A 57,504-nucleotide genomic window follows, 5' to 3' on the forward strand; every position below is an offset into this window, starting at 1 on the left:
GCGGGTGATCAGTTCGTTTTGTGTTTGCGACAGCACGCCAAGGCGCGGCGTCTGGTGATAGAGCGCCAGGCAGATAGCATCCAGCAGTGTGGTTTTCCCCGCGCCGGTCGCGCCGGTAATGGCAAACAATCCGTTGCTGGCAAAGGGTTCACGGCGGAAATCGATAAACCATTCACCGCGCAGCGCATTGAGGTTTTTAAAGCGTAACGTCAGGATTTTCATGCAGACGGGTTCTCCAGCGCGGCGAGGGTGGTGCGGAACAGTTGCGTGAGTTGCTCGGCTTGTTCGGCATCTAACTGATCTTCCTGCGCCAGACGGCGGGCGAACACTTCTTCGACTTTCAATTCGCTTAGCGTTTCATTATCCATGCGTGCCAGGCTGCGCTGACGCTGTTCGCGGCTGCGGCGTACCAGCAGCACTTCCACCGGTAGGGCTTCGGTCAGTTGCTCAACACGGCGCTGCAAATCGCTGAGATATTCTTGCGTGGTGATTTCAATATCGAGCCAGACGGGCTGCTCGCGATCTCCCTCGCTAAATTCGCCCAGCTGTTGTTCGATCTCCGCCATTGAGCCTTTCAACATCTGCATCGGCTGGAACTGCGGGATCGGGAGGGGAGTGACGCTATCCAGCTGAGCGCTGAACTCCAGCAGGAACACGCTCTTTTCGCGGCCCAGTTCGTCAAAACTGAGCGGAATCGGTGAGCCGCTGTAGCGAATATGTTCGCTATCGGCAATGCGCTGGGCACGGTGAATATGGCCAAGGGCAATGTAATCCGCGGCGGGAAACGCCTGCGCCGGGAAGGCATCCAGCGTGCCGATATAGATATCGCGCACCGAGTCGCTTTTCGTCACACCAACGGTGGTGAGATGACCGGTGGCAATGATGGGAAGTGCGCGATCTGCCCGCTCGGCCAGCGCTGCGGCATAACACTGCTGATAATGCTGCTCAATCGCTTCCAGCAGTGATATCTGCTTCTCGCGCCCGGATTGCCCCGCCTGGCTGCGCAAAATATCGCGCGGACGTAAATAGGGAATCGCGCACAGTAACGCGCCCGGCGTGCCATCGCGTTGATGCAGCGTCAGCACCTGCTGTTCGCCTTGTGGCGTGGCGCTGGTGATCACTCGCGTACTTAAACAGGCGAGTAACTCGCGTGATTCATTCAGGGTCGCGACGGAATCATGGTTGCCCGCCAGCACAATCAGCTCACAGTGCGTCGGCTGTAGCGCCACCACGAAGCGGTTAAACATTTCACGCGCATAGCTCGGTGGCGAACCGGTATCAAACAGGTCTCCCGCGATGATTAAGGCATCCACCTGATGCTGGGTAATCTGTGCCAGCAGCCAGTCCAGGAAGGCCTGATGCTCGGCCGCCCGGCTTTTGCTGTAAAAGAACTGACCGAGATGCCAATCCGCGGTGTGAATGATGCGCATGAATACTCCCTGCTTCGTTAAGCGAAGGCGAATTATAACCTCTTCAGATCGCAAAGAAAAAAAAGCGATAATCGTTGTCACATTTCTGTTTTTTAACTATTTATCATAGGTCGGGTTTTTCATAAAAGTGTCATAAAACTGACGCATAATGGCGCCGCAAATCCCAGTGACCTATTGTCACAAAAGCAGGAGTTATAATGGCTAAGCGCATTTTGGTTGTGGAAGACGAAGCTCCCATCCGTGAAATGTTATGTTTCGTGCTGGAACAGAATGATTACCAGCCTATTGAGGCAGAAGACTATGACAGCGCGATTGGTAAGCTGATCGAACCCTGGCCTGATTTAATTCTGCTGGATTGGATGTTGCCTGGCGGCAGCGGTATTCAGTTTATTAAACATTTGAAACGTGAAGCCATGACGCGCGACATCCCGGTGATGATGCTGACGGCACGCGGTGAAGAAGAGGATCGCGTACGCGGTCTGGAAGTCGGCGCCGATGACTACATCACTAAGCCTTTCTCACCGAAAGAGCTGATGGCACGTATCAAAGCGGTGATGCGCCGTATTTCACCGATGGCGGTGGAAGAGGTGATTGAGATGCAGGGCCTGAGCCTGGATCCTTCCTCACATCGCGTGATGTCGGAAAGTACCCCGCTGGAAATGGGGCCCACCGAATATAAATTACTGCACTTCTTTATGACGCACCCGGAGCGTGTTTACAGCCGCGAACAGCTGCTGAACCATGTATGGGGCACCAACGTCTACGTGGAAGATCGTACCGTTGATGTGCATATCCGTCGTTTACGTAAAGCACTGGAAGTATCTGGCCACGATCGCATGGTTCAAACCGTACGCGGAACAGGGTATCGTTTCTCTGCCCGCTACTAAACGGAGTCTTTTACCGTGCTGGAACGACTCTCCTGGAAGAGATTATTGACTGAGCTGGCGCTGGTCTGTTTGCCCGCGCTGGTGCTTGGTCTGTTGTTCGGTTATCTGCCCTGGCTACTGCTGATCGCGGTGTCGGGTGTGATGTTTTGGCACTTTAGAAATCTGATGCGTCTGTCGCACTGGCTGTGGGTCGATCGTTCCATGACGCCGCCCGCCGGTCGCGGTAGCTGGGAGCCCTTGTTCTACGGCTTGTACCAGATGCAACTGCGTAATCGCCGTCGACGTCGCGAGCTGGGTAACCTGATTAAGCGCTTTCGTAGCGGCGCGGAATCCCTGCCGGATGCAGTGATCCTGACCACCGAAGAGGGCACCATTTTCTGGTGCAACGGGCTGGCACAACAGCATCTCGGGCTGCGCTGGCCGGAAGATAATGGCCAGAACATCCTCAACTTGCTGCGCTATCCTGAGTTTTCCCGCTATATTCGCCAACGCGATTTTGACAAGCCGCTGACGCTGGTGCTGAACAATCAACATCATATGGAATTCCGTGTGATGCCCTATAGCGAAGGGCAGTGGTTGATGGTGGCGCGCGATGTCACCCAAATGCACCAGCTGGAAGGGGCGCGGCGTAACTTCTTTGCCAACGTCAGTCATGAACTGCGTACGCCGTTAACGGTGCTGCAGGGCTATCTGGAGATGATGGACGATGCGACGATGAACGAGCGCACGCGCGGCAAGGCGTTGCATACCATGCAGGAGCAAACGCGCCGCATGGATAGCCTGGTGAAACAGCTGCTGACTTTGTCACGTATCGAGGCCGCACCGGCTATCGATCTCAAAGAGACGGTGGATGTTCCGGGCATGCTGCAACTGTTGCAGCGCGAGGCGGAAACGCTGAGCCAGGGTCGGCACAGCATTCATTTCCGCACCGATCCGCACCTCAAAGTCTTCGGTAATGATGAACAGCTGCGCAGCGCCATTTCCAATCTGGTGTACAACGCGGTGAATCACACGCCGGAAGGGACGCGCCTCGATATTAGCTGGCTGCGTAACAAAGAGGGCGCGGAGTTCAAAGTGTGCGATAACGGACCGGGGATCAGCGAGGAGCATTTGCCGCGCCTCACCGAGCGTTTCTATCGGGTGGATAAAGCCCGATCGCGCGCCACCGGGGGCAGTGGCTTAGGGTTGGCGATCGTTAAGCATGCATTGAGCCACCATAATGCACGGCTGGAAATCACCAGTATTCCGCATCAGGAAACCTGTTTTAGTTTCGTGCTGCCGCCACGTTTGATTGTGGCGAAGAGCGTGCACAGTAAGGTCAGTTAAGCACGATGAAGTGGCGCAATTGATTGCGTGATGAATCGCGGCGCGACAGAATGTGCAGTTCAATGTTCCTGACCTGATTTGCGGAAGACCTGATGAGATCGCTGTTGCTGTTCACGTTGCTGCTGTGCTCTACGCTGGCACAAAGCCAACAAACCATGCTCACCGGCAATTTGAGCAGCGTCGGTTCCGACACCCTCGGCTATCTGATGACCTTATGGGGCGAGGATTTCAGCCGCCAGTCACCGGGCGTTAACGTTCAGGTACAGGCGGCTGGATCCTCAACCGCACCCACCGCGCTGGCGGCAGGCGCTGCCCAGCTCGGGGCGATGAGCCGCCCGATGCAAATTGATGAACGCCAACTGTTTACCACGCGCTACGGCTATCCCCCGCTGGCGGTGCCGGTGGCGATGGATGCGCTGGTGGTGGTGGTCAATCAGGACAACCCGCTAACGCGTATCGATCAACCGCAACTCGATGCCCTTTTCTCTGTCACTCGTCTGTGTGGTGCACACTCGGTGCCGCAGCACTGGGGCGATCTTGGCCTCAACCAGGGAGATTGGGCGCGACGCAGCATTCAGCGTTTTGGCCGTAATTCGGCATCAGGTACCTGGGGCTTCTTCAAACAGCAGGCGCTGTGTAAAGGGGATTTCCGCTCGGACGTCGCGGAGTTTCCCGGCTCGGCGGCGGTGGTGCAGGCCGTCGCGGCAACACCCAACAGCATTGGTTATGCCAGTTTTGGTTTTCACTTAAGCGGCGTGAAGATGGTGCCCATCGTCACTGCCAGCGGCGATAGCGTGATGCCGGACGCCGAAACCATTCGCAGCGGCCGCTATCCGTGGTCGCGTCCGCTCTATATTTACGTCAATAAAGCGCCGGGCAAACCGCTGCCGCCGCTGGTGAATGCGTTCCTGCATCAGGTGTTATCACCTGAAGGGCAGCGCCGGGTAACTGAAGCCGGTTATTTGCCACTTTCCGAAAGCCAGATGGCCCAGGCACGTGCCGCCATTGAGTAAAATGGAAGAACGAACATCCGATCATGAATTTTATTCATGTCACCTGAATTTTCTTCCATTGCCCAATTTGTTTCAGCATGTCACTCTTTCTGGACATATAGCCATCCAGATGGCTATAAATAACCAGATGAAATTATACCCTGACGCAATTATGCGTTTAGCCAGGAGTGAACATGCCACAACAACAACCGTTCCGTGCCGATACCGTCGGCAGTTTTCTGCGTCCTGCGGCGATCAAGCAAGCGCGCGTGCAGTTTGCCAATGGCGAGATCACGGCTGAGCAGCTGCGTCAGGTAGAAGATAAAGAAATCCGCCATGTGGTCGAGCAGCAACGCGCTAACGGCCTGCAAGTGGTCACCGACGGCGAGTTCCGTCGCGCCTGGTGGCACTTTGACTTCTTTGGCGATCTGCAAGGCGTTGAGCTATTTGAAGCGGAGCAGGGCATCCAGTTCAACGGCGTGCAAACCAAAGCGCACGGCGTGAAAGTTACCGGCAAGGTGGCCTTTAATCCACATCACCCGATGCTGGATCACTTCCGCTTCCTGAAAAGCATTGCGGGCGACGCCGTGGCGAAAATGACCATCCCAAGCCCAAGCGTGCTGCACTTCCGTGGTGGCCGTAAAGTGATCGATGCCACCGTCTATCCCGATCTGAAAGAGTACTTTGCTGACCTGGCGCAGACATACAAAGATGCGATCGCGGCTTTCTACGCGGCGGGCTGCCGTTTTCTGCAGCTGGATGACACTGTTTGGGCTTACCTGTGCTCTTCGGATCAGCAGCAGCAGATCCGTGAGCGCGGTGAAGATCCGCAGGAACTGGCGCGTATTTACGCTGAGGTGCTGAACAAAGCGCTGGAAGATAAACCGGCTGACCTGACCATTGGTCTGCATGTGTGCCGCGGCAACTTCCGCTCAACCTGGATTTCCGAAGGCGGCTATGAGCCGGTGGCCGAGATTCTGTTTGGTCAGGTGAATATCGATGCTTACTTCCTCGAATATGACAACGAGCGTTCCGGTGGTTTTGAGCCGCTGCGCTTTATCAAACCCGGCCATCAGCAAGTGGTATTGGGTCTGATCACGACTAAGAACGGTGAACTGGAAGATCCGGAGCAGGTGAAAGCGCGCCTGCAGGAAGCTTCTCAGTTTGTGAGCCTGAACCAGATTTGCCTCAGCCCACAATGTGGCTTTGCCTCGACAGAAGAGGGCAACAGCCTGACGGAAGCGCAGCAGTGGCAGAAGATTCGTCTGGTGGTCGATATCGCCAATCAGGTGTGGTGATGCTGTAAACTTGTGCAAACAGGCGCGTAAATCGCGCCTTTTGTGCATTTAAGAGCCCGGTTTTGCGAGGAGATCTCCCGTGATGCGGAAACTTTAAGCAAATCATCTGAGGTGTTTTCACGCTATTCCCCGCTGATACACTGCTTTGTGTCACTTTATTGTTATATCCTTCTGGTTTTCCGATCCCGTATTGCCTTTCTTCGCTATAAACGTTTTAATTTGCGCCGTTGTCGATTTATCCCTCTGCGAACAGAAGAAAAGTAGATTAAATCACCTGCGCTTTAACGATTAGGCCCGCATAACGCTCTGAACTCATCAGATAAGCCTTTGTTTTTGTGCATGCAGAGGACAACACGCACTCAACTTCCACCGCAACATCAGCTACAGGCAGTACAGAAGTTTATGACACATCGTTTAACCTCCAAGGATATCCTGGCGCTGGGCTTCATGACGTTTGCCCTGTTCGTAGGCGCAGGAAACATTATCTTTCCACCGATGGTGGGGATTCAGTCTGGCGAACACGTCTGGGTTGCCGCTTTCGGCTTTCTGATTACGGCCGTTGGCTTGCCGGTGATGACCGTTATCGCCCTGGCGCGCGTGGGCGGCGGCATTGATGCCCTCAGCTCGCCAATTGGTAAAGCCGCAGGTCTGCTGCTGGCAACGGTTTGCTATCTGGCAGTGGGCCCACTGTTCGCCACGCCGCGTACGGCGACCGTGTCGTTTGAAGTGGGGATTGCTCCGCTGACCGGTGATGGCGCGCTGCCGCTGTTTATCTACAGCCTGATTTATTTTGCGCTGGTGATTGGCATTTCCCTGTATCCTGGCAAATTGCTGGACACTGTCGGCCACTTCCTCGCTCCGCTGAAAATCGTGGCGCTGACCATTCTCGGTCTGGCAGCACTGCTGTGGCCGGCCGGTGGTATCGCGCCTGCTACGGCTGATTACCAGCGTGCGGCCTTCTCCAGCGGCTTCGTTAACGGCTATCTGACGATGGATACGCTGGGTGCGCTGGTGTTTGGTATTGTTATCGTCAATGCGGCACGTTCTCGCGGCGTTGAAGATGCGAAACTGCTGACCCGTTACACCATGCTGGCGGGCGTGATTGCCGGTGTTGGCTTGACGCTGGTTTACCTGAGCCTGTTCAAACTCGGTTCTGGCAGTGCTGGCCTGGTTGATCAGAATGCCAATGGTGCAGCGATTCTGCATGCGTATGTGCAGCAGACCTTTGGCGGCATGGGCAGCTTCTTCCTGGCAGCACTGATCTTCGTGGCCTGCATGGTGACGGCGGTTGGCCTGACCTGCGCCTGTGCGGAATTCTTTGCGCAATACCTGCCGTTGTCGTATAAGACGCTGGTGTTTATTCTGGGTCTGTTCTCCATGGTGGTGTCGAATCTCGGCCTGAGCCACCTGATTCAGATCTCCATTCCGGTGCTGACGGCGATTTATCCACCGTGCATCGTGCTGGTGGTGCTGAGCTTCACCCTGAAATGGTGGAATAAGAGCACGCGTATTATCGCGCCAACCATGCTGGTGAGTCTGCTGTTTGGCATCGTTGATGCCATCAAAACCACCAATTTTAAAGATGTGCTGCCGCTGTTTAGCCAGCATCTGCCACTGGCCGATCAGGGACTCTCCTGGTTGCCGCCATCGCTGGTGATGCTGGTGATTGCCGCGGTGGTCGATCGGGCAAAAGGACGCGAACAGGTCGCTGCCCACTCGTAATCGACATTGCTGTTAATTTCAACCACGGGCTTGCCCGTGGTTTTTTCATTTACAAGGTATTGATGTTATGCAAGAAACCAACAAGCTCAAACGCGGACTGAGCACGCGCCACATCCGTTTTATGGCGCTGGGATCGGCAATCGGTACCGGGCTGTTTTACGGCTCGGCGGATGCGATCAAAATGGCAGGCCCCAGCGTGCTGCTGGCGTACATCATCGGCGGTGCGGTGGCGTACATCATCATGCGTGCCTTGGGTGAGATGTCAGTGAATAACCCGCAGGCCAGCTCGTTTTCGCGCTACGCGCAGGACTATCTGGGGCCGTTAGCAGGTTACATCACCGGCTGGACCTACTGTTTTGAAATCCTGATTGTGGCGATTGCCGACGTGACGGCTTTTGGTATCTACATGGGCGTGTGGTTCCCGGAAGTACCGCACTGGATTTGGGTGCTGTCGGTGGTGCTGATTATCGGTGCCATTAACCTGATGAGCGTGAAGGTGTTTGGTGAAGTCGAGTTCTGGTTCTCCTTCTTCAAAGTCGCCACCATTATCATCATGATCATCGCCGGTTTTGGCATGATTTTCTGGGGCATCGGCAACGGCGGTCAGCCTACGGGTATCCATAACCTGTGGACCAACGGCGGCTTCTTCGCTCACGGCATTGTCGGCATGCTGCTGTCACTGCAAATGGTGATGTTTGCCTATGGCGGCATTGAAATTATCGGTATCACCGCCGGTGAAGCGGAAGAGCCTGAGAAGTCGATTCCGCGCGCCATCAACTCGGTTCCGCTGCGCATTCTGGTGTTCTATGTCGGCACGCTGTTTGTCATCATGTCGATCTATCCGTGGAACCAGGTTGGCACCTCCGGCAGTCCTTTTGTGCTGACTTTCCAGCATCTGGGCATTGCAGCGGCGGCATCGATTCTTAACTTTGTGGTATTGACGGCGTCACTGTCGGCGATCAACAGCGATGTGTTTGGCGTCGGGCGTATGTTGCACGGCATGGCGCAGCAGGGCCATGCGCCGAAGATGTTCCAGAAGGTCTCGGATCGCGGAATTCCGTGGGTCACTGTGCTGGTGATGATGGTGGCGATGCTTATCGCCGTGTATCTCAACTACCTGATGCCGGAAAAAGTGTTCCTGGTGATCGCCTCGCTGGCGACCTTCGCCACGGTGTGGGTGTGGATCATGATTCTGCTGTCGCAAATCGCGTTTCGCCGCAAAATTGGCAAAGAGCAGGCGGGTAAATTGCAATTCGCCTTGCCTGGTGGCAGCAAAACTGCCTGGTTTGGCGTGGCTTTCCTGATGTTTATCATTGCCTTGATCGGTTATTTCCCTGACACGCGCGTGTCGCTGTATGTTGGCTTCGCGTGGATTGTGCTGCTGTTGCTGGCCTGGCCGCTGGCGAAAAAGCGGAAAGCCTGATCATTCTGATGCGCATCACGGGTGGAATGTTTGCCCGTTAAGCGTGGAAGGATAGGTTGTGTTCAGGGCGGGAGAGATTCCCGCCCTGAGCTTTTAAGTATGATGAAAAGCGCAGGACGAAGCACGACTACCAGTTGCTACCCAACGCAATCTCTCCGCCCGCCGGGCTCAGGTGATTGTCATCATAATAGAGCGGCAATCCTCCGCTGGTGATCAAACAACCCTGCTCATTACACAGATTCTCTCGCAGCGATAACACGCGTACGCCTTGTTGCTTATAGCGCTGCAATAATTTCTCCACGGCCTCTTCCGGGAACTGGAACAATCTGGTGCGCTCAGAGAGCAGCGGCGGAGCTTCCCACTTGCTCAGCCAGGCGCTCAGTTCGCGACGAATCGGAATGTTACGGTTATTGCTGTAGCGCAGCGGGTCAACGTCCACTGAAGGCGCATCCTCTATTACCGTGACCTTTTTGCCCGCCTTAGTCAGCTGAGCCACCACGCGATCCATACCCGCTTGCAGCGCCTCAAGATTACTCTTTTCAGGATGATCGGTTTCGCGGAAACCGGCACCTGGCAACAGGCTCATACCCGATGCCCAATAGGCGCTGATTACCACTTCGTCCACCTTGTCGCTCAGCACCATCTTCAGCACTTCCTGATTAAAGGTGATGCATTGTTGCGCATGATGTGGCATTTGGCTCACCACGCGTGTGGCACCAATCAGGAACGGACAGGAGGCTTTGGTGAGTTGATACAGCGGTTTATGCTGACGTTGTGCATAGCCCGACACCGAAGCACGCAGTGCGGCAGCGTGACTGTCGCCAATTAAGGCGATACCGGGGCGATCGGTGTTTGGATGACACTCCTCATGCCCGGAGGGCAGGTTTGCCCCGTAATCAAGCAAGCACGGATTACGCTGCGCCGAAATTTTCCAGCTGTCCGCATTCACGACGAGTTCACTAACCCGCGATTTCATGCCCCCGGTTTGCCACAACAGCAGCATCGCACCCGCCGCAATCAGGGATGAGGCACAGTAGCCGGGGATCACCCAACGCGTGCCCATGCGCGTCTGGCGGAAGGGTTGCTCGACAAAGCGCCACGAAAACCAGGCCAGACCCAGCACTGCGCCGCAAATCATCAAACCTTGCCAGACGGTAAGGGGGTGATCGCTACAGATGCGCGCCAGACTTAGCAGCGGCCAGTGCCACAGGTACCAGGAATAAGAGATCTTGCCGATAAAGCGCATCAGCGGATTTTCTAACAGTAACTGGTTAAGCTCGCTGCGCGCACCGATCATCAGGCAACCCGCCAGTACGGGAATGATCGCCAACCAGCCCGGAAATTGGCTATGGCTACTAAGCAACAGGCTGGCGGCGATGATCATCACCCAGCCCAGCAGATTGAGCAGGCTGGCCGCTCGGCCGGTGAGGGGGTGTGGTTTCCACAGCGCCAGCAGCACACCGGCACCGAGTTCCCAGGCGCGGGTTGGCAACAGATAAAAGGCATGGGTGGTGGCAAACGGTGTGATCCCGATACAGGCCACCAAAGAGATCACACTCAGTATCAGTACCACAGAGCGCATCGAACGTTTGAGTCGTACGGCCAAAAGCAGAATGAATGGCAGCACAATATAGAACTGTTCTTCTATTCCCAATGACCAGGTCATGAGCAGGGGATTTAAATCGGAATCGGTACTGAAATAGTCACCGCTCTTGAGTAGCAGCATATTAGGTACGGCGATAAATACCGCCAGGCTGTATTTGGCCAGCTGGCTGAACTCTAGCGGTGAGAGCAGGATGAAGCCCAGTAGCAGCAATATCGTCATCATGAAAAATAACGCGGGAGCGATACGTTTAATGCGGCGTAAATAGAATTGATAAAATGAGAAGCGACCCTCGGATATTTCCTTGCTGATAATACCGCCGATCAGAAAGCCGGAAATAACAAAGAAGAGGTCGACACCAATAAAGCCACCCTGCAGCGAGGTGACGCCGGAGTGAAAGAGTACCACCAGAATGATGGCGACGGCGCGCAGGCCGTCAATATCCGCCCGATAACGGTGAGAGGCATTCGCAGTCATAATTTAACCCAGAAGTTAGGATAAGAATGGTTATGCGTTCCAGAAAAAATAAATCGGCGCATCCTGTCGCCGAAAAAAGTTACAAAGGAGAAAAATGGGTATTACAAGGGATGATTGACGCTGACAGAATACGCGCTTTTAGCCGCTAAATATCAGGGCGGAAGAAAATTAGAATAATCGCAGATTAAGGTGGTGTTTGTATTTACACCGCTGAAGCATAAATAGCGAAAAGATAAGCCCGGATTATCCTTCAGGCTTATCTTTCATGATGTGGTGAATCGGCTACAGGCTGATATGCGCGGGTAACAGTGCTTTGAGCTGAGGGTAGATAACGCTATTGGCGAGCAGCACAGGATTGCCCTGCTGCAGACCGTTGTGACCAAGGTAATCATTGGTTATGCCGCCGGCCTCACGCATCAATACAATACCGGGTAAACCGTCCCACGGATTCATATGCGCTTCGTAATAACCAATTAAACGACCAGCGGCGGCCCAGGCACTCATTAATGCGCCAGAGCCATTACGGATGAACATCCCGCCCTGTGACAGCAAGCCACCAATAAAGGCTGTCAGCGGCTCTACCGGCTGACTGTTCGAACTGCTGATGCCGAGCACGCCCTGATTGAGATGCTGAGCGCTGTGCGCCTGAATGCGCTTTTCATTGACCCAGGCACCTTTACCGCGACAGGCATGGAAGGTCTCATGATGGTTGGGATCGCAGACCACGCCAATTACCGGCTCATTTTCACAGACAATCGCCAGTGACACGCACCAGTTATGTAATCCATTCAGGAAGTTACTGGTGCCATCAATCGGGTCAATCACCCAGACAAAGCGCGCACCGGTAGTTTCACCACCGCTCTCTTCACCCAGCACAGCATCATCGGGAAAGCGTTCGTAAATCAGGTGCTTGACCAATTCTTCCACGTTGCGATCGGCTTCGCTGACCACATCCTGTAAATCCTTTTTATGCTCAATCACCAGTTGATGACGCTGCTGATACCAGGATAAAGCGCGGCTGGCTGCGGTTTTGGCGACATCACAGGCAAAGTGATAACGCGCGTCAAGTTCGGTTAGCGTAGCTGATGACATCTTTCCCTCTTATCATTTTCTGGCAAACGAAGTGACAAAAAACGCCGAAACAGGCGACCTGGCGGTGTGACCTACTTAACAAAAGTTAAGAAAGGTTTCATTAAGCCGCAGATGACTGCGGCTGGCAAGAGGCGTAAATGCTGGGATTGTGAAAAAAAGGCGGATTAGAGTTGCTGCTGACGTGCGGCTTCCATCAGGCGCGGATAAAACTGGAAGAACAGCGGTTCAAGTTGCTGATAATGATCGACGAAATCCTGATAGGAGTCGCGCAGCGCCGCCAGACGCGGACGGCGGTGTGCCATACCGCTCAATACGCGGGCCAGCCGCGTTGGTTCGGCATAGTGCTCAAACCAGCGCTCGCACCACATCACCGAATTGAGTTCGATGAATCCTTCTGGCGTGCCGGGCAGTTGCGGCATGATTTCACGCTCGGCTGCCGCCGTGAACGCGACCAGCGATTGGGAAGGGTGCAGCTGGTCCCAGTGCAGCGCGAGGAAGTGATCCCAGATGACATCCAACGTGATGGGCGCAACGCGACGAGTTTCAGCGCGAAAGAATTGCCGCGCTTCACGCACTTCCGGCAGGTTATCCGTCAAAACATCCAGTCGGCGATGCATAGCGATGCCCGCCACAACCGGTTCCGGCCATTGCGATTGCACATTGCCGCGCACGAAGTCGGCCATCAGATTGCCCAGCAGTGAGCTGTCTGCCAGCTGTGCGAGGTGAAGGTGAGCGAGAAAGTTCATGGCGCATTATAGGCAGAATCACAGATATGCAGCCAGTTGTTCAGAATTTGCCGCTTTTCCGCTAAACTATGCCGCCTGTTTTTTGAGTCCTGAAAGAAGTGATGCATGCGTGTAGCCGATTTTGCTTTTGAGTTGCCAGAATCTTTGATCGCCCACTATCCGCAGGCGCAGCGCAGCGGTTGCCGCTTGCTGGCGCTGGATGGCCCAAGTGGGGCGTTAAGCCATGAAGTGTTTACCGACGTACTGGATAAACTCAATCCGGGCGACCTGCTGGTGTTTAACAATACCCGCGTTATTCCGGCGCGTGTCTTCGGCCGAAAAGCCAGTGGCGGCAAAATCGAGATGCTGGTAGAGCGCATGCTGGATGACAAACGCGTGCTGGCGCACGTGCGTGCCTCAAAAGCGCCGAAGCCGGGTGCAGAGCTGCTGCTGGGCGATGACGAAAGCGTCAAAGCCACCATGGTCGCGCGCCACGATACGCTGTTTGAAATCGAATTTGCGGATGACCGCGCAGTGCTGGATATCCTTAACAGCGTCGGCCATATGCCGTTGCCGCCGTATATTGATCGTCCGGACGAAGAAGCGGATCGCGAACTTTATCAAACCGTTTACAGTGCGCGTCCGGGTGCGGTAGCCGCACCGACCGCCGGTTTGCATTTTGATGAACCGTTGCTGGACGCGCTTCGCGCGAAAGGCATCGAAATGGCATTTGTCACGCTGCACGTTGGCGCAGGTACCTTCCAGCCGGTGCGCGTCGAGAACATCAATGACCACATCATGCACTCTGAGTATGCCGAAGTGCCGCAGGATGTGGTGGATGCGGTGCTGGCGTGTAAAGCGCGTGGCAACAAAGTGGTCGCGGTGGGCACCACCTCCGTGCGTTCTCTGGAGAGCGCGGCGCAGGCGGCTCAGGATGCGCTGATTGCACCCTTCTTCGACGACACGCAGATCTTCATCTATCCGGGCTATCACTATCAGGTGATTGATGCGCTGATCACCAACTTCCATCTGCCGGAATCGACGCTGATTATGCTGGTGTCAGCATTTGCCGGTTACAAAAATACCATGGCGGCTTACCAAAGCGCGGTGGCAGAGCAGTACCGTTTCTTTAGCTACGGGGATGCCATGTACATCACCCGTAATCCACAGGCTCCTGACGAAGTGGTTGGAGCTTAATAATCAGACTGTTTCTCTGATTATCTAATGAGGTCAATGTGAAATTTGAATTAGATACCACCGACGGGCGCGCGCGCCGTGGCCGTTTGGTGTTCGATCGTGGTGTGGTGGAAACCCCGGCATTCATGCCTGTGGGCACCTACGGCACCGTGAAGGGCATGACGCCGGAAGAAGTGAAAGACACCGGTGCGCAGATCCTGCTCGGTAATACCTTCCACCTGTGGCTGCGCCCGGGCCAGGAGATCATGAAACTGCACGGTGACCTGCACGATTTCATGAACTGGCAGGGACCGATCCTCACTGACTCCGGCGGCTTCCAGGTGTTCAGCCTCGGTGACATTCGTAAGATCACCGAAGCGGGCGTGCATTTCCGTAACCCGATCAACGGCGACCCGATTTTCCTCGATCCGGAAAAATCGATGGAAATTCAGTACGACCTCGGTTCAGACGTGGTGATGATTTTCGACGAGTGTACGCCGTATCCAGCAGACTGGGATTACGCCAAACGTTCGATGGAGATGTCACTGCGTTGGGCGCAGCGTAGCCGCGATCGCTTTGATTCACTCGGGAATAAAAATGCGCTGTTCGGCATTATTCAGGGCGGTGTTTACGAAGATTTACGAGATGTCTCGGTTAAAGGTCTGGTAGATATCGGCTTTGATGGGTACGCTGTGGGCGGCCTGGCGGTGGGTGAACCTAAAGAGGACATGCACCGTATCCTGGAACACGTCTGTCCGCAAATTCCGCAAGATAAACCGCGTTATTTGATGGGCGTCGGCAAGCCAGAAGATCTGGTGGAAGGCGTTCGCCGCGGTATCGATATGTTTGACTGCGTCATGCCAACGCGTAATGCGCGTAATGGTCACCTGTTTGTGACCGATGGCGTGGTGAAAATCCGTAACGCCAGGTATAAAGATGACACGGCAACGCTGGATGCGGAGTGTGATTGTTACACCTGTCGCAATTATAGCCGCGCCTACTTGTATCATCTTGATCGTTGTAACGAAATACTGGGCGCACGTCTGAATACGATTCACAATCTGCGCTATTACCAGCGTCTGATGGCGGGTTTACGTAAGGCCATCGAAGAGGGTAAATTAGAGCACTTTGTTAGCGAGTTCTACCAACGGACGGGTAAAGCGGTTCCACCGTTAAACGTCTGATAATTCTATCAATGAGGGAAATTTAATGAGCTTTTTCATTTCTGACGCCGTTGCCGCAGCAGGCGCTCCGTCTCAGGGAAGTCCTTATTCTCTGGTGATCATGCTGGTGGTGTTTGGTCTGATCTTCTATTTCATGATTCTGCGCCCGCAGCAGAAACGTTCTAAAGATCACAAGAAGCTGATGGATTCCATCTCTAAAGGTGATGAAGTGTTGACCAGCGGTGGCCTGGTAGGTCGTGTGACCAAAGTGGCTGACAACGGCTACGTTTCTATCGCCCTGAACGACACCACTGAAGTAGTTGTAAAACGTGATTTCGTGGCCGCCGTTCTGCCGAAAGGTACTATGAAGGCGCTGTAATTTTTTCTTCCCGAAGGGAACTGCCGTGTTAAACCGTTATCCTTTGTGGAAGTACATCATGCTGGTCGTCGTGATTCTCGTCGGCCTGCTCTATGCGCTTCCTAACCTTTATGGAGAGGATCCGGCCGTTCAGATCACTGGTGCGCGCGGTGGCGCCGCCAGTGAACAGACGTTGGATCAGGTCCAGACTTTATTAAAACAAGATAATATCCAGAGCAAATCCCTCGCTCTGGAAAATGGCGCCATTCTGGCCCGTTTTGACAATCAGGATGCACAGCTGCGCGCGCGTGATGCCATCACTACCGCGTTGGGCGACAACTATGTTGTGGCACTCAACCTCGCGCCGGCAACCCCGCGCTGGCTGACCATGCTGGCTGCACAGCCGATGAAACTCGGTCTTGATCTGCGTGGCGGCGTACACTTCCTGATGGAAGTGGATATGGATACCGCTCTGGGCAAGCTGCAAGAGCAGAATGCCGATGGCCTGCGCAGTGACCTGCGCGACAAAAGCATCCCGTATACCAACGTCAATAAAATCGCTAACTACGGTGTAGAAGTGCGTTTCCGCGACGGTGCCAGCCGTGATGCGGCGATCAGCTACCTGTCACCGCGTCATCGCGATCTGGTGATCTCCAGCGTCGGCAGCGATACGCTGCGTGCGGTGATGACCGATGCGCGTCTGAGCGAAGCCCGTGAGTATGCGGTTCAGCAGAACATCAATATCTTGCGTAACCGTGTGAACCAGCTTGGCGTTGCCGAGCCACTGGTGCAGCGTCAGGGTTCTGACCGCATCGTGGTGGAACTGCCGGGTATTCAGGACACGGCGCGTGCCAAAGAGGTTCTGGGTGCCACTGCGACCCTGGAATTCCGTCTGGTAAACACCACCGTTGATCCAACTGCCGCGGCGAGTGGCCGTGTGCCGGGTGATTCGGAAGTGAAAGAGACGCGTGAAGGCCAGCCAGTGGTTCTGTACAAGCGTGTGATTCTGACCGGTGACCATATTACCGATTCGACGTCCAGCATGGACGAGTACAACCAGCCGCAGGTGAACATTTCACTGGATGGCGCGGGCGGTAACATGATGTCGAACTTCACCAAGGACAACATCGGTAAAGCGATGGCGACCCTGTTTGTGGAGTACAAGGACAGCGGTAAGAAAGACGCCAACGGTCGTGCAATCCTGGTGAAACAGGAACAAGTGATTAACGTGGCGAACATTCAGTCGCGCCTCGGTAACAGCTTCCGCATCACCGGTATCAACAACCCGAACGAAGCCCGTCAGCTGTCGCTGCTGCTGCGTGCCGGTGCGTTGATCGCGCCAATTCAGATTGTGGAAGAGCGTACCATTGGTCCAACGATGGGCCAGCAGAACATCACTCAGGGTCTCGAAGCCTGCTTGTGGGGTCTGATCGCGTCCATTCTGTTTATGGTGGTGTTCTATAAGAAATTTGGTTTGATTGCGACCAGCGCGCTGCTGTGCAACCTGGTGCTGATTGTCGGCATCATGTCACTGCTGCCGGGTGCGACCCTCACCATGCCGGGGATTGCCGGTATCGTGTTGACGCTGGCGGTTGCTGTCGATGCCAACGTGTTGATTAACGAACGTATTAAAGAAGAACTGCGTAACGGACGCTCGGTACAGCAGGCGATTCACGAAGGCTACAAAGGCGCCTTCTCCAGTATCGTCGACGCCAACGTCACTACGCTGATCAAAGTTATCATTCTTTATGCGGTCGGTACCGGCTCCATTAAAGGCTTTGCGATCACCACCGCTATCGGTATCGCGACCTCAATGTTCACCGCTATCGTCGGCACCCGTGCCATCGTTAACCTGGTTTACGGCGGCAAACGCATCAACAAGCTGTCCATCTGAGGAGTGCGTTGTGGCACAGGAATATAGTATTGAGCAGCTGAACCACGGGCGTAAGGTCGTCGACTTTATGCGCTGGGATACGCTGGCATTCATCATCTCCGGTCTGCTGATTGTGGCGTCTATCGCCATTATCGGTGTGCGAGGCTTCAACTGGGGCCTCGACTTTACCGGCGGAACGGTGATTGAGATTAACCTGGAAAAACCGGCCGATCTGGACGCACTGCGTGAAGGTTTGTTGAAAGCGGGCTTCCAGGAGCCGCTGGTGCAGAACTTTGGCAGCAGCCGTGACGTGATGGTGCGTATGCCGCCAGCCACTGGTGCAGCAGGTCAGGAACTCGGCAACAAAGTGGTGTCGTCGATTAACCAGACCACGCAACAGAACGCCACGGTGAAGCGCATTGAGTTCGTCGGCCCAAGCGTGGGTAGCGATCTGGCGCAGGCCGGTGCGATGGCGCTGCTCTCGGCACTGATTGCGATTCTGATCTATATCGGCTTCCGCTTTGAGTGGCGTCTGGCGCTGGGCACTGTGCTGGCACTGGCGCATGACGTCATCATCACCTGCGGCATTCTGGCGTTGTCACACATCGAGATCGACCTGACGATTGTCGCGTCACTGATGTCGGTGATTGGTTACTCGCTTAACGATAAAATCGTGGTTTCCGACCGTATTCGTGAGAACTTCCGCAAGATCCGTCGCGGCTCCTCTTACGACATCACCAACGTGTCGCTGACCCAAACGTTGAGCCGTACCCTGATCACCTCGCTGACCACGCTGGCGATGATTCTGATCCTGTTCATCTTTGGTGGCGCGCTGCTGAAAGGCTTCTCGCTGACCATGCTGATCGGTGTCACCATCGGTACCGTTTCATCTATCTATGTTTCTTCTGCTCTGGCGCTGAAACTGGGTATGAAGCGTGAACACATGCTGGTGCAGAAAGTGGAGAAAGAGGGCGCAGATCAGCCTTCGATCCTGCCTTAATTCTGCTGATGAAATGAAACGGGCTGCCTAAGGGCAGCCCGTTTTTTTATGCCTGCTGATCAGGGCGCGGTTTTGGTGGCTGCTGTGCTCTGCACATCATGCACGCGCACAAAGCCGAGTTGCTCCGGCGTCAGTCCGCTCAGGCGCAGCGGCACTGTTACCGAACTGCGTGGCATCAGACTCGCCTCAACCTGAATGGTCTGGCTCAGACTCTCCGCATTCAGCGGTTTGCCACTGGCTGGATCCAGCTCACCCCATACCACGGTGGCGCTCAGCGCGGGGATCGGCTGGTCATCGGTGGAACGGATATTCAGGTTGGCGCGACTACCACTGGCTTCCCCCTCGACGCGAGACAGTGACAGGCGCAATTTGCCCACCTGCGTCTGTAACTCGACGGGAGTGTTGGCTTGCGGCAATAGCCATGCCCCCTGGGTCGATTGCCCATTGAGTTGACCCTGAGTTTCCAGCGCCGTTGCCTGATTGGTGAGCTTGCGCATCTGCTGGTTAAGCTGGCTGACTTCCTGATGTAACTCTTTGACCTGCGGTGAAGTCGGCGTTGAACTACAACCACTGAGCACCAGCAGCGAAAGTGCGGCGGGCGCCCAAAACGTCCTGATCGTCATGCATTGTCCTTTCTGTTATTTCGGAATACGTAATACCTGGCCGGGGTAGATCTTATCAGGATGCGTCAGCATTGGCTTGTTTGCTGCGAAAATCTTGTTGTATTCATTGGGATTCCCGTAGAGCTGTTTGGAAATCGCACTCAGGGTGTCGCCTTTTTTCACCGTGTAGAATTCCGCTTTTGGTGCACTGTCGGTCACGGTGACCTTGTCATCGACCTTGGTAATCCCTGCCACGTTGCCGGCGGCCACCAGGATTTTCTCCTTCAGCTCCTGTGAAATGCCATCACCGCTCACGGTAACGGTGTCGCCTTGCACATCGACTTTGACTTTATCGCTGTCAGGTAAGCCGAGTTGATTAATATGATCCTGTAGTTTTTTGCTGGGATCGTCAGCGCCGGTGACGGCATCCCATAACTTTTCACCTGCTTCTTTCACGAAATTGAACAGACCCATGTGACCTCCTGCAAATGTGCCGGATTGGCTGTTTAAGCTTAGTGGCTTTTCATGTTTACAGAGCGTGACATCCTGCGTCTGTGAGCCGGGCGGTGATTCGGTCGCGTGTATTCAGTTGCTTTGAAGATCGCGCTACACTGTGTGGCCTATTTATCTCGCGACAGGAAACGTCATGCATTGCCCCTTCTGCTCCGCTGTGGACACCAAAGTGATTGATTCTCGCCTGGTCAGTGAAGGTTCATCGGTGCGTCGCCGCCGCCAGTGTCTGGTGTGCCATGAGCGTTTTACCACCTTTGAAGTGGCTGAGCTGGTGATGCCGCGCGTGGTGAAAAGCAACGATGTGCGTGAACCCTTTAACGAAGATAAGCTCGCCAGCGGCATGATGAAGGCGCTGGAGAAGCGCCCGGTGAGCGCCGATGCGGTGGATAACGCCGTCAACCACATTAAAACGCAACTGCGGGCCACCGGCGAACGCGAAATTCCCAGCAAGCTGGTCGGTAATCTGGTGATGGAAGAGCTGAAGAAACTCGATAAAGTCGCCTATATCCGTTTTGCTTCTGTATACCGCAGTTTCGAAGATATCCGTGATTTTGGCGAAGAGATCGCCCGCTTACAGGACTAAGCCATGACTGACGAACGCTACATGGCGCGCGCGCTGGAACTGGCGCGTCGCGGACGTTTTACCACCACACCTAATCCTAATGTTGGCTGCGTGATTGTACGCGACGACGAGATTGTCGGCGAAGGCTGGCATCACCGTGCGGGCGAGCCGCATGCTGAAGTGCACGCGCTGCGCATGGCGGGTGAAAAAGCTAAAGGCGCAACCGCCTATGTCACGCTGGAGCCCTGCAGCCATCATGGCCGCACGCCGCCGTGTTGCGATGCGTTGATCGCTGCGGGCGTCAGTCGCGTGGTGGCGGCAATGCAGGATCCCAATCCGCAAGTGGCGGGACGCGGCTTGTATCGTTTGCAGCAGGCCGGCATTGAAGTCAGCCACGGCTTAATGATGAGCGAAGCGGAAGCATTGAATCGTGGTTTTCTGAAACGTATGCGCACTGGCTTCCCGTGGATTCAGCTCAAACTCGGCGCATCCCTTGATGGGCGCACCGCGATGGCCAGTGGCGAAAGTCAGTGGATCACCTCGGCGGCGGCAAGGCGCGATGTGCAACAATTACGTGCCCAGAGTTCGGCTATTCTTACCTCGAGTGCCACAGTGCTGGCAGACGATCCGTCATTAACGGTGCGCTGGGGCGAACTGAATGAAGATGCACGCCAGCAGCTGGATGAAGCCACGCTGCGTCAGCCGATTCGCGTGGTGATTGATAGCCAGCAGCGTGTGACGCCGCAACATCGACTGATGAGTCAGCCGGGTGAAACCTGGCTGATGCGTAGTGAAATCGATCAGCAAACCTGGCCAGACAGCGTCAGCCAGATTGCGGTGCCGCTGCGCGGAGAGCAACTGGATCTGGTGGCGATGATGATGTTACTCGGCCAGCGGCAGATTAACTCGGTGTGGGTCGAAGCCGGTGCCGGTTTAGCCGGTGCGCTGTTGCAGGTTGGATTGGTCGATGAACTGATTGTCTATGTGGCACCGAAACTACTGGGCAATGCGGCACGCGGTCTGTGTGAGCTGCCTGGACTGGAACAATTGGCTGATGCGCCAGAGCTGAAGTTCAGCGATGTGCGCAGGGTTGGCGCGGACCTGCGGCTTACCCTGACGCCCGCTTAAGCACCGACTGAAAAGCCTGAGCGCGTCGCCGAAGAGTATGATAGAATCCGCCCCCTTCTGCGGGGCCATAAATCAAACACCCAAAGGATATGTATGAAAGTTATCGAAGCTCCTGTTGCCACGCCTGATGCTCACATTGCCATCGTTATTGCGCGTTTTAACAACTTCATTAATGACAGCCTGCTGGATGGCGCGGTGGATGCGCTGAAGCGTATTGGCCAGGTCAAAGCAGAAAACATCACTGTGGTTTGGGTTCCAGGCGCTTACGAACTGCCATTGGCAGCGCGCGCACTGGCGAAAGCCGGTAAGCACGACGCGATCGTGGCGCTGGGAACCGTGATCCGTGGCGGCACCGCCCACTTCGAATATGTGGCAGGTGAAGCCAGTTCTGGCATTGCCAACGTGGCGATGACCAGCGAAATTCCGGTGACTTTCGGCGTGTTAACCACCGAAAACATCGAGCAGGCGATTGAACGCGCCGGCACTAAAGCAGGTAATAAAGGCGCCGAAGCGGCCCTGACTGCACTCGAAATGATTAACGTATTGAAAGCCATCAAAGCCTGATTTTTGGAAGGGGAATTTTGTGAAACCTGCTGCTCGTCGTCGCGCCCGTGAGTGCGCTGTCCAGGCGCTTTACTCCTGGCAGCTGTCGAACAACGACATTGCCGATGTGGAATACCAGTTTCTGGCGGAACAAGACGTCAAAGACGTCGATATTAGCTATTTCCGCGAATTGCTGGCCGGTGTGGCGACTAACAGCGCGTACCTGGACGGTCTGATGAAGCCTTACCTGTCACGTCAGCTGGAAGAGCTGGGTCAGGTAGAAAAAGCCATTCTGCGTCTTTCGCTGTATGAGCTGAGCAAACGTTCTGATGTGCCTTATAAAGTGGCCATCAACGAAGGCATCGAACTGGCCAAAGTGTTTGGCGCCGAAGACAGCCACAAGTTTGTCAACGGCGTGCTGGATAAAGCAGCCCCACAAATTCGACCCAATAAAAAATAAATGCGAAAGGCCGGTTTACCGGCCTTTTTCTCATTGAGACCTGACTTATGTCCTGTGGTGAATTCGAACTGATCGCACGTTATTTTAACCGCGTTACCAGCTCCCGCCGCGATGTGGAGAAGGGAATTGGTGACGACTGTGCGTTACTGAACGTGCCCGAAAAACAGACGCTGGCCATTAGCACCGATACGCTGGTGGCGGGCGTGCACTTCCTGCGTGATATCCATCCTGCCGATCTGGGTTACAAAGCACTGGCCGTGAATCTCAGTGATTTGGCGGCAATGGGTGCCGATCCGGCGTGGTTGACGCTGGCGATTACCTTGCCTGAAGTGAATGAAAGCTGGCTGGCCGCATTCAGCGACAGCCTGTTTGAGCTGCTGGATTACTACGATATGCAGCTGATTGGCGGTGATACCACGCGCGGACCGCTGAGCCTGACGTTGGGGATTCACGGTCTGGTGCCGACAGGACGCGCATTAAAGCGTTCGGGGGCCAAACCTGGCGACTGGATCTTTGTCACCGGTACGCTGGGTGACAGCGCGGCTGGCCTGTCGCTGCTACAACATTGTCATCGCCTGAACGATCCGGCTGTCCATGAAGTGTTGATCAAGCGCCATCTGCGCCCGATGCCACGCGTGTTGCAGGGCCAGGCGCTGCGCAATCTGGCGACCTCGGCGATCGATATCTCCGATGGTTTGATTGCCGATCTCGGCCATATTCTCACGGCGAGCCGCGTCGGTGCGCGCCTCAATCTGGAAGCGTTGCCGCTGTCTGCTGCGTTGCGCGATCATTTTGAGCCGGAACAGGTGCTGACCTGGGCGTTAAGTGGCGGCGAAGATTATGAGCTGTGCTTTACCGTGCCGGAAGTCAATCGTGGTGCGCTGGACGTGGCGCTGGGTCATCTTGGTGTGCCTTATACCTGCATCGGGCAGATTGCGCCTGAAGCCGACGGGTTGACGCTGCTGGAAAATGGCAAGCCACGTCGTTTTAATCACAAGGGATTTGATCACTTTAATGCGAAGTAAAGATGTAGCGAAAAGCCGCCTGCGCCTGAGCAATCCCTGGCATCTGTTGGCAACCGGTTTTGGCAGTGGCCTGAGCCCGATCATGCCGGGTACTGCCGGTTCGATTGCGGCGATTCCGTTTTGGTGGTTGATGACCTTTCTGCCACTGCAGATCTATTCGCTGCTGGTGCTGATTGGCATTAGCGTGGGCGTTTATCTGTGCCATCGAACGGCGAAAGACATGGGCGTGCATGATCACGGCAGCATCGTCTGGGATGAGTTTATCGGCATGTGGATTACGCTGATGGCGATTCCGGCGATGAGCTGGCAGTGGGTGTTGGCCGGGTTTGTCATCTTCCGCATCTTCGATATGTGGAAACCCTGGCCGATTCGCTGGTTCGATCAGAACGTGCATGGCGGCATGGGCATTATGGTCGATGATATTATCGCGGGCGTGATATCAGCGGCGATTTTGTATGGATTGGGGCTGGTGCTTTAATTCGGCAGGTGCGCCTAACTCACGTGCCCTCTTTCACAACGCGTACGAAAGCTTCAGAGCAAGCTGGTGCCGTTCAGGGGCTGGCAATCCGCAGCGCTGAACGGAATGAGTCTGCCAGGATAGCCCGCAGGACGCGGGCTGTTAAATCATTACTCGAATCCTACCACCGGATGCGATTGATACACCGTTTCCAGCTCGGCGATATCCGTTGAACTCAGCTCCACATCCACTGCTTTGACCAACTCTGCAAACTGCTGCTCGCGCGATGCACCGATAATAGGGGCTGTGACCACCGGTTTATGCAGCAGCCACGCCAGCGCCACCTGTGCACGCGTCACGCCTTTATCAGCGGCAATGGTCGCCAGACGCTCTGCAATCGCCGCATCGTTCTCTTCGGTGCCGGTATAGAGTTTTTTTATCACGTTATCCGATACCGAACGTGCGGTGGTTTCGCCCCATGGACGTGTCAATTTGCCGCGTGCCAGCGGGCTCCACGGCAGCACCGCGATGCCTTCACGTTCACACAGCGGGTGCATTTCGTTCTCTTCCTCGCGCTGAATCAGGTTGTACTGATCCTGCATGCTGACAAAACGCGCCCAGCCATTCTGCTTTTGCAGATCCAGCGCCTGAGCGAACTGTGCAGCATGCATCGAAGAAGCGCCGATGTAGCGCGCTTTACCCGATTTCACCACCTCATTCAGCGCCTCAAGCGTCTCTTCGATCGGCGTGTCGTAATCCCAGCGGTGAATCTGCAGCAGGTCGACATACTCCATGCCGAGACGCGTCAGGCTGTCGTCGATGGATTGCAGAATGTTCTTGCGTGACAGCCCCTGAGAAAGGTTGCTGAGCGGGAAATAGACCTTGGTGGCGACAACAACCTGGTCGCGCTGGGCGAAATCTTTCAGCGCACGCCCGACGATCTCTTCACTGCTGCCATCGGAGTAGCTGTTGGCGGTATCGAAAAAGTTAATGCCCGCGTCCAGCGCCTGCTTGATCAGCGGTCGACTACTCTCTTCGGGCAGGGTCCATGCGTGATTGCCGCGCATCGGATCGCCGTAAGTCATGCAGCCTAAACAGAGACGCGAAACCTGTAAGTCGGTTTGGCCTAAACGAATGGTTTTCATGGGAGCTCCTGCTCTTATGCGTTAGGAATGCCCTAAGCATAGCAGCAGGAGCGGGGAGGGGATTACTGTGCCAGCCAGTCAGTGATTTGCTGCTGAATACCGGCGGCATCCAGCTGATAATCCTGGCGAACTTCTTCCTGCGTGCCCTGCGGAATAAATTCATCTGGCAGGCCGAGGTTCAGCACGTGCACACGCAGGCGTTTCGCCATCACGTATTCGTTGACGCCGCTACCGGCTCCGCCTTTGATCGCGCCTTCTTCCAGCGTCACCAGCGAATCATGGCTGGTGGACAGTTCGGCAATCAAGGCTTCATCCAGGGGCTTCACAAAACGCATATCTACCAGCGTGGCGTTCAGCGCTTCAGCGGCAGCCTGTGCTTCAGGCAACAGCGTGCCGAAGTTGAGGATCGCCAGCTTTTCACCACGGCGCTTCACAATGCCTTTGCCCAGCGGCAGACTGGCCAACGGCTCCAGCGTGGCACCAGTGCCCGTGCCGCGCGGATAGCGTACTGCACTTGGACCAGCCTGATAGTGATAGCCAGTGTAAAGCATCTGGCGGCATTCATTTTCATCGCTTGGCGTCATGATCACCATTTCGGGCACACAGCGCAGGAAGGCGATATCAAATGCACCCTGATGCGTTTGCCCATCAGCGCCAACAATGCCGCCGCGATCGATAGCGAACAGCACCGGCAGTTTCTGGATCGCCACATCGTGAATCAGCTGATCGTAAGCGCGCTGCAGGAAGGTGGAATAAATCGCCACCACCGGCTTATAACCGCCAATCGCCATACCTGCAGCAAAGGTCACCGCATGCTGTTCAGCAATCGCCACGTCAAAGTACTGTTGCGGATAATCACGAGAGTAGCTGACCATGCCAGAACCTTCACGCATCGCCGGCGTCACCGCCATTAAACGCGGATCGTCAGCGGCCATTTCGCTCAGCCAGCTACCGAAAATTTTCGAGTAGCTCGGCAGGCCTGGCGCGCTTTTCGGCAGAGAACCGCTGGCCGGATCGAACTTCGGTACCGCATGCCAGGCGATGGGATCCTGCTCGGCAGGCGCGTAGCCTTTGCCCTTTTTGGTCATGATGTGCAGGAACTGCGGGCCTTTCAGGTCACGCATATTCTTCAGCGTGCTCACCAGCGTCAGCACATCGTGGCCATCAACCGGACCGATGTAATTAAAGCCCAGCTCTTCAAACAGCGTGCCCGGCACCACCATGCCTTTCAGGTGCTCTTCGGTGCGCTTCACCAGCTCTTTGATCGGAGGTAGGCCGCCCAACACACGCTTGCCGCCTTCGCGCAGCCGTGAGTAGGTTTTACCGGAGAGAATCTGGGCCAGACGATTGTTGAGTGCGCCGACGTTTTCCGAGATCGACATCTCGTTGTCGTTGAGGATCACCAGCATGTCAGGTTTGATATCGCCTGCGTGGTTCATGGCTTCAAACGCCATACCTGCGGTGATGGCGCCATCGCCAATAATACAGGCGGTACGACGCCCTTTGCCTTCACGCTCAGCGGCAACCGCCATGCCCAATCCGGCGCTGATCGAGGTCGATGAGTGACCGACGCTCAATACGTCGTATTCACTTTCGCCGCGCCACGGGAACGGATGCAGGCCATTTTTCTGGCGGATAGTGCCGATACGATCGCGGCGTCCGGTCAGAATTTTGTGCGGATAGGCCTGATGACCAACGTCCCACACCAGATGGTCAAACGGGGTGTTATAAACATAATGCAGCGCGACTGTTAGTTCGACGACGCCCAGACCCGAAGCAAAGTGGCCGGAAGACCGGCTCACGCTATCCAGCAGATACTGACGCAGCTCGTCACACAGTACCGGAAGTTTTTCTTTCGGTAGTAAACGTAATTCCTGAACCGTGCTCGCTAATGCCAGTGTCGGGTATTTTGCAATATCAAAACTCATCAGAGACTCATTATGAAAGTTATTTATCGCGTTCAATTATGAAGCTTGCCAGTGCTTGTAATGCGGTGGTGTTGTAGGACTGCGCCGCCAGAATCTCTAACGCGCCCAGTGCTTCCTGATAAAGATCCCACGCTTTACTGCGGGCATTATCCAGTCCCATCAGCGCCGGATAAGTGCTCTTACCCAATGCCTGATCCGCGCCCTGAGTTTTGCCCAGCACCGCGGTATCGCCCACCACATCAAGAATGTCATCCTGCACCTGAAACGCCAGTCCGATGGCGTTGGCGTAGGTATCCAGGACCGGAAGTGCCGCACGGCCACGTTCACCCGCCGTCAATGCGCCAAGACGCACTGCAGCGCGAATCAAAGCGCCAGTTTTATGACGATGAATCTGCTCGAGCTGGGCGAGGTCGATGTGCTTGCCTTCTGCGGCGAGATCCAGCGCCTGGCCACCGCACATGCCTGCCACACCGCTGGCCTGAGCCAGTTCGGAGATCATCGCAATGCGATCTTGCGGGCTGACGCCGGGCATCGGCTCATCGGCCAGAATCGAAAACGCCAGGGTTTGCAACGCATCACCAGCGAGAATTGCTGTGTCTTCACCATATTTTATATGGCAGGTTGGCTGTCCGCGACGTAACGCATCGTCATCCATCGCGGGCAGATCATCATGAATCAGAGAGTAAGCATGAATGCACTCTACGGCAGCGGCCGGGGCATCCAGGCTGGCCGCATCGGCCTTTAACATCTCGCCCGTGGCGTAAACCAAAAATGGACGCAGACGCTTACCGCCTAATAGTGCCCCATATTGCATGGATTGCACCAGAGGAGAACTCTGAAAAGGAAGTGGATCTATTAAGCGTGTCAACGCCAGATTGACGCGTTCGTGATACGCGTTGAGTAATTTGGCGAAATCCATCAGTCATTTTCCGGCGTGAACGGCGCGAGCGCGGCATCTTTGTCATCGCTGAGCAGGATCTGCACGCGCTGTTCAGCCTGCTGCAGGGTTTGCTGACCGGTGCGTGCCAGCTGTACGCCGCGTTCAAATTCGTTCAGTGCTTCTTCCAGCGGCAGTTCACCACTTTCCAGACGGCTGACGATTTGTTCCAGCTGCTGTAATGCGCTTTCAAAACTGGCTGGCGCTTCGGCTTTTTTCGGCATAATCAGTGTCGACTCACAGGTTAGGAATCATCTTGCAATCGGTCATGGTAGCCGACGAGGATTAATTAGCAAAATAATGAATGTGATTGCGGTTGCAGAAGCGGTCATCTGACAAAGGTGGTATACTTTTGCGCCTCGGATGCGGGCGCTTCTGCGGTACCCGTAATTATATGATTTTACCAGTTAAGTGCCGATGGTTTTAGCACTTATTTGCCCAACGAAGCTGTGTCGCCATGAAGTTTATCATTAAGCTCTTCCCTGAAATCACCATCAAAAGTCAGTCGGTGCGTCTGCGCTTTATCAAGATCCTGACCGGTAACATCCGCAATACCCTGCGTACTGTCGACGACGAAATCGCCGTGGTGCGTCACTGGGACCATATTGAAGTACGCGCTAAAAAAGAAGCACTGCGTACCGTCGTTATTGATGAACTGACGCGTATTCCCGGTATTCACCATGTACTGGAGGTTGAGGATCAGCCTTACACCGATATGCACGATATCTTCGAGCAGACGTTGGCACTGAATCGCGAACGTCTGGAAGGGAAAAGTTTCTGCGTGCGCGTGAAGCGTCGTGGCAAACACAGCTTCAGCTCGATTGAGGTTGAGCGTTACGTGGGTGGCGGTCTCAATCAGCACATTGAGACTGCACGCGTGCAATTGAAAAATCCTGATGTGACGGTCAACCTTGAGATCGAAGACGATCGTCTGCTGCTGATCACCGGCCGTTATGAAGGGCTGGGTGGTTTCCCCATCGGGACGCAAGAAGATGTGCTGTCGCTGATTTCTGGCGGCTTCGACTCCGGCGTCTCCAGTTATATGCTGATGCGTCGTGGTTGCCGCGTGCACTACTGCTTCTTCAACCTCGGCGGTGCCGCCCATGAAATCGGCGTCCGTCAGGTCGCGCATTATCTGTGGCAGCGTTATGGTCGTTCGCATCGCGTGCGCTTCGTGGCGATCAACTTCGAGCCGGTGGTGGGCGAGATCTTAGAGAAAGTGGACGACGGCCAGATGGGCGTAGTGCTGAAACGCATGATGGTGCGTGCAGCGTCGATGGTCGCTGAGCGCTACGGCGTTCAGGCGCTGGTGACCGGTGAAGCGCTGGGCCAGGTATCGAGCCAGACACTGACCAACCTGCGTCTGATTGATAACGCCTCGGATACCCTGATCCTGCGTCCGCTGATCTCGCATGATAAAGAGCACATCATCGATTTGGCGCGCCATATCGGCACCGAAGATTTCGCTAAAACCATGCCGGAATATTGCGGTGTGATTTCGAAAAGCCCAACGGTAAAAGCGGTGAAGGCGAAGATCGAAGCAGAAGAGCAAAACTTCGATTTCGAGATCCTCAATCGCATGGTGCAGGAAGCCAGCAACGTCGATATCCGCGAGATTGCGGAGAAGGCACAGGAAGAAGTGGTGGAAGTGGAGACGGTGGTCTCGTTCACCGCAGATGATGTGGTGCTGGATATCCGTTCTGTGGATGAACAAGAGGCATCACCGCTGGCGCTGGAAGGCGTGGATGTGAAATCTCTGCCGTTCTACAAATTGAGCACACAGTTTGGCGATCTGGATCAGAACAAAACCTGGCTGCTGTATTGCGACCGCGGCGTGATGAGCCGTTTGCAGGCGCTGTATCTGCATGAGCAAGGCTTTAAAAACGTGAAGGTCTATCGTCCGTAACGGTGATAACCTGGTAACGGCGTGATTCATCGCGCGTGTCACACTCGGCACCTTGCCACTGTGACATGCGCAATACATTGCGCCGCTACCGTTAAGTGCTTTCTACTGCATGACAATGCGGTTATTCACGCTCTTCAAATTCCTGATAGTTATAAATCCCCGCCGCTAATACCAACTGTGACGCCACTTCACGCGCTTTCTCTTTATCCACCAGCAGAGCAATCAGCTTCAGTGCAAAATCAATCGAAGTGCCTGGACCCTGGCTGGATAGCAGGTTGACGCGCGGATCCCATACCACACGGCGATCCATCCAGTGTTTGTCAGGGATGGTGTCGCGCAAGCCAGGAAAACCGGTCATATTGCCCACCGGGAACAGATCGTGCGGAATCAGCACCGTGCCAGGTGCGGCACAAATCGCGGCAACGATTTTCCCTGCCAAATGAAACTGGCGTACGGTTTCCACCAGCAGTGGGCTGTCACGGAAGGTCTCTGCGCCCTTGAGGCCGCCGGGCAGCACCACGGCGTCATAATCGTTATCCGCCACCTCAACCAGTGGCGCATCGGCCAGCAGGCGCACGCCTCGTGAGCAGATAATCTCGCGCGTGCCATCGCTTTCGACACTGGCGGTGGTGACGCTTAAGCCCGCGCGGACCAGCAGGTCGATAGTGGTGACAGCTTCAATCTCTTCACTGCCATGTGCCAGGCAAACCAGAACCGATGCGGTCGCGCTCATATTGGGACTCCTTGCGTTTAATCAGATCGTACAAACGTGTGTTCTCCGGCAGCGCAATGCCCTGCGCGCGAGCGCGGCGCAGCAGGTAGCCGGTGATGTAGTCAATTTCTGTCAGGCGCTGGGCGCGCACATCCTGCAACATTGAGGAGGTATTCGCTGCGGTGCTGTCGATGACGTCATAGATGATGTCGCGCAGGTTATCAACCGCAATGTGCTGGCCTTCACGCTCCATCACCCAGGCAATCTCTTCACACAGCGTGGCAATCTGCTGCGGCCAGGCGCGCAGGGCACCGTTCTGGCAATCGTGTTCAACGGTAAGCGGATTAATTACGCAGTTCACCGCCAGTTTGCGCCAGCTGGCAGAAGCAATGTTGTCATGCCAGGCCACGTCCGGCAGCGCCTGATGCAGGATATCGGCGATATCGCTCATCGCGGCACTTTCACGTCCGGTGGGACCGATATGTGTGATGCCCTGCGCAACGTGTTTGATCACCGTGCCATCGCGCATCGCCGCGTGGGTGGTAATGCCGCGCAGCAGCGGTTGCTGCAACTCCTTCAGCTCTTCCAGCGTGCCCATGCCATTGTGCAATAACAAAATGGCAGCATGAGCAGGCAGGATGCTTTGCAGGTTTTTGACCGCCGGGGAAACCTGTGGCGCTTTTAGTGTCACCAGCAACAGCTGGCTTTCGGCAAGAAACAGCGGATCGTTGGCGATAAACGTGTGATTGCTGACTTGTCCTTGCGGATCAATCACGTTCACCGAGCAATAGGGCTGCGGCACGCGCAACCAGCCCTGAACCTCATGTCCCTGACGTGCGAGCGCGGCGAGCCAAATTTGACCCAGGGCGCCACAACCCAACACGGTAATTTTCATTTTGCCTCCCGCTGACGGGTTCTCAATTTCACGACATCGTTAAGTATAGCTTTCCGCGTATCGTGTTTAATTAGCGCCATAAGACGCGTATTATGCATGTCACTTTAGTATCAGGAGAAGAAAAGATGCCATCTTTCGATATCGTTTCCGAAGTCGAACTGCCGGAAGTGCGTAATGCGGTGGAGAATGCCAGCCGTGAAATCTCAACCCGTTTCGATTTCCGCAATGTGAGCGCCAGCATTGAGCTTAACGAAAAGAATGAGACCATCAAAATCACCAGCGAATCTGATTTCCAGGTTAAACAGCTGGTGGATATTTTGCGTGAAAAGCTGCTGAAACGCGGCATTGAAGGCGCAGCGATTGAAGTGCCAGAAGAGATCATTCACAGCGGTAAAAGCTGGAGCGTAGAAGCCAAGCTGAAAAAGGGTATCGAAAGCGATATCGCTAAAAAGCTGGTGAAGCTGATTAAAGACAGCAAGCTGAAAGTGCAAACGCAGATTCAGGGTGAAGAGCTGCGCGTGACCGGTAAATCACGTGATGATTTGCAGGGTGCAATGGCGCTGGTGCGCGGTGGCAACCTTGGTCAGCCCTTCCAGTTCAAGAACTTCCGCGACTAATCGCGTTTGTCGCGTGCGGCACGACGATAGAGCGTGCTGCGCGCGACACCTAATGCCTCCGCCGTTTTACTGATATTGCCATTAAAGCGTTGGAGCGTTTCGCTAATCAGCCGCTCATCATGGCTCTGCTTATCTTCCGCTGGCACCGCCGCTGCTCGGCGATATTCGGCTGGCAAATGCACATCAGTGACTTCTTCCCCTTCGTCCGCCAACGCCAGCAGCACGCGCAACAGACTGCGTAATTGCCGCACGTTGCCCGGCCATGGCAATTGTGCCAGCGATGCCAGCAAGGCGGGAGAAAGCTGGATATCGCGATCTGCGCCGCCCAGCTCAATCCACAACCGACCAATAAAGTCTTTGATATCAGGCCAGGCACGCAACGGCGGGATGGTCATGGAAAATTCCTGCAAGCGATAGAGAAGATCCTCGCGGAACTCGCCCTCGGCCACACGCTGCGCCAAATCACGGTGTGTTGCGCAGATCACGGCAAAACTCACCGGCCAGCTGCGACTGGAACCGAGCGGCGCGACCTCTTTTTCCTGCAACACGCGCAGCAAACGGGTTTGAAGCGCCAGCGGCATATCTCCAATTTCATCAAGAAACAGCACGCCACCATCCGCCTCGCGGATTTTGCCGATGTAGCCATTTTTGCTGGCTCCGGTAAAGGCGCCAGGCTGATAACCAAATAGCTCTGATTCAATCAACGCTTCCGGAATAGCAGCACAGTTGATGGCGACAAACTTCCCATCACGCCAGCGACTCTGCTGATGCAGCGCACGGCTGACATACTCTTTACCGCTGCCGGTTTCACCGTGAATGCACAACGACACTCCGGCATTCATCAGACGCACCATTTTCTCGCCATCGCGACCCAGTGAGAAGGGAAGATCCACGCTGGGTTCACTTGGCGTAGCAAAGTGGGTGCGGTGCGGAGCGCGCAGGCGGAAGTAGTAGCGCTGTTGTGCAAAATGAATCGGTAAAGGAATGGTGTTGGCCTGCTGTTCGAGCTGATCAAACAGCTGCTGGAATGTCAGGGTGCCCAACTGCCCGGTGGTGAGATTGAGTTCACGCATCGCCAGGCGGTTTGCGGCGGTGAGCACATTATCGGAGAACACCAGCAGCAACTCATCACTGGTATCAATGCCGTGCGGCTCAACGTGCAGGCTCATCAACCATTGTTGGGGATGCAGGCTTTGCTTAACCCACAAATACTCGATCTGTTTAGCGGCGGCTTTGACCCACTGAAACGTTTGCGGATGCGGGAAGTGCGCTGGGCCAGAGATATCCAGCACGCCCGCAATCTGACCGTTGGGCATCTGCAACGGCATGGCGGCGCAGTAGAGCCCCTGATTCAAGGTGAGAAAATGTTGCTGGCCTTCAATTTCACAGCCATCGTCAATCGCTAGCGCGGTGCCAATCGCATTGGTGCCGCGCCCGCATTCGCTCCACAAATTGCCAGGGGCGAGGGCGAATCGCTGCGCTTTCTCCATCGATTGCATGTCGCCAAAGGTATTCAGTACCAGTCCGGTGGCATCAGAAAGAATCACTACGGATTGTTTTTCCGCCAGTTTCTGCGCCAGCTGTTTGATCACCGGCTGGGCGAATTGTTGTAGCCCGGCATTACTGGCCAGCACATCAGCCAGCTCACCCTGGCGGACGCGAGGAAAATCATCGGCGGTGCGGTCGAGACCATACAGCTGGCTACGAAACCAGGAGTCGCTCAAAAGCGGGTTGGTATTAACGGCAGACGCGGCTGAATTTCCCTGCATTGGTAACCTCATGCCTAAGCGAAAGTGTTGCAGCATTGTAGCGGCTTGGTTTCTTCGGTGTTGCGATACGCAACACAGATGAAGATTTTGGTGGCAGAACCCGTGCGTTTAAAAGGGCTATTTGTTTTATAAATCGATGATAGATACAACGATTTTTAGAAAATTCGCAAGCTGAAAAAAACTGGCACGCCCGCTGCAATAGGTATGTACGGCAGCGGGCTGTTCAATCTGTTGACCCACAGGTTGCCGCTGCCAGCTAACAATAAACGACCCTACACGAAGGAGTTTGCGATGCGTTATGCACATCCCGGCACGCCCGGCGCTTTGGTCACTTTTAAAGCGACCTACGGCAATTTTATTGCGGGCAAATTCACAGAGCCGCTCAGCGGCCAGTATTTTACGAACACCTCGCCTGTTGATGGCAGCGATATTGCGCAGTTTCCGCGTTCTGACGCGCGGGATATCGATTTAGCACTGGACGCTGCTCATCAGGCCGCTGACGCCTGGGGAAAAACCAGCGTGCAACATCGTGCCAATCTGCTGCTGCAGGTGGCCGACTGCATTGAACAAAACCTCGAAATGTTGTCTGTGGCGGAGAGCTGGGACAACGGCAAACCGATCCGCGAAACCCTCAACGCCGACCTGCCGCTGGCGGTGGATCACTTCCGCTACTTCGCCGGTTGTCTGCGTGCGCAGGAAGGCAGCACCGCTGAGATTGATGAAACCACCGTTGCTTATCACTTCCACGAACCGCTGGGCGTGGTCGGGCAGATCATCCCGTGGAACTTCCCGCTGTTAATGGCGGCATGGAAACTGGCTCCGGCGCTGGCGGCAGGTAACTGCGTGGTGCTGAAACCGGCCGAACAAACGCCACTGGCCATCACGCTATTGATGGAATTGATCGGCGATCTGTTCCCGGCCGGCGTGCTTAACGTGGTGCAGGGCTTTGGCCGTGAAGCCGGTGAAGCGCTGGCCACCAGCAAACGTATCGCCAAAATCGCGTTCACCGGTTCTACGCCAGTGGGCCGTCATATTATGGCGTGCGCGGCTGAAAACATCATTCCTTGCACCGTCGAGCTGGGCGGCAAGTCGCCGAACATCTACTTTGCCGATGTGATGGAGGGTGAATCGGACTTTATCGAAAAAGCGGTGGAAGGGCTGGTGCTCGGTTTCTTCAACCAGGGTGAGGTCTGTACTTGTCCATCACGTGCGTTGATCCATGAATCGATCTATGAGCCGTTTATGGCGCGGGTGATGGAGAAAGTGGCAAACATCCGTCGGGGCGATCCGCTGGATACTGACACCATGATCGGTGCTCAGGCTTCCCGTCAGCAATTCGACAAAATCCTGTCTTACATCAACATCGCGCGCGACGAAGGGGGGCAAATTCTTACCGGAGGCGATCGCGCCAACGTCGCTGCCGAACTGGATAACGGATTCTATATCCAGCCAACCCTGATTAAAGGCACCAACCAGATGCGGTGTTTCCAGGAAGAGATTTTTGGGCCGGTTATCGGCATCACCACCTTTAAAGATGAAGCGGAAGCCTTGTCGATTGCCAACGAAACCCAGTTTGGCCTCGGGGCGGGCGTGTGGACGCGTGATACCAATCTGGCGTATCGCATGGGACGTGGCATCAAAGCCGGTCGTGTCTGGACCAACTGCTATCACATCTATCCCGCACACGCAGCTTTCGGTGGCTACAAGCAATCGGGAGTGGGGCGCGAGACGCACAAAATGGCGCTCAGCGCCTATCAACAAACCAAAAATCTGCTGGTCAGCTATGGCACTGCGCCTTTGGGCCTGTTCTGAGTCCGCATCCGATCAAATGGAGAGTGAAAGATGAATATGCAAATCAAAACCACCATGAAAGCCGCTGTTGTTAAAGCCTTTGGCGAACCGTTAGTGATTGAGCAGGTGCCAGTACCGCAAGTGGGACCGGGCCAGATCCTGGTGAAAATCGCCGCGACCGGCGTGTGCCATACCGACTTACATGCTGCCGAAGGTGACTGGCCGATTAAACCAAACCCTCCGTTTATTCCCGGCCACGAAGGCGTAGGGCAGGTGGTGGCGATCGGTGAAGGTGTGAAGCATTTGAAATTGGGCGATCGTGTGGGCGTGCCGTGGCTCTATTCCGCATGTGGCCACTGCGAGCACTGTCTGGATAGTTGGGAAACCCTGTGCCTGTCACAGCAGAATGCCGGTTATTCGGTGAACGGCAGTTTCGCAGAATATTGCCTCGCGGATGCGAACTATGTCGGCATCATCCCGGAAAACATCGATTACAACGAAATCGCACCAATTCTGTGTGCCGGTGTGACGGTGTACAAAGGCCTGAAAATGACCGATACCAAGCCAGGCGATTGGGTGGTGGTGTCTGGTATTGGAGGTTTAGGTCATATGGCGGTGCAGTACGCGGTGGCGATGGGACTGAATGTGGCTGCGGTGGATATCGACGATGAGAAGCTGGCGTTTGCTAAGCGGCTTGGTGCCAGTGTGGTAGCGAATGCGAAGAACGTCGATCCCGCAAAAGTGTTCCAGGAAAGTTTTGGTGGTGCGCATGGCGTGCTGGTTACGGCCGTATCACCGAAAGCGTTTGAGCAAGCGATTGGCACCATGCGCCGTGGCGGCACCATGGTGCTGAACGGTCTGCCACCGGGCAAATTTGATTTGTCGATTTTCGATATGGTGCTGGACGGGATTACGGTGCGCGGTTCAATTGTGGGCACGCGTAAAGATCTCCAGGAAGCGTTAGATTTCGCCGGTCGTCACAAAGTGAAAGCCAACGTGGCGGTTGAACCGCTGACCAACATTAACGACATTTTTGCGCGTATGCATGCGGGAAAAATTGAAGGGCGTATCGTGGTGGATATGTCGCTTTAATTAGCGTGATGGTTTGTGGCGGAGCGGTTAATCGCGCCGCCACAGAGTGTGTGACTACTAACTAACAGCTGGCGAGCAGCGCTTCGATTTCGACGCGGCTCGTCACTTTACTGTCGATCTTGATGTAAGCACTTTTCTCTTCCGGCACGATAAATACTGAAGAGACACCCGGCTGCGCTTTTAAACGCTTCTCAAGGTTAGGCACCGCTAATACGGCATCACTGAGTACCATGCGCAGGCTGCTGACGTAAGGTGGCTCTTGCATCGACATCGCCACAAACAACCAGGCTGCCGCGACAATCGCACCCACCAGAAACACCGTCTGCGCATCAAAGTGACCGAAGATCCAACCGCCCATGCTGCCGCCAATCGCCACGCCAATGAACTGGCTGGTGGAGTAAATGCCCATCGCTGTACCTTTGTAGCCCGGCGGTGATTCTTTACTGATCAGCGAAGGCAGAATAGCTTCCATCAGGTTGAAGGCGAGGAAGAATAGCTGCACGCCAATCACCAGCGTCCAGAAATGACCAGCCGCACCCCACAGTACGATTTCCGCGATAATGATCAGTGCCACGCAGGTAACAAAAACGCGCTTCATGCGGCGTTTCACTTCGGCATAGATGATGAAAGGCACCACCAGAACGAAAGCGACCAGCATGGTGACCAAATAGACTTTCCAGTGTTCAGATGCCGGGAAGCCCGCTTGTTCAAACTGGCCTGGCAAAGCCACAAAACTCGACATCAGCAGGATATGCAGGCAAAGAATACCGATGTTTAATTTCAGGAGTTTAGGGTTGGCTAACACTTCACGAATGCTGGCTTTTACCATGCCGGACTCACGGTTAAGCACGTGATTCGGTGCGCTCGGCACCACCAATAGCGTGATAACAATGCCCAGCGAGGCCAGAATAGCGATCATCCAGAACAGTGCATGCAAACCCAGAGCATGGGTAACAATTGGGCCTACCACCATCGCAATAGCAAAGGTCACACCGAAACTGATGCCAATAAACGCCATTGCTTTAGTGCGGTTTTGTTCGCGAGTGAGATCTGAGAGTAGCGCCATGACTGCAGCGGCAATTGCGCCTGAGCCTTGCAAAGCACGACCCAGGATCACTCCCCAGATTGAGGTGGTCATCGCCGCGATAATACTGCCCAGCACGAACACTAACAGCCCGCCAACAATGAGCGGTTTGCGACCGACGCGATCGGACAGCAGACCAAACGGAATCTGGAATACGGCTTGCGCCAGACCATAGATGCCAATTGCCAGACCAATTAAGGTTTCACTGGCTCCCTGCAACGCCATACCGTACGTGGTGAGTACCGGCAGGACCATAAACATTCCCAGCATGCGCAGGGAAAAAACTGTGCCTAAACCCCATGTAGCCCGAAGCTCTACTGGCGTCATTTTATTGTCGTTCATTCCAACCTCTGTAAGTTTATGCCCTTTATACTTCAAGCCGCAGATGCGTTGGCTGCGCACGTTCACCCAGGTCACTTACTTTAGTAAGCTCCCAGGGATTCATGCACTTGCCGCCTTCCTGCATCTCGAATTATTCCGGGCATTTAGCTCTTATTTTAGGGAGCAGGGCAGGGCGGGTAAAACAATTGTTGTTAAGCAGTGGTAACAAAAAGAAAGGGCGCGAAATTCGCGCCCTTTCTGGTGTTGCGGAGCTGTATTACCAGACGTAAGTCAGCAGGTCTTTAGAGGCCGGCGTCATAAAATCAACCGACATCATCACGCTCAATGCTGTGATAGCGACAATCGAGAACACAAACAGTTTACGCGCCCAAACTTTATCGTTTGAAGTTTTGTAACCTGAAAGCGCCATGCCCAGCCACCACACGCTGACCGCTGCTGCGACCACCAGATACTTATAGCCCGCGTAACCGCCGAGTGTCAGCATCAGCGTAGCAATCATGAACGCCAGGATGTATAGCGTAATATGATTTTTGGCTACCGAGATACCTTTCACGACAGGCAGAACCGGGATGTTAGCCGCCTGATAATCCTTGAAGCGGAAAATCGCAATCGCGTACGAGTGCGGCATCTGCCACAGGCTAAAGATAGCCAATAAGATCAGGGCGCCAGCATCAAACTGGTTGGTCACTGCGCAGTAGCCAATCACTGGCGGTGCTGCACCAGAGAGGCTACCGATCAGCGTGCCATACACGGAGTTGCGTTTCATATACAGGCTGTAAATGCCCACATAGACAACGAAGCCCATCACCGCCAGCCACATGGCCAGCGGGTTAGCGCCGAAATACAGCAACGCAAAGCCAGCAATACCCAATGCGGTTGCATAAACCAGGCTTACTTTCGCCGAGATCAGGCCTTTGACCAGAACACGGTTCCGCGTTCTCTCCATTTTGATATCGATGTCGCGGTCAATCACGTTGTTGAATACACAACCCGATGCGACAACCAGCGAAACGCCCACCAGTGAATAGAGAAACAGGGGGTAATCAATGCTGCCTTTCGAAGCCAGCAAGAATCCACCGATCACAGAAATTAAGTTGCCGAAAATAATTCCTGGTTTTGTTACTTGCAGGTATTGCTTAATCATTACGTGTGACTCTTTAGTCGGCCATCATGTTGTAGTTGAGGTTCCACATGATCCACAGTGAGCCAACAACAACAATCAGAATGATGAGTGCTGAGAAGACTATCGCCACCATGTTCCAGCCACCCTCTGACTTGCTGTCTAAGTGCAGGAAGTAGACCAGGTGCACTAACACCTGAACCACCGCACACACCAGAACCACACCCAGAATCGTGCCGTGTGATGCGCCGCCATCCATTACCATCCAGAACGGAATACCGGTCAGGATGATAGAGAGGATGAAGCCGATCATGTAAGACTTCACGCTACCGTGAGAAGCGCCATGTTCGTTAACTGAATGACTCATTACATGGCTCCCATCAGATAGACAACGGTGAATACGCAGATCCAAACCACATCCAGGAAGTGCCAGAACAAGCTCAGGCACATGATGCGGGTGCGGTTGGTTGCAGTCAGACCACGTTTAGAAATCTGGAACATCATCACTGCCATCCAGATCAGGCCTGAGGTCACGTGCAGACCGTGGGTACCGACCAGCGTAAAGAACGCGGACAGGAAACCACTGCGGTCAGGACCGAAGCCTTCCAGGATCAGGTGATGGAATTCATAGATTTCCATGCCGATGAATCCAGCACCAAACAGGAAGGTCAGAGCCAACCAGCTGATGACTGAACCCTTGTTCTGGTTGTTCATCGCGATCACTGCCATTCCATAAGTAATGGAGCTGAGCAGCAGCAGCGCGGTTTCAACCAGCACAAACGGCAGTTCAAAGATGTCTTTACCTGCCGGACCACCGGCAGTGTTATTGACCATAACTGCATAGGTCGCAAACAGGGTTGCGAAGATAATGCAGTCACTCATCAGGTAGATCCAGAAGCCAAAGACTTTATTGGCTCCTGCATCGTGATGCCCATGCTCCGCATGGGCGTCGTGGTGGTGATTAGTCACAGTTTCAGTTGCCATTATTTCAGACCTGCTTTGCTGATTTCATCAAAGTGCTTCTTCTCCAGCTCCTCAATCTGAGCAACGGGTACGTAGTAATCCACGTCTTCGTCGAAGCTCTTCACAATCCAGGTCACAATAGTGGCCAGGAAAGTAAGGCCAGCCAGCCACCAGATGTGCCAGATCATCGCGAAACCAAATACGGTCATGAACGCTGCGATAATAAGAGCTGCGCCGCTGTTTTTCGGCATATGAATTTCTTCATATTTTTCTGGTTGCTTGTACGCTTCGCCTTTTTCTTTCATTTCCCAGAACGCATCACGCTCGTGGATATGTGGGATCACAGCAAAGTTATAGAACGGAGGAGGTGAAGAGGTTGCCCACTCCAGCGTACGACCGCCCCACGGGTCACCGGTCAGGTCACGGTTCTGATCGCGGTCACGTACAGAGACCCAGAACTGGATAACCTGGCACAGGATACCGCATGCAATCAGTGCCGCACCGCCTGCTGCAACAACCAGCAGTGAGTGGAACTGAGGATCGATGTCCTGGCTGATACGACGGGTCATACCCATGAAGCCCAGTGCGTACAGCGGCATGAAGGCAACGAAGAAACCAATGATCCAGAACCAGAATGCACGGATACCCCATTTTTCGTTCAGGGTGAAGCCGAATGCTTTCGGGAACCAGTAGGTCACGCCAGCCATACAACCGAACACCACACCACCGATAATCACGTTATGGAAGTGTGCAATCAGGAACAAGCTGTTGTGCAGAATGAAGTCCGCACCTGGAACGGCCAGCAGAACACCGGTCATACCACCAATAGAGAAGGTGACCAGGAAGCCGATTGTCCACAGCATCGCTGAGTGGAACTCAACGCGACCCTGATACATGGTGAACAGCCAGTTGAAGATTTTCACGCCGGTCGGAATGGCGATGATCATCGTCATAATACCGAAGAAGGCGTTAACGTTGGCGCCGGCACCCATGGTGAAGAAGTGGTGCAGCCAAACGATGAACGACAGAACGGTAATTGCGATGGTCGCCCACACCAGAGAGGTGTAACCGAACAGACGCTTTTTGGAGAAGGTTGCAGTGACTTCCGCGAACACACCGAATACCGGCAGAACGAGGATGTATACTTCCGGGTGACCCCAGACCCAAATCAGGTTGACGTACATCATCATGTTACCGCCCATTTCATTGGTGAAGAAATGGAAGCCGAGGTAACGGTCAAGCGTCAACAGTGCCAGCGTGACGGTCAGAACCGGGAACGCAGCGATGATCAGGACGTTGGTACACAGTGATGCCCAGGTGAATACTGGCATCTTGAACAGGTCCATACCCGGTGCACGCATCTTCAGAATGGTCACGAAGAAGTTGATACCGGTCAGTGTCGTACCGATACCGGATAGCTGGAGACTCCAGATCCAATAATCGACCCCGACGCCAGGACTGTATTCCGCGCCCGAAAGCGGTGGATAAGCCAACCAGCCAGTCTGTGCGAACTCGCCCACACCCAGAGAGATGTTCACCAGGATCACACCGATCGCAGTAAACCAGAAGCTCAGGTTGTTCAGGAACGGGAAGGCAACGTCACGTGCACCGATTTGCAGCGGTACCGCGATGTTCATCAGACCTACCACGAAAGGCATCGCCACGAAGAAGATCATGATCACGCCGTGCGCGGTGAAGATCTGGTCGTAGTGGTGCGGTGGTAATATGCCGGCTTCGCCTGCGGAAGCCATCACTTGTTGGGTTCGCATCATTATCGCATCGGCAAAGCCGCGCAGCAGCATGACGAAAGCCATGATGATGTACATGATACCCAGTTTTTTGTGGTCAATGGAGGTGAACCATTCTGACCACAGGTATTGCCACTTACCAAAATAAGTAATCGCGGCAACCAGTGCCAGACCACCTAAGATGATTGCGGCTACCGTTACCACGATAATGGGTTCGTGGTATGGCACTGCATCCAGTGTTAATTTTCCGAACATCGTATTATTCCTCGGCTCCCGCAGCAGCGGCGTGATTCATGTCCATGCCTTTGTGCTCTGGCATGTCCATCTTCCCGTGGCTCATCATGAACTTATCAATAACCTGCTTGAACAGTTCTGGATTCGCAGTTGAGAAATATTCCACCGGGTGATTTTCGCTTGGCGCAGCCAGTTTCTCGAAATCATCCATGGTGGTCAGCGCGTTAGGTGCTGCTTTAACTTTAGCCACCCACTGCTGGAATTCCGCATCGTCTTTGGTTGCAATGGCTTTGAACTTCATGCCAGAGAAACCGCGACCACTGAAGTTCGCAGAGATACCGTCGAATGTTCCTGGCTCATTGGCGATCAGGTGCAGTTTAGTCTGCATGCCCGCCATGGCGTAGATCTGGCTACCGAGCGTAGGAATAAAGAAGGAGTTCATTACGGAGTTGGAGGTGATCTTGAAGTTCACCGGAGTATTTGCCGGGAAGGCAATCTGGTTCACGGTTGCAATACCCTGTTCCGGGTAGATAAACAGCCATTTCCAGTCCAGCGCAACCACATCGATCTCAACCGGCTTCACATCAGAGACCAGCGGTTTGCTTGGCTCAAGTGCGTGGGTTGATTTCCAGGTCAGCACGCCGAGGAAGATAATGATCAGGATTGGAATCGTCCAGACCACGGCTTCCACTTTGTTAGAGTGTGACCAGTTAGGGCTATAAGTCGCATTAGTATTGGTTGCCCGATATTTCCAGGCAAAGAATACTGCCATGAAGACTGCCGGGATAACCACGATCATCATCAAGCCAAAAGCTGTCAGAATCAGCGAACGTTGCTCCAGTGCAATCTGTCCTTTGGGATTTAACAACGCACTATCGCAGCCACTGAGTAATACAGCGCCTGCAATTAATGACAAAATCCCCAAACTTTTATTGTATTTCCTGAGTCTCATTTAACGACCTCAATGACAAAGGGCTCTATTGTCGTTTAAGTGTGCGCGCATTTTACGGGAAGGTTTATGCAGTGTAAACCAGCTTAAGGATGTGTCAGAAGGCTGTTGACACCTTTTGCTAAGGGTGTCACAGATGTTGCGCAGGGTGACAAATTATTAATTGCGACAAGCAGTTGGCGTCAATATAACAAAAAACAATGATAGAAACCGCAGAAAAATCAGGGAAAGCATAAACCGTACTATTAATGCTCATTTATTTAACAATTGTGTAGCATTTGGGTGATGAGTTTTCTACAAAGTAATTGCGCACCGGATTTAAATATAATCCAGGGTTGTTAATTTAATGTTTCTTTTTCGCGATGAAAAAAATGCTATTCGTTAAAATGAGTTCGTTGTTATTTTTTTAGCCAAATATTTAGCCGCTGGCAAATTATCATTACTTAACTCAGATTTTTTCCCGGCATTTTTCTTAATGCCAGACAATCCAGAATCACACCTAGCGCCACGGCCACCAGCGCCAGTGCCATGCCCATCTCAAAAAGTGGTGTCAGCAGCGCATTGACATGCCAGATGCCCGCTGCATTCAGGGCTAGCATCACCAACCAGAGTGCCAGCAGGCCACTTCCGAAGCTGAACAGACGCACTGTCCAGCGATAGCCCTGCGGCCAGCGGGTTCGTATCATAAACTCTCCGCTCTGCTGAATGGCTTGCAGGGTGCTGCGGCTAATCCACAGCAGCAATAAACCGGGCACGCCTGCAAACACGGTGAAAGCATAGAAGGTCGGCCAGCCCCACAGCTCGACCAGCCATCCCGCTGCGGGTCCGACGTAAACACGCCCGACGGCGGAAAGGGCAGAGAGCAGCGCGAACTGCGTTGCGGAAAACGACTTATTGCACAATGTCATCAGCAGCGCCACAAACGCGGCGGTGCCCATCCCCCCACAAAGATTTTCTATGAACACTGCGCTCGCCATGCTCCATAAATGAGGCGGCGTCACGGCCAATAGCCAGTAAGCGAAGTTGGAAACGGCCTGAAGAATGCCGAAAATCATCAGGGCACGGAACAGGCTCAGGCGTTGCATCAGCACACCGCCGTACAGCGCACCAATGATGGTTGCCAGCAATCCCAGCGTTTTATTCACCAGTCCGACATCGCCGGCGCTGAAACCTACGCCGCGAATCAGGAAGGTGGTGGTGAGCGACGCAGCAAAAGCATCACCCAGCTTATAAAGGATGATTAAGGTGATCAGCAGCCAGGCATTGTTACGCAGGAAGAAGTCTTTGAGCGGGAACGAAACGGCCTGACGCAGGGTGTGCGGCTCGCGCGCGGGTGCTGCGGGCTCTTTGGCCAGCAATGTCGCAATCAAACCTGGCAACATCAACAGGGCCATTAACCAGTAAGTCGCCTGCCATCCCAGATAGCGATCGGCCAGCCACAGCGCCAGTCCGCCTGAAATCAGCATCGCCAGGCGATAACCCAACACAGTAATCGCGGCTCCGCTGCCCCGTTCTTCTGGCGGTAGCACATCGGTTTTCCAGGCATCAAACACGATATCCTGCGATGCAGAACAGAAGGCAACCAGCACGGCCAGGGCAGCCAGCAGCGTCAGATCGCGCGAAGGCTGCATAAAGCCCATGGCGATAATGCCGGCGATCAGCGCGAGTTGCGTGACCAGCAGCCAGCCACGGCGACGGCCAAGAAACGGCGGGGTATAGCGATCCATCATCGGCGACCACAGGAACTTAAATACATAAGCCTGGCCGACAAGGGAGAAGAAACCGATGGTTTTCAGATCGACATTCTCTACGGTCATCCACGCCTGCAAGGTCCCGGCTGTGAGTGCTAAAGGCAGTCCGGAAGCAAAACCGAGCAGCAGCAATACGGCTGCATTACGTTGGGTGAAAATGCGCAGATAGTGAGAAGTCATAACCAACCTGAAATGATGCCCGGCCAAAGATGACCGGGCAGAATAGCTGAGGAATTAGCGGGCGTTCTGTTTAATGAATTCGTTAACGCTGGTGTCCTGCGCCATATCAGCAATCACGTCGCTCAGGGTAGAGTTGACCGCGTTGGTGATCTTCGCGTTAGTGGCGGTGAATGCGCCTTCTACGCTGTAAGTCTGACGATAGTTTTTAACCTGCTTGTTGCCGTTTTTCGCGGTTGCAATGATGGAAATGTCAGCTTTGGTGGTAATGCTGTAACGCACGTTACCTTGTGTCACATCAGCGTAAAGACCATTGACGACAATCTGCAGGTCAACCGCACCGTTTGGTCCGATCATATAACCGCGTGCTGTCATCTGCTTCTCCAGCACTTCCTGTAACAGGAAACGCAGATCGCGCGATGGTGTTAAGGTGGCTAACTGACCGTCACGATTCACTTTTGCCAGTGCCTGATCGGAACGCTGATCGGCACCGTTAACGCTGATGGTGGCACCCATCAGACCTGGATCTTGCTGTGGCAGCTGGATCTTAGGCTGAATGTTCAGGGTGGTGTTATTGCTGGCGCAGCCGGCCAAAATAAATGCAGCCAGCAGAGGGAATAACAGTTTTTTCAACATACTCATTCTCGTTAGCATATGGGTTGGTTTGCAAAACTGCGGCCATCATAGCATTGCGCGACGGCGAAAAAAGCCCCGTGCCAGTGGAAATTGATTGTAAAGGCTTTTTTCGGACAGGCGGTCATGCAACAGCATTGACCTGACGCATGAGCCCGCTAAGATGCGCAGCAGATCAGGAATTATTTCCGGCGCGCCTGCGGGTTGGGCAAAAAACCTACTAATATTTAAACAGATGGGCACAGCGCTCGCCGTTGAGGAGTGTTAACAATGATTCGCGAACAAATAGAAGAAAAGCTGCGTAAGGCGTTCGAACCTGCACATCTCGAAGTGCATGATGAAAGCTATCGTCATAACGTGCCCGCTGGTTCTGAAAGTCACTTTAAAGTGGTGATTGTCAGCGATGTGTTTACCGGCCAGCGATTCCTGCAGCGTCATCGCGCCATTTATGGCGAATTGACCGAAGAGTTAGCAGGGAGCGTGCACGCACTGGCACTACACACTTACACGCAAAAAGAGTGGGATGGTTTGCAAGATACCGTGCTGGGGTCACCGAACTGTCGTGGAGCGGGTACCCTCGCCTGAGTTCACACTTCATCCTCTCTCAAAACGGCCTGCGGGCCGTTTTCTTTTCATCTATTACCCTCAAACGCGATCCATGGCGCAAAAAAGCAGCAAAACCGCTAAAAAGTGGTGAGTTTGCAGCCTCGACTCATTCCAGCGATGCCGCTATAATGCGGCGTCTATTTTTCCGGAATGTCTTCGGGACGCTTCTGGTGACAGGGATTAGGTTCTGCCTGCAGAGGCCGTCCCGATTGTTGGATACGGCGCATTTAATGTGTGGTGTCTGAAGTTGACCGAGCACGTGATTTTTTGAGGTAACAAGATGACAGTTTCAGTAGAAACCACTCAGGGTCTGGGCCGTCGCATTTCGATTACTGTTGCAGCTGACAGCATCGAAAGCGCAGTGAAGAAAGAACTGGTGGAAGTGGCTAAGAAAGTCCGTATCGACGGTTTCCGTAAAGGCAAAGTGCCGGCAAACATCATTTCTCAGCGCTACGGTGCTTCTGTTCGCCAGGACGTGCTGGGCGAGCTGATGACGCGCAACTTCGTTGACGCCATCATCAAAGAGAAAATCAACCCAGCTGGCGCACCAAACTACGTGCCAGGTGAGTACAAAGAAGGTGAAGATTTCACCTACGCGGTTGAGTTCGAAGTGTATCCTGAAGTTGAGCTGAAAGGCCTGGATGCTATCGAAGTCGAGAAGCCAGTGGTTGAAGTCACCGATGCTGACGTTGATACCATGCTGGAAACCCTGCAGAAGCAGCAGGCGACCTGGAAAGAGAGCGATGCAGCAGCGACTGCTGAAGATCGCGCAACCATCAACTTCTCCGGTTCAGTAGACGGCGAAGAGTTCGAAGGCGGCAAAGCGTCTGACTTCGTACTGGCGATGGGCCAGGGTCGTATGATCCCAGGCTTCGAAGAAGGTGTTGTTGGCCACAAAGCGGGCGAAACCTTCACTATCGACGTGAAATTCCCGGACGATTACCACGCTGAAACCCTGAAAGGGAAAGACGCGAAGTTCGAAATCGTGCTGAAAAAAGTGGAAACTCGCGAGCTGCCAGAGCTGACTGAAGAGTTCATCAAGCGCTTTGGCGTTGAAGATGGTTCCGTTGCCGGTCTGCGTGCAGAAGTGCGTAAGAACATGGATCGCGAGCTGAAAGGCGCTATCCGTAACCGCGTGAAATCTCAGGCGATTGATGGTCTGGTTGAAGCTAACGACATCGACGTGCCAGTGGCGTTGATCGACAGCGAAATCGACGTGCTGCGTCGCCAGGCTGCTCAGCGTTTTGGTGGCAACGAGAAGCAAGCTTTCGAGCTGCCACGTGAGCTGTTCGAAGAGCAGGCTAAACGTCGCGTTGTTGTTGGTCTGCTGCTGGGCGAAGTGATTCGCATCAACGAGCTGAAAGCAGACGAAGATCGCGTTAAAGCGCTGATCGAAGAGATGGCTTCTGCGTACGAAGATCCGCAGGAAGTGATCGAGTTCTACAGCAAGAACAACGAGCTGATGAACAACATGCGCAACGTTGCACTGGAAGAGCAGGCTGTTGAAGCGGTTCTGGCGAAAGCCAAAGTGACCGATAAAGCAACCAACTTCCAGGAACTGATGAACCAGACCTCAGCGGCCTGATTCGTTAGTTAACCGAAAGTGCGAAGCCCGCGACTGAAAAGTCGCGGGCTTTTTCGTTTTAAGGCGCTAACCGCACAGATTTGTCCTCTATTTGCCTAATTAATCGGCAAATTGTTCGCTAAGCTCTTTTTCCGTGTTAGCGAATGGGCAAAAGGTTGTTATGCTTGAAACAACTGGGCAGCATCCCCAGATACAGGGAGAATGCATGAAAACAGTGAGACTGGCTGATTAACCGTCCTGTTATGTCGGAGTGAGAAGGCAGCGCATAGTTTTCCCGACGCGCCTCACGTAATATCGGTACAGAATGTTGCCAATGAAATTTATCAGGAGACGGTAATGTCATACAGTGGCGATCGTGAATTTACTGCACCGCACATGGCGCTGGTGCCAATGGTGGTCGAACAAACCTCGCGCGGCGAGCGTTCATACGACATTTACTCCCGCCTGCTCAAAGAGCGTGTGATCTTCCTGACCGGCCAGGTTGAAGATCATATGGCCAACCTGATCGTGGCGCAGATGCTGTTTCTGGAAGCTGAGAATCCTGAAAAAGACATTTATCTCTACATTAACTCGCCAGGCGGTGTAATTACTGCCGGGATGTCGATTTATGACACCATGAAATTCATCAAGCCGGACGTCAGCACCATTTGTATGGGTCAGGCTTGTTCGATGGGTGCGTTCCTGCTGACTGCAGGTACCAAAGGTAAGCGCTTCTGCCTGCCGAATTCCCGCGTCATGATTCACCAGCCGCTGGGCGGTTATCAGGGCCAGGCGACGGATATTGAAATCCATGCGCGTGAAATTCTGAAAGTGAAGCAGCGTATGAATGAGTTGATGGCTGAACATACCGGCAAATCACTGGAAGAGATCGAACGCGACACTGAGCGCGATCGTTTCCTCTCTGCCAGCGAAGCGGTAGAGTATGGCTTGGTCGATTCCATCCTGACGCATCGCCAATAAGACACATCTGGCTGCCCCTTACGCTATAGTTAACGGGGCAGCACGATGAGTTGCATGAATATCGGCCGTTGATGTGCGGCCAGTGCCGTACACCAAATTGGGTCTGAGAACGAAAAGAGGTTAGCTGATGACAGATAAGCGCAAAGACGGTTCAGGTAAGTTGCTGTACTGCTCTTTCTGCGGCAAAAGCCAGCATGAAGTCCGTAAGCTGATTGCCGGGCCGTCAGTGTATATTTGCGACGAATGTGTTGATTTATGCAACGACATCATTCGCGAAGAGATTAAAGAAGTGGCTCCGCACCGTGAGCGCAGTGCACTGCCGACACCGCATGAAATCCGCCATCATTTAGATGATTACGTCATCGGTCAGGAAAGGGCGAAAAAAGTGCTGGCGGTAGCGGTCTATAACCACTACAAACGTCTGCGCAACGGCGATACCAGTAATGGAATCGAACTGGGCAAAAGTAACATTCTGCTGATCGGTCCAACCGGTAGCGGTAAAACCTTGCTGGCTGAAACCCTGGCGCGTTTGCTGGATGTTCCGTTCACCATGGCGGATGCCACCACCCTGACCGAAGCCGGTTATGTGGGTGAGGATGTGGAAAACATCATCCAGAAATTGCTGCAGAAGTGTGATTACGATGTGCAGAAAGCACAGCGCGGTATCGTTTATATCGATGAAATCGATAAGATTTCTCGTAAGTCAGATAACCCGTCAATCACGCGAGACGTTTCCGGTGAAGGCGTTCAGCAGGCGTTGCTGAAGCTTATCGAAGGGACCGTTGCTGCGGTTCCGCCGCAGGGTGGACGTAAGCATCCACAGCAGGAGTTCCTGCAGGTTGATACGTCTAAGATCCTGTTCATTTGTGGTGGTGCTTTTGCTGGCCTCGACAAAGTGATTTCCCAGCGCGTGGAAACCGGATCCGGTATCGGCTTCGGCGCTACGGTGAAAGGTAAATCGCAAAAAGCCAGCGAAGGCGAGTTGCTGTCGCAGGTTGAGCCAGAAGATCTGATCAAATTTGGTCTGATTCCAGAATTCATTGGTCGTCTGCCAGTGGTGGCGACGCTGAGTGAATTGAGTGAAGAAGCCCTGATTCAGATTCTGCGCGAACCGAAGAATGCGTTGACCAAACAGTACCAGGCTCTGTTTAACCTTGAAGGTGTGGAGCTGGAGTTCCGTGATGAAGCGCTGACGGCGATCGCTAAGAAAGCGATGTCACGCAAAACCGGCGCGCGTGGTCTGCGTTCTATCGTAGAAGGTGCGCTGCTGGAAACCATGTACGATCTGCCATCGATGGATGACGTGGAAAAAGTGGTGATTGATGAGTCAGTGATTGACGGTCAATCCGAGCCGATGTTGATTTATGGTAAGCACGAAGCTCAGGCTTCTGGCGAATAAATAAACAATCTAACCATGTTGTTATCTTAAAAAAGGGGAAAATGTTTCCCCTTTTGTTTTTCTCTCTCCCCTGACATTGAATGTCGACCAAGCATCCCCATATACTCAATATCCTGTGGGTTGAACTGCAAACTTCTTTTACGCGGTACCCATCACCTGGCGGACATTAAACTAAGAGAGAGCTCTATGAATCCTGAGCGTTCTGAACGCATTGAAATCCCCGTGTTGCCTTTGCGCGACGTGGTGGTTTATCCGCACATGGTAATTCCGTTGTTTGTTGGTCGGGAAAAATCGATTCGTTGCCTCGAAGCGGCAATGGATCATGACAAGAAGATCATGCTGGTTGCCCAGAAAGAGGCTTCAACGGATGAACCTGGTATTAACGATCTCTTCTCTGTAGGGACCGTCGCTTCCGTATTGCAGATGCTCAAGCTGCCCGATGGCACGGTGAAAGTGCTGGTTGAAGGCTTGCAGCGTGCGCACATCACCACACTGGCTGATAATGGCGACCATTTTGTTGCCCAGGCCGAATACCTGATCTCGCCGGAAATTGAAGAGCGTGAGCAGGAAGTGCTGGTGCGTACGGCGATTAATCAGTTTGAAGGCTACATCAAACTGAATAAAAAAATTCCTCCTGAGGTTTTGACCTCACTGAACAGCATCGACGATGCGGCGCGTCTCGCCGACACCGTGGCAGCGCATATGCCGCTGAAGCTGGCTGATAAGCAGTCAGTGCTGGAAATGTCCGACATCAACGAACGTCTTGAATATCTGATGGCGATGATGGAATCCGAAATCGATCTGCTGCAGGTTGAGAAGCGCATTCGCAATCGCGTGAAAAAGCAGATGGAGAAAAGCCAGCGTGAGTACTATCTGAATGAGCAAATGAAAGCCATTCAGAAAGAGCTGGGCGAGATGGATGATGCGCCGGACGAATACGAAGCGCTGAAACGTAAAATTGAAGCGGCAAAAATGCCGACTGAAGCGCGCGAAAAAGCCGAAGCAGAACTGCAGAAGCTGAAAATGATGTCGCCGATGTCTGCAGAAGCCACCGTGGTACGCGGTTATATCGACTGGATGGTTCAGGTTCCGTGGGTCGCGCGCAGCAAAGTGAAAAAAGACCTGCTGAAGGCGCAGGAAACGCTGGATACCGATCATTACGGTCTGGAACGCGTGAAAGACCGCATTCTTGAGTATCTTGCGGTGCAGAGTCGCGTTAGCAAAATTAAGGGCCCGATTCTGTGCCTCGTCGGACCGCCAGGCGTGGGTAAAACCTCGTTGGGTCAGTCGATCGCGAAAGCCACCGGCCGTAAATATGTGCGTATGGCGTTAGGCGGTGTACGTGATGAAGCGGAAATCCGTGGACATCGCCGTACTTACATCGGTTCTATGCCGGGCAAACTGATCCAGAAAATGGCGAAAGTTGGTGTGAAGAACCCGCTGTTCCTGCTGGATGAGATCGATAAGATGTCGTCCGATATGCGTGGCGATCCGGCTTCGGCACTGTTGGAAGTGCTGGATCCAGAGCAGAACATTGCGTTCAACGATCACTATCTGGAAGTGGATTACGATCTCTCCGATGTGATGTTTGTGGCGACCTCTAACTCCATGAACATCCCGGCACCGCTGCTGGATCGTATGGAAGTGATTCGTCTCTCGGGTTATACCGAAGATGAAAAACTGAATATCGCCAAACAGCACTTACTGCCGAAACAGATTGAACGTAATGCACTGAAAGAAAAAGAGATCAGTGTTGACGATAGCGCCATCATCGGCATTATCCGTTACTACACCCGTGAAGCGGGCGTGCGTAGTCTGGAACGTGAACTCTCCAAGCTGTGCCGTAAAGCAGTGAAAACGCTGCTGATGGACAAAAGTAAGAAGAGCATCAAGATTAATGGTGAAAACCTTCACGACTTCCTGGGCGTGCAGCGCTTTGATTATGGTCGAGCGGACACTGAAAACCGCGTAGGTCAGGTCACCGGTCTGGCATGGACGGAAGTGGGGGGCGATTTGCTGACCATTGAAACCGCCTGCGTACCGGGTAAAGGCAAACTGACTTACACCGGCTCACTGGGTGAAGTGATGCAGGAGTCTATCCAGGCGGCGCTGACAGTGGTTCGCGCACGTGCGGAGAAACTCGGCATCAACGGGGATTTCCACGAGAAACGTGACATCCACGTGCACGTGCCGGAAGGGGCAACGCCGAAAGATGGTCCAAGTGCCGGTATAGCCATGTGTACGGCGCTGGTTTCTTGTCTGACCGGTAACCCGGTGCGCTCTGATGTGGCGATGACAGGTGAGATCACTCTGCGCGGTCAGGTGTTGCCGATTGGTGGTCTGAAAGAGAAGCTGCTGGCCGCGCATCGCGGTGGCATCAAAACCGTGTTAATCCCGGATGAAAATAAGCGCGATCTGGAAGAGATTCCTCAGAACGTGATTGCCGATCTGACCATCCATCCTGTGAAGCGTATTGAAGAAGTGCTGAACCTGGCACTGGAAAATGCGCCTTACGGCATGCAGGTTGCGACGGCAAAATAGTGATTAACGGCAAAAACCGTTAAAAAGCGAAGCTGGCAGGCCAAATGGTGCTTGCCAGCTTTTTTTTGTGCCGCTAATTTAGGGGGCTGTTGAATCAACGATTAAGATGAATACCGTTGTTTCAGCTCCACAGGCTTGATATAACTGGCTGCGCGTTCGCACCGGGCGGGAAGCGCGGGTGCGATGTGAATAATAAAAGAGGGGATGAATAGAGTGAATAAGTCACAGTTGATCGACAAAATTGCTGCAGACGCTGACATTTCTAAAGCAGCAGCGGGACGTGTGTTAGATGCATTCATGGGCTCCGTTTCTGACGCGCTGAAAGGCGGTGATGAAGTGGCACTGGTTGGTTTCGGTACTTTCTCTGTACGTGAGCGTGCTGCTCGTACAGGCCGTAACCCGCAAACCGGTAAAGAGATCACCATCCCGGCTGGTAAAGTTCCGGGCTTCCGTGCAGGTAAAGCACTGAAAGACTCAGTCAATTAATGACCGCTGACACATCCATTGAAGCATTTTCTTCTATGGATTGAGGACGAAAAAGCCGTTCTCATGTAACATACGGGCACATCATTTTTGATGTGCCTTTTTTATTCTTGATGCGCGGCGATGGCCACAGGCTATTGTCTCCGCATGGTTGCCAACTGCCAGCCTGAACAGCAGTTGCACGATGATGACATCGTGTCAGAGCTTTACATTCACACTACAGCGGAGTGTTGTCATACCATGATGGACAATTTACGCGCGGCGTCGAATCATGTCGTGCTCAAGATCATTCTGGGATTGATCATCCTGTCTTTCGTACTGACCGGGGTGGGCAACTACCTGATCGGCGGTGGCAGCGATTATGCCGCCAAAGTTAATGGCCATGAAATTAGCCGTGCAGAGCTTGAGCAGGGCTTTAACAACGAGCGTAATCGTCAGCAGCAGATGCTGGGCGATCAATTCTCACAGCTGGCCAGCAATGAAGGTTACATGCAGCAGATGCGTCAGCAGGCGCTGTCTCAGCTGATTGATCAGGCGTTACTTGATCAATACATCAAAGATCTGAAGATTGGCATTAGCGATGATCAGATCAAGCAGGCGATCTTCAATCAAAAAGCTTTCCAGACTAACGGCAAGTTTGATAACGCGAAATACAACGGCTTAATCACTCAGATGGGCTTTACGCCGGATCAGTACGCGGCGGCACTGCGCAAGCAGTTAGCTACGCAGCAGTTGATCAATGCCATCGCTAATACCGATTTCATGCTGAAAGGTGAAACCAGCAAGCTGGTAGACCTGGTCTCGCAGCAGCGTGAAATTCGTCAGGCGGTGATTGATGTTAACGCGCTGGCAGCGAAACAAACGGCCAGTGATGATGAGATCAATCAGTATTACCAGCAGCATCAGAACAGCTTCATGGCACCTGAGCAGTTCCGCGTCAGCTACATCAAAATGGATGCTGCCAGCATGCAGGAAACCGTGAGCGAAGCGGACATTCAGAGTTGGTTCGATCAACACAAAGCTGACTACTCACAGCCGCAGCGCAATCGCTACAGCGTGATTCAGACCAAAACTGAAGCGGATGCCAATGCCGTTCTGGAAGCGCTGAAGAAGGGTGAAGACTTCGCCACGCTGGCAAAAAGCAAATCCATTGACCCAATTTCGGCACGCAAAGGCGGCGATATGGGTTGGCTGGAGCCGGGCACCACGCCGGATGAGCTGAAAAATGCCAACCTGACGCAGAAAGGCCAACTGTCTGGCGTGATCAAATCTTCAGTCGGTTTCCTGGTGGTACGTCTGGATGATATCCAGGCCGAGCAGATTAAGCCGCTGGCTGAGATCCATGACGCCGTTGCTGACAAGGTGAAGCAGGAAAAAGCAGTCGACGCCTTTTACAAGCTGCAGCAGAAAGTCAGTGAAGCGGCCAGCAATGACAACGAGTCGTTGGCGGGTGCTGCACAGGCTTCCGGTTTGAAAGTCACGGAAACCGGCTGGATCACGCGTGATAATGTTCCGGCTGAACTCGATTTCGATCAGGTCAAGCAGGCGATCTTCAACGGTGGACTGGTGGGCCAAAACGGTGCGCCGGGTAATAACTCTGACATCATCAGCGTCGATGGCGATCGTGCATTCGTGCTGCGCATCAGCGAGCACAAGCCTGAGGCCGTTAAACCGCTGGATCAGGTGAAAGCGCAGATTGCCGATACCCTGAAGCATGACAAAGCGACACAGCAGGCTAAAGCTCAGGCCGATAAGCTGCTGGTTGATCTGAAAGCCGGTAAAGAAGATGCGCTGAAAGCGGCAGGCTTGACCCTGAGCGCCAGCAAATCCTTTGATCGTAATGCACAAGATCCGGTTGCGCAGTCTGCCTTTAACTTGCCACAACCCGCGGAGAACAAACCGTCCTGGGGCGTGAGCGAAGATATGCAGGGCAACGTGGTGCTGGTCGCACTGGATAAAGTCAGCCCGGGTAATATGCCGCAGGCGCAGATTGATGAGATGGTGAAAGGCGTGACGCAGAATAACGCACAGATTGCGTTTGAAGCGCTGCTGGAAAACCTGCGCAAAGACGCGAAAATCAAATACGGCGCGGCTGCACAAAACCAGTAAGCCTCACAAAAAATGTGAATCCGCTGCAACACTCAAAGGCCGCTTCTGCGGCCTTTTCCATTTCTGGAATTGCCCTTTTGAGCCTGAAAACACGCTGTGACACTCTGCTGTGGCTGTCAAACACAAGGAGAAACACAGCATGGTGAAATCAACTTTTCGCGCTCTATGTATCACGCTGGCGCTGGGTGGCGCACTCTATACCACCGGACTGTCCGCGGCCGAAAGCCCCAGCGAAACGCAGGCGACGCAAGTATCCTCGCCGCAAGAGGGACAGGTCAGCATCAATCAAGCCAGCGCTGAACAGCTCGCAGCCGCAATGAACGGCATCGGCCTGAAGAAAGCTCAGGCGATTGTCAGTTACCGCGAGCAATATGGTCCGTTTACCGCCATCGATCAGCTTAAGGAAATACCGGGCATCGGCAATGCGCTGGTCGAACGTAACAGCGATCGCCTGAAACTGTGAGGCGGGTCGCGACTTTGAAGGATTGATAAAGCACCCAATCAGGCTGTGCTATGCTCAACAGGTCATACCAGTTGGCATTCACAGTCTGAACAGGAGCAACAATGCAAACCACAATCAAAGTACGCGGCTATCATCTGGACGTTTATCAGCATGTGAACAACGCACGTTATCTCGAGTTTCTGGAAGAGGCGCGCTGGCAATGGCTGGAGGATGTCGATGCTTTTCACTGGCTGATGGATCAGAAGCTGGCGTTTGTGGTGGTCAATATCAATATTAACTATCGTCGTCCGGCGGTGCTGGGCGACGTATTACATATTGAGAGCGAAGTGTCACAGTTGAATGGCAAAAGTGGCATTATTTCGCAGCGCGTGCTGCTGGCGGGTGATAACACCGTGGTGGCAGACGCCGCGTTAACTTTCGTCTGCATCGATTTGCGTACGCAAAAAGCGGTACCGATGGAAGGGGAGTTGCGCGACCGTTTGTCGGCATTGATGGTAGAAAGCCATTAACAGCGGAGAGAGCTGGCGTCAGAAACGCCAGCCAGCGAAGCCGCTTAATAAGTTCCAGCTAGTTAAGTAGCCCAATGAGTTGCAGCGAACGAAGACGCTCAATCAGTTCCTGCTAGCGAAGCAGCTCAATTATTTCCTGCTAGCCAATCAGCTAAACCCTCCCAACCAGCCAGGCCGCGCAATCACTGCGAGCCAACGATTTAGCGCAATCAGTTAAGGCCGCTTTTTTGTTTCATCGCTGCCATGACGGCTGAAGCATTAGCCTGATAATCCGCCAACCCGCGCGCGCGCAGATGGCAAGCCGCGCATTCACCACAGCCATCGCCTTTCACGCCGTTATAACAGGTCAGGGTTTCCGCCCGCACCAGTGGCAACTGCTGCCAGTAATCGGCCAGCGCCCAGGTTTCCGCTTTATTCAGCCACATCAGTGGCGTTTCGAAGCGAACGTTGCGCGCCATACCGAGACTCACGGCATTGTTGAGCGCTTTGACAAACTCATCGCGGCAATCAGGATAGCCGGAGAAATCTGTTTCGCAGACACCGGTAATCACCGCCTCGGCTTCCACCTGATAGGCGTAGATAGAGGCTAAGGTCAGGAATAGAATATTGCGGCCCGGCACAAAAGTGCTCGGCAACCCGCTGGCGTCAGGATCGTAAGTGGGCACTGGAATGTTATCGCGCGTCAGGCTGCTGACTGCCAGCTCATTGAGCAGCGTCACATCCAGTACTTTGTGTGCACGCGCCCCCAGTTTGTGCGCCAGTTCTGCCGCGACTTCAATCTCTTCGCGATGGCGCTGACCATAATCGAAGGTGACACAGTGCACTTCATCATACTGCTGCAGTGCCTGAATCAAGCAGGTGGTGGAATCTTGTCCGCCACTGAATACGACAACGGCTCGTTTCATCTCAATTTCCCCAAAAATCAGTGCGTCTATGGTACTGGCTCGGGCGCGGGCTGAACAGTCCCTGCGGTTGCGGGCGGTGGAATCCAGGCGCGGGTGAAATCAAACCAGCCCAATGTATTGAGCTGGATGCCTTCAACGCCGGGCGGGGCAAACACCTGATAGCGATAGTTAAACAGCGGCAACAGATGTCCGTCACCCATCAGCTGCTGGAACAATTGCTGTGTTAATGCTGCGCGTTGCTCTGGGTCGGGCTGATGGGCGATAGCGATGAGTGGCGCTTGGAGTACCGGGGCACGTAAGGGAGTCCATACGGGAT

General features: G+C 53.9%; 53 protein-coding genes and 1 pseudogene (2 of these 54 cut by a window edge). 30 read left to right on the plus strand and 24 right to left on the minus strand.

Going from position 1 to position 57,504, the window contains the following annotated elements; translation table 11 throughout:
* On the minus strand, window positions 1–222 hold the beginning of the coding sequence (locus tag F3J37_RS12570) for an AAA family ATPase (protein ID WP_166933694.1). It extends 3,456 nt beyond the left edge of the window; only the first 222 of its 3,678 coding nucleotides appear in the window; its start codon is at window positions 220–222; its stop codon lies off the left edge, out of view.
* A complete protein-coding gene (gene sbcD, locus F3J37_RS12575; RefSeq protein ID WP_166933695.1) occupies window positions 219–1,430 on the minus strand; it encodes an exonuclease subunit SbcD in 1,212 nt (403 codons plus the stop codon). Before sbcD ends, F3J37_RS12570 begins: the two co-directional genes overlap by 4 nt.
* Before the next feature lie 197 nt (window positions 1,431–1,627).
* Here sbcD and phoB point away from each other — a divergent pair, with 197 nt between their 5' ends.
* From phoB to proY, 6 genes are all read left to right on the plus strand, one after another.
* On the plus strand, window positions 1,628–2,317 hold the full coding sequence (gene phoB / locus F3J37_RS12580) for a phosphate response regulator transcription factor PhoB (protein ID WP_034830536.1): 690 nt from the start codon (window positions 1,628–1,630) through the stop codon (window positions 2,315–2,317).
* 15 nt (window positions 2,318–2,332) lie between these two features.
* Window positions 2,333–3,643, plus strand: a complete 1,311-nt coding sequence (gene phoR, locus F3J37_RS12585; RefSeq protein ID WP_160867947.1) for a phosphate regulon sensor histidine kinase PhoR — start codon at window positions 2,333–2,335, stop codon at window positions 3,641–3,643.
* 92 nt (window positions 3,644–3,735) lie between these two features.
* Window positions 3,736–4,656: a PstS family phosphate ABC transporter substrate-binding protein gene (locus F3J37_RS12590; RefSeq protein ID WP_045833908.1), complete on the plus strand. Its 921-nt coding sequence runs from the start codon at window positions 3,736–3,738 to the stop codon at window positions 4,654–4,656.
* Between the two features lie 173 nt (window positions 4,657–4,829).
* Window positions 4,830–5,933 carry a cobalamin-independent methionine synthase II family protein gene (locus F3J37_RS12595; protein ID WP_058961453.1) on the plus strand — a complete coding sequence of 368 codons (1,104 nt, stop codon included), beginning with the start codon at window positions 4,830–4,832 and terminating at the stop codon, window positions 5,931–5,933.
* Between the two features lie 402 nt (window positions 5,934–6,335).
* A complete protein-coding gene (gene brnQ / locus F3J37_RS12600; protein ID WP_097117509.1) occupies window positions 6,336–7,655 on the plus strand; it encodes a branched-chain amino acid transporter carrier protein BrnQ in 1,320 nt (439 codons plus the stop codon).
* A gap of 67 nt (window positions 7,656–7,722) precedes the next feature.
* Window positions 7,723–9,078 (plus strand): proline-specific permease ProY, encoded by a 1,356-nt coding sequence (gene proY, locus F3J37_RS12605; RefSeq protein ID WP_166933696.1) that lies wholly within the window; start codon window positions 7,723–7,725, stop codon window positions 9,076–9,078.
* 127 nt (window positions 9,079–9,205) lie between these two features.
* Here proY and F3J37_RS12610 read toward each other — a convergent pair whose 3' ends face one another.
* The 3 genes from F3J37_RS12610 to F3J37_RS12620 form a co-directional block, all read right to left on the minus strand.
* Complete coding sequence (locus F3J37_RS12610) at window positions 9,206–11,158, minus strand: acyltransferase family protein (RefSeq protein ID WP_166933697.1); 1,953 nt, start codon at window positions 11,156–11,158, stop codon at window positions 9,206–9,208.
* A gap of 282 nt (window positions 11,159–11,440) precedes the next feature.
* Complete coding sequence (locus F3J37_RS12615) at window positions 11,441–12,250, minus strand: inositol monophosphatase family protein (RefSeq protein ID WP_097117506.1); 810 nt, start codon at window positions 12,248–12,250, stop codon at window positions 11,441–11,443.
* Window positions 12,251–12,414: 164 nt separating this feature from the next.
* Window positions 12,415–12,996, minus strand: coding sequence for an ACP phosphodiesterase (locus F3J37_RS12620; protein WP_166933698.1), 582 nt, complete (start codon window positions 12,994–12,996; stop codon window positions 12,415–12,417).
* A 105-nt stretch (window positions 12,997–13,101) separates the two neighbouring features.
* On the opposite strand from F3J37_RS12620, the gene queA reads away from it, so the two are divergent.
* Genes queA through secF form a run of 5 tightly spaced genes read left to right on the plus strand, consistent with a single transcriptional unit; the run spans window position 13,102 to window position 18,545 of the window.
* Window positions 13,102–14,172: a tRNA preQ1(34) S-adenosylmethionine ribosyltransferase-isomerase QueA gene (gene queA / locus F3J37_RS12625; RefSeq protein WP_058961447.1), complete on the plus strand. Its 1,071-nt coding sequence runs from the start codon at window positions 13,102–13,104 to the stop codon at window positions 14,170–14,172.
* Between the two features lie 38 nt (window positions 14,173–14,210).
* Complete coding sequence (gene tgt, locus F3J37_RS12630; protein ID WP_038648613.1) at window positions 14,211–15,335, plus strand: tRNA guanosine(34) transglycosylase Tgt; 1,125 nt, start codon at window positions 14,211–14,213, stop codon at window positions 15,333–15,335.
* A 25-nt stretch (window positions 15,336–15,360) separates the two neighbouring features.
* A complete protein-coding gene (yajC, locus tag F3J37_RS12635; RefSeq protein WP_034831018.1) occupies window positions 15,361–15,693 on the plus strand; it encodes a preprotein translocase subunit YajC in 333 nt (110 codons plus the stop codon).
* Between the two features lie 25 nt (window positions 15,694–15,718).
* The gene (gene secD / locus F3J37_RS12640) at window positions 15,719–17,566 is read left to right on the plus strand and encodes a protein translocase subunit SecD (protein WP_166933700.1); all 1,848 of its coding nucleotides are present in this window, start codon (window positions 15,719–15,721) and stop codon (window positions 17,564–17,566) included.
* A 10-nt stretch (window positions 17,567–17,576) separates the two neighbouring features.
* Window positions 17,577–18,545, plus strand: coding sequence for a protein translocase subunit SecF (gene secF / locus F3J37_RS12645; protein WP_166933702.1), 969 nt, complete (start codon window positions 17,577–17,579; stop codon window positions 18,543–18,545).
* A gap of 59 nt (window positions 18,546–18,604) precedes the next feature.
* Here secF and F3J37_RS12650 read toward each other — a convergent pair whose 3' ends face one another.
* Together F3J37_RS12650 and lysM are read right to left on the minus strand one after the other, a co-directional pair.
* Window positions 18,605–19,168, minus strand: coding sequence for a SadB/YajI family lipoprotein (locus F3J37_RS12650; protein WP_166933704.1), 564 nt, complete (start codon window positions 19,166–19,168; stop codon window positions 18,605–18,607).
* A gap of 15 nt (window positions 19,169–19,183) precedes the next feature.
* Entirely contained in the window at window positions 19,184–19,621 is a 438-nt protein-coding gene (lysM, locus tag F3J37_RS12655; RefSeq protein ID WP_166933706.1) for a peptidoglycan-binding protein LysM, read from the minus strand.
* A 172-nt stretch (window positions 19,622–19,793) separates the two neighbouring features.
* Here lysM and nrdR point away from each other — a divergent pair, with 172 nt between their 5' ends.
* The 6 genes from nrdR to pgpA all read left to right on the plus strand — a co-directional run bounded on the left by nrdR (window position 19,794) and on the right by pgpA (window position 23,856).
* Window positions 19,794–20,243 carry a transcriptional regulator NrdR gene (gene nrdR, locus F3J37_RS12660; RefSeq protein ID WP_034831027.1) on the plus strand — a complete coding sequence of 150 codons (450 nt, stop codon included), beginning with the start codon at window positions 19,794–19,796 and terminating at the stop codon, window positions 20,241–20,243.
* A gap of 3 nt (window positions 20,244–20,246) precedes the next feature.
* Complete coding sequence (gene ribD, locus F3J37_RS12665) at window positions 20,247–21,350, plus strand: bifunctional diaminohydroxyphosphoribosylaminopyrimidine deaminase/5-amino-6-(5-phosphoribosylamino)uracil reductase RibD (protein WP_166933708.1); 1,104 nt, start codon at window positions 20,247–20,249, stop codon at window positions 21,348–21,350.
* Between the two features lie 93 nt (window positions 21,351–21,443).
* On the plus strand, window positions 21,444–21,914 hold the full coding sequence (ribH, locus tag F3J37_RS12670; RefSeq protein WP_034831031.1) for a 6,7-dimethyl-8-ribityllumazine synthase: 471 nt from the start codon (window positions 21,444–21,446) through the stop codon (window positions 21,912–21,914).
* A 19-nt stretch (window positions 21,915–21,933) separates the two neighbouring features.
* Window positions 21,934–22,353 carry a transcription antitermination factor NusB gene (gene nusB / locus F3J37_RS12675; RefSeq protein ID WP_038648596.1) on the plus strand — a complete coding sequence of 140 codons (420 nt, stop codon included), beginning with the start codon at window positions 21,934–21,936 and terminating at the stop codon, window positions 22,351–22,353.
* A gap of 47 nt (window positions 22,354–22,400) precedes the next feature.
* Window positions 22,401–23,378 (plus strand): thiamine-phosphate kinase, encoded by a 978-nt coding sequence (thiL, locus tag F3J37_RS12680; RefSeq protein WP_166933709.1) that lies wholly within the window; start codon window positions 22,401–22,403, stop codon window positions 23,376–23,378.
* Window positions 23,368–23,856, plus strand: coding sequence for a phosphatidylglycerophosphatase A (gene pgpA, locus F3J37_RS12685; RefSeq protein WP_034831038.1), 489 nt, complete (start codon window positions 23,368–23,370; stop codon window positions 23,854–23,856). Before thiL ends, pgpA begins: the two co-directional genes overlap by 11 nt.
* Before the next feature lie 149 nt (window positions 23,857–24,005).
* Here pgpA and F3J37_RS12690 read toward each other — a convergent pair whose 3' ends face one another.
* The 4 genes from F3J37_RS12690 to xseB form a co-directional block, all read right to left on the minus strand.
* Entirely contained in the window at window positions 24,006–24,980 is a 975-nt protein-coding gene (locus tag F3J37_RS12690; protein ID WP_166933710.1) for an aldo/keto reductase, read from the minus strand.
* A 62-nt stretch (window positions 24,981–25,042) separates the two neighbouring features.
* Window positions 25,043–26,908 carry a 1-deoxy-D-xylulose-5-phosphate synthase gene (gene dxs / locus F3J37_RS12695; RefSeq protein ID WP_166933712.1) on the minus strand — a complete coding sequence of 622 codons (1,866 nt, stop codon included), beginning with the start codon at window positions 26,906–26,908 and terminating at the stop codon, window positions 25,043–25,045.
* A 19-nt stretch (window positions 26,909–26,927) separates the two neighbouring features.
* A complete protein-coding gene (gene ispA / locus F3J37_RS12700; RefSeq protein WP_034831043.1) occupies window positions 26,928–27,827 on the minus strand; it encodes a (2E,6E)-farnesyl diphosphate synthase in 900 nt (299 codons plus the stop codon).
* A complete protein-coding gene (gene xseB / locus F3J37_RS12705; RefSeq protein ID WP_034831045.1) occupies window positions 27,827–28,069 on the minus strand; it encodes an exodeoxyribonuclease VII small subunit in 243 nt (80 codons plus the stop codon). Before xseB ends, ispA begins: the two co-directional genes overlap by 1 nt.
* Before the next feature lie 233 nt (window positions 28,070–28,302).
* On the opposite strand from xseB, the gene thiI reads away from it, so the two are divergent.
* Complete coding sequence (gene thiI, locus F3J37_RS12710; RefSeq protein WP_097117496.1) at window positions 28,303–29,751, plus strand: tRNA uracil 4-sulfurtransferase ThiI; 1,449 nt, start codon at window positions 28,303–28,305, stop codon at window positions 29,749–29,751.
* A 121-nt stretch (window positions 29,752–29,872) separates the two neighbouring features.
* Here the strand turns inward: thiI and yajL are convergent, their stop codons facing one another.
* A complete protein-coding gene (yajL, locus tag F3J37_RS12715; RefSeq protein ID WP_166933714.1) occupies window positions 29,873–30,484 on the minus strand; it encodes a protein deglycase YajL in 612 nt (203 codons plus the stop codon).
* Window positions 30,438–31,358 carry a 2-dehydropantoate 2-reductase gene (gene panE, locus F3J37_RS12720; RefSeq protein ID WP_045833921.1) on the minus strand — a complete coding sequence of 307 codons (921 nt, stop codon included), beginning with the start codon at window positions 31,356–31,358 and terminating at the stop codon, window positions 30,438–30,440. The genes yajL and panE overlap by 47 nt, the downstream gene beginning before the upstream one ends.
* A gap of 125 nt (window positions 31,359–31,483) precedes the next feature.
* Between panE and F3J37_RS12725 the strand changes: the two genes are divergently transcribed.
* On the plus strand, window positions 31,484–31,975 hold the full coding sequence (locus F3J37_RS12725; protein ID WP_034831052.1) for a YajQ family cyclic di-GMP-binding protein: 492 nt from the start codon (window positions 31,484–31,486) through the stop codon (window positions 31,973–31,975).
* On the opposite strand, the gene F3J37_RS12730 is transcribed toward F3J37_RS12725, so the two are convergent.
* Window positions 31,972–33,744, minus strand: a complete 1,773-nt coding sequence (locus F3J37_RS12730; protein WP_166933716.1) for a sigma-54-dependent Fis family transcriptional regulator — start codon at window positions 33,742–33,744, stop codon at window positions 31,972–31,974. The two genes, F3J37_RS12725 and F3J37_RS12730, sit on opposite strands and share 4 nt — an antisense overlap.
* 291 nt (window positions 33,745–34,035) lie before the next feature.
* Between F3J37_RS12730 and exaC the strand changes: the two genes are divergently transcribed.
* Together exaC and adhP are read left to right on the plus strand one after the other, a co-directional pair.
* Entirely contained in the window at window positions 34,036–35,556 is a 1,521-nt protein-coding gene (gene exaC, locus F3J37_RS12735; RefSeq protein ID WP_166933718.1) for an acetaldehyde dehydrogenase ExaC, read from the plus strand.
* Window positions 35,557–35,592: 36 nt separating this feature from the next.
* Window positions 35,593–36,627 (plus strand): alcohol dehydrogenase AdhP, encoded by a 1,035-nt coding sequence (gene adhP, locus F3J37_RS12740; RefSeq protein ID WP_201785697.1) that lies wholly within the window; start codon window positions 35,593–35,595, stop codon window positions 36,625–36,627.
* A gap of 61 nt (window positions 36,628–36,688) precedes the next feature.
* On the opposite strand, the gene F3J37_RS12745 is transcribed toward adhP, so the two are convergent.
* The 8 genes from F3J37_RS12745 to F3J37_RS12780 all read right to left on the minus strand — a co-directional run bounded on the left by F3J37_RS12745 (window position 36,689) and on the right by F3J37_RS12780 (window position 45,631).
* Entirely contained in the window at window positions 36,689–38,053 is a 1,365-nt protein-coding gene (locus tag F3J37_RS12745; protein ID WP_034828088.1) for an MFS transporter, read from the minus strand.
* A gap of 256 nt (window positions 38,054–38,309) precedes the next feature.
* On the minus strand, window positions 38,310–39,197 hold the full coding sequence (gene cyoE / locus F3J37_RS12750) for a heme o synthase (RefSeq protein WP_034828090.1): 888 nt from the start codon (window positions 39,195–39,197) through the stop codon (window positions 38,310–38,312).
* A gap of 13 nt (window positions 39,198–39,210) precedes the next feature.
* Window positions 39,211–39,540 carry a cytochrome o ubiquinol oxidase subunit IV gene (locus tag F3J37_RS12755; RefSeq protein WP_034828092.1) on the minus strand — a complete coding sequence of 110 codons (330 nt, stop codon included), beginning with the start codon at window positions 39,538–39,540 and terminating at the stop codon, window positions 39,211–39,213.
* Entirely contained in the window at window positions 39,540–40,157 is a 618-nt protein-coding gene (locus F3J37_RS12760) for a cytochrome o ubiquinol oxidase subunit III (RefSeq protein ID WP_166933720.1), read from the minus strand. The genes F3J37_RS12755 and F3J37_RS12760 overlap by 1 nt, the downstream gene beginning before the upstream one ends.
* Window positions 40,157–42,139, minus strand: coding sequence for a cytochrome o ubiquinol oxidase subunit I (gene cyoB, locus F3J37_RS12765; protein WP_166933722.1), 1,983 nt, complete (start codon window positions 42,137–42,139; stop codon window positions 40,157–40,159). The genes F3J37_RS12760 and cyoB overlap by 1 nt, the downstream gene beginning before the upstream one ends.
* A 4-nt stretch (window positions 42,140–42,143) precedes the next feature.
* The gene (gene cyoA, locus F3J37_RS12770; protein WP_034828097.1) at window positions 42,144–43,070 is read right to left on the minus strand and encodes a cytochrome o ubiquinol oxidase subunit II; all 927 of its coding nucleotides are present in this window, start codon (window positions 43,068–43,070) and stop codon (window positions 42,144–42,146) included.
* 440 nt (window positions 43,071–43,510) lie between these two features.
* The gene (gene ampG, locus F3J37_RS12775; RefSeq protein WP_166933724.1) at window positions 43,511–44,998 is read right to left on the minus strand and encodes a muropeptide MFS transporter AmpG; all 1,488 of its coding nucleotides are present in this window, start codon (window positions 44,996–44,998) and stop codon (window positions 43,511–43,513) included.
* A gap of 54 nt (window positions 44,999–45,052) precedes the next feature.
* Window positions 45,053–45,631 (minus strand): lipoprotein, encoded by a 579-nt coding sequence (locus F3J37_RS12780; RefSeq protein ID WP_166933726.1) that lies wholly within the window; start codon window positions 45,629–45,631, stop codon window positions 45,053–45,055.
* A gap of 267 nt (window positions 45,632–45,898) precedes the next feature.
* Between F3J37_RS12780 and bolA the strand changes: the two genes are divergently transcribed.
* The 9 genes from bolA (at window position 45,899) to F3J37_RS12825 (ending at window position 56,283) form a co-directional block, all read left to right on the plus strand.
* Window positions 45,899–46,213, plus strand: coding sequence for a transcriptional regulator BolA (gene bolA, locus F3J37_RS12785; protein ID WP_166933727.1), 315 nt, complete (start codon window positions 45,899–45,901; stop codon window positions 46,211–46,213).
* A gap of 301 nt (window positions 46,214–46,514) precedes the next feature.
* Window positions 46,515–47,819 (plus strand): trigger factor, encoded by a 1,305-nt coding sequence (gene tig / locus F3J37_RS12790; protein ID WP_166933729.1) that lies wholly within the window; start codon window positions 46,515–46,517, stop codon window positions 47,817–47,819.
* A 336-nt stretch (window positions 47,820–48,155) separates the two neighbouring features.
* Window positions 48,156–48,779, plus strand: coding sequence for an ATP-dependent Clp endopeptidase proteolytic subunit ClpP (gene clpP, locus F3J37_RS12795; RefSeq protein ID WP_008103933.1), 624 nt, complete (start codon window positions 48,156–48,158; stop codon window positions 48,777–48,779).
* A 127-nt stretch (window positions 48,780–48,906) separates the two neighbouring features.
* The gene (clpX, locus tag F3J37_RS12800) at window positions 48,907–50,178 is read left to right on the plus strand and encodes an ATP-dependent protease ATP-binding subunit ClpX (protein ID WP_034828109.1); all 1,272 of its coding nucleotides are present in this window, start codon (window positions 48,907–48,909) and stop codon (window positions 50,176–50,178) included.
* Window positions 50,179–50,364: 186 nt separating this feature from the next.
* On the plus strand, window positions 50,365–52,719 hold the full coding sequence (gene lon, locus F3J37_RS12805) for an endopeptidase La (protein WP_034828111.1): 2,355 nt from the start codon (window positions 50,365–50,367) through the stop codon (window positions 52,717–52,719).
* Window positions 52,720–52,932: 213 nt separating this feature from the next.
* Window positions 52,933–53,205: a nucleoid-associated protein HU-beta gene (gene hupB / locus F3J37_RS12810; RefSeq protein WP_034828113.1), complete on the plus strand. Its 273-nt coding sequence runs from the start codon at window positions 52,933–52,935 to the stop codon at window positions 53,203–53,205.
* 237 nt (window positions 53,206–53,442) lie between these two features.
* On the plus strand, window positions 53,443–55,311 hold the full coding sequence (gene ppiD, locus F3J37_RS12815) for a peptidylprolyl isomerase (protein ID WP_166933784.1): 1,869 nt from the start codon (window positions 53,443–53,445) through the stop codon (window positions 55,309–55,311).
* Between the two features lie 139 nt (window positions 55,312–55,450).
* A complete protein-coding gene (locus tag F3J37_RS12820; protein ID WP_034828115.1) occupies window positions 55,451–55,774 on the plus strand; it encodes a ComEA family DNA-binding protein in 324 nt (107 codons plus the stop codon).
* 101 nt (window positions 55,775–55,875) lie between these two features.
* Window positions 55,876–56,283, plus strand: a complete 408-nt coding sequence (locus F3J37_RS12825; protein WP_058962233.1) for an acyl-CoA thioesterase — start codon at window positions 55,876–55,878, stop codon at window positions 56,281–56,283.
* Window positions 56,284–56,492: 209 nt separating this feature from the next.
* Here the strand turns inward: F3J37_RS12825 and queC are convergent, their stop codons facing one another.
* Together queC and F3J37_RS12835 are read right to left on the minus strand one after the other, a co-directional pair.
* The gene (gene queC, locus F3J37_RS12830; RefSeq protein WP_058962234.1) at window positions 56,493–57,188 is read right to left on the minus strand and encodes a 7-cyano-7-deazaguanine synthase QueC; all 696 of its coding nucleotides are present in this window, start codon (window positions 57,186–57,188) and stop codon (window positions 56,493–56,495) included.
* Between the two features lie 26 nt (window positions 57,189–57,214).
* Window positions 57,215–57,504: pseudogene (locus tag F3J37_RS12835) on the minus strand (SgrR family transcriptional regulator); it runs 1,426 nt beyond the window's last position.

Source organism: Candidatus Pantoea communis (genome assembly GCF_011752685.1).
Taxonomy (GTDB): domain Bacteria; phylum Pseudomonadota; class Gammaproteobacteria; order Enterobacterales; family Enterobacteriaceae; genus Pantoea; species Pantoea communis.

What these genes read in the sequence shown, in the direction of transcription:
- sbcD (WP_166933695.1), bottom strand. Translation starts at nt 1,430, where the DNA reads ATGCGCATCATTCACACCGCGGATTGGCATCTCGGTCAGTTCTTTTAC.
- phoB (WP_034830536.1), top strand. Translation starts at nt 1,628, where the DNA reads ATGGCTAAGCGCATTTTGGTTGTGGAAGACGAAGCTCCCATCCGTGAA.
- F3J37_RS12590 (WP_045833908.1), top strand. Translation starts at nt 3,736, where the DNA reads ATGAGATCGCTGTTGCTGTTCACGTTGCTGCTGTGCTCTACGCTGGCA.
- F3J37_RS12595 (WP_058961453.1), top strand. Translation starts at nt 4,830, where the DNA reads ATGCCACAACAACAACCGTTCCGTGCCGATACCGTCGGCAGTTTTCTG.
- brnQ (WP_097117509.1), top strand. Translation starts at nt 6,336, where the DNA reads ATGACACATCGTTTAACCTCCAAGGATATCCTGGCGCTGGGCTTCATG.
- proY (WP_166933696.1), top strand. Translation starts at nt 7,723, where the DNA reads ATGCAAGAAACCAACAAGCTCAAACGCGGACTGAGCACGCGCCACATC.
- F3J37_RS12610 (WP_166933697.1), bottom strand. Translation starts at nt 11,158, where the DNA reads ATGACTGCGAATGCCTCTCACCGTTATCGGGCGGATATTGACGGCCTG.
- F3J37_RS12615 (WP_097117506.1), bottom strand. Translation starts at nt 12,250, where the DNA reads ATGTCATCAGCTACGCTAACCGAACTTGACGCGCGTTATCACTTTGCC.
- F3J37_RS12620 (WP_166933698.1), bottom strand. Translation starts at nt 12,996, where the DNA reads ATGAACTTTCTCGCTCACCTTCACCTCGCACAGCTGGCAGACAGCTCA.
- queA (WP_058961447.1), top strand. Translation starts at nt 13,102, where the DNA reads ATGCGTGTAGCCGATTTTGCTTTTGAGTTGCCAGAATCTTTGATCGCC.
- yajC (WP_034831018.1), top strand. Translation starts at nt 15,361, where the DNA reads ATGAGCTTTTTCATTTCTGACGCCGTTGCCGCAGCAGGCGCTCCGTCT.
- F3J37_RS12650 (WP_166933704.1), bottom strand. Translation starts at nt 19,168, where the DNA reads ATGACGATCAGGACGTTTTGGGCGCCCGCCGCACTTTCGCTGCTGGTG.
- lysM (WP_166933706.1), bottom strand. Translation starts at nt 19,621, where the DNA reads ATGGGTCTGTTCAATTTCGTGAAAGAAGCAGGTGAAAAGTTATGGGAT.
- nrdR (WP_034831027.1), top strand. Translation starts at nt 19,794, where the DNA reads ATGCATTGCCCCTTCTGCTCCGCTGTGGACACCAAAGTGATTGATTCT.
- ribD (WP_166933708.1), top strand. Translation starts at nt 20,247, where the DNA reads ATGACTGACGAACGCTACATGGCGCGCGCGCTGGAACTGGCGCGTCGC.
- ribH (WP_034831031.1), top strand. Translation starts at nt 21,444, where the DNA reads ATGAAAGTTATCGAAGCTCCTGTTGCCACGCCTGATGCTCACATTGCC.
- thiL (WP_166933709.1), top strand. Translation starts at nt 22,401, where the DNA reads ATGTCCTGTGGTGAATTCGAACTGATCGCACGTTATTTTAACCGCGTT.
- pgpA (WP_034831038.1), top strand. Translation starts at nt 23,368, where the DNA reads ATGCGAAGTAAAGATGTAGCGAAAAGCCGCCTGCGCCTGAGCAATCCC.
- F3J37_RS12690 (WP_166933710.1), bottom strand. Translation starts at nt 24,980, where the DNA reads ATGAAAACCATTCGTTTAGGCCAAACCGACTTACAGGTTTCGCGTCTC.
- dxs (WP_166933712.1), bottom strand. Translation starts at nt 26,908, where the DNA reads ATGAGTTTTGATATTGCAAAATACCCGACACTGGCATTAGCGAGCACG.
- ispA (WP_034831043.1), bottom strand. Translation starts at nt 27,827, where the DNA reads ATGGATTTCGCCAAATTACTCAACGCGTATCACGAACGCGTCAATCTG.
- xseB (WP_034831045.1), bottom strand. Translation starts at nt 28,069, where the DNA reads ATGCCGAAAAAAGCCGAAGCGCCAGCCAGTTTTGAAAGCGCATTACAG.
- thiI (WP_097117496.1), top strand. Translation starts at nt 28,303, where the DNA reads ATGAAGTTTATCATTAAGCTCTTCCCTGAAATCACCATCAAAAGTCAG.
- yajL (WP_166933714.1), bottom strand. Translation starts at nt 30,484, where the DNA reads ATGAGCGCGACCGCATCGGTTCTGGTTTGCCTGGCACATGGCAGTGAA.
- panE (WP_045833921.1), bottom strand. Translation starts at nt 31,358, where the DNA reads ATGAAAATTACCGTGTTGGGTTGTGGCGCCCTGGGTCAAATTTGGCTC.
- F3J37_RS12725 (WP_034831052.1), top strand. Translation starts at nt 31,484, where the DNA reads ATGCCATCTTTCGATATCGTTTCCGAAGTCGAACTGCCGGAAGTGCGT.
- F3J37_RS12730 (WP_166933716.1), bottom strand. Translation starts at nt 33,744, where the DNA reads ATGCAGGGAAATTCAGCCGCGTCTGCCGTTAATACCAACCCGCTTTTG.
- exaC (WP_166933718.1), top strand. Translation starts at nt 34,036, where the DNA reads ATGCGTTATGCACATCCCGGCACGCCCGGCGCTTTGGTCACTTTTAAA.
- adhP (WP_201785697.1), top strand. Translation starts at nt 35,593, where the DNA reads ATGCAAATCAAAACCACCATGAAAGCCGCTGTTGTTAAAGCCTTTGGC.
- F3J37_RS12745 (WP_034828088.1), bottom strand. Translation starts at nt 38,053, where the DNA reads ATGAACGACAATAAAATGACGCCAGTAGAGCTTCGGGCTACATGGGGT.
- cyoE (WP_034828090.1), bottom strand. Translation starts at nt 39,197, where the DNA reads ATGATTAAGCAATACCTGCAAGTAACAAAACCAGGAATTATTTTCGGC.
- F3J37_RS12755 (WP_034828092.1), bottom strand. Translation starts at nt 39,540, where the DNA reads ATGAGTCATTCAGTTAACGAACATGGCGCTTCTCACGGTAGCGTGAAG.
- F3J37_RS12760 (WP_166933720.1), bottom strand. Translation starts at nt 40,157, where the DNA reads ATGGCAACTGAAACTGTGACTAATCACCACCACGACGCCCATGCGGAG.
- cyoB (WP_166933722.1), bottom strand. Translation starts at nt 42,139, where the DNA reads ATGTTCGGAAAATTAACACTGGATGCAGTGCCATACCACGAACCCATT.
- cyoA (WP_034828097.1), bottom strand. Translation starts at nt 43,070, where the DNA reads ATGAGACTCAGGAAATACAATAAAAGTTTGGGGATTTTGTCATTAATT.
- ampG (WP_166933724.1), bottom strand. Translation starts at nt 44,998, where the DNA reads ATGACTTCTCACTATCTGCGCATTTTCACCCAACGTAATGCAGCCGTA.
- F3J37_RS12780 (WP_166933726.1), bottom strand. Translation starts at nt 45,631, where the DNA reads ATGTTGAAAAAACTGTTATTCCCTCTGCTGGCTGCATTTATTTTGGCC.
- bolA (WP_166933727.1), top strand. Translation starts at nt 45,899, where the DNA reads ATGATTCGCGAACAAATAGAAGAAAAGCTGCGTAAGGCGTTCGAACCT.
- tig (WP_166933729.1), top strand. Translation starts at nt 46,515, where the DNA reads ATGACAGTTTCAGTAGAAACCACTCAGGGTCTGGGCCGTCGCATTTCG.
- clpP (WP_008103933.1), top strand. Translation starts at nt 48,156, where the DNA reads ATGTCATACAGTGGCGATCGTGAATTTACTGCACCGCACATGGCGCTG.
- clpX (WP_034828109.1), top strand. Translation starts at nt 48,907, where the DNA reads ATGACAGATAAGCGCAAAGACGGTTCAGGTAAGTTGCTGTACTGCTCT.
- lon (WP_034828111.1), top strand. Translation starts at nt 50,365, where the DNA reads ATGAATCCTGAGCGTTCTGAACGCATTGAAATCCCCGTGTTGCCTTTG.
- ppiD (WP_166933784.1), top strand. Translation starts at nt 53,443, where the DNA reads ATGATGGACAATTTACGCGCGGCGTCGAATCATGTCGTGCTCAAGATC.
- F3J37_RS12820 (WP_034828115.1), top strand. Translation starts at nt 55,451, where the DNA reads ATGGTGAAATCAACTTTTCGCGCTCTATGTATCACGCTGGCGCTGGGT.
- F3J37_RS12825 (WP_058962233.1), top strand. Translation starts at nt 55,876, where the DNA reads ATGCAAACCACAATCAAAGTACGCGGCTATCATCTGGACGTTTATCAG.
- queC (WP_058962234.1), bottom strand. Translation starts at nt 57,188, where the DNA reads ATGAAACGAGCCGTTGTCGTATTCAGTGGCGGACAAGATTCCACCACC.